This is a genomic window from Pseudomonas sp. G(2018) (assembly GCF_005502415.1).
In the GTDB taxonomy this organism is placed as follows: domain Bacteria; phylum Pseudomonadota; class Gammaproteobacteria; order Pseudomonadales; family Pseudomonadaceae; genus Aquipseudomonas.
Map to the genome: position 1 here is coordinate 1 of NZ_SCOO01000026.1, position 54,887 is coordinate 54,887.

Annotated in this window: 59 protein-coding genes (1 of these 59 running past the window's edge); 23 read left to right on the forward strand and 36 right to left on the reverse strand. The window is 59.7% G+C overall.

The annotated features are described in order from the left end of the window. The first annotated feature begins 141 nt into the window (after nt 1-141). From FFS64_RS21650 to FFS64_RS21685, 8 genes are all read left to right on the forward strand, one after another. A complete protein-coding gene (locus FFS64_RS21650; protein WP_137807094.1) occupies nt 142-1,425 on the forward strand; it encodes an FAD-binding oxidoreductase in 1,284 nt (427 codons plus the stop codon). 363 nt (nt 1,426-1,788) lie between these two features. Then, the gene (locus FFS64_RS21655) at nt 1,789-2,922 is read left to right on the forward strand and encodes an ABC transporter substrate-binding protein (protein ID WP_137807095.1); all 1,134 of its coding nucleotides are present in this window, start codon (nt 1,789-1,791) and stop codon (nt 2,920-2,922) included. Nucleotides 2,923-3,093: 171 nt separating this feature from the next. Beyond that, nucleotides 3,094-4,008 (forward strand): branched-chain amino acid ABC transporter permease LivH, encoded by a 915-nt coding sequence (locus FFS64_RS21660; RefSeq protein ID WP_095192106.1) that lies wholly within the window; start codon nt 3,094-3,096, stop codon nt 4,006-4,008. 3 nt (nt 4,009-4,011) lie between these two features. Then, nucleotides 4,012-5,295: a high-affinity branched-chain amino acid ABC transporter permease LivM gene (gene livM, locus FFS64_RS21665; RefSeq protein WP_137807096.1), complete on the forward strand. Its 1,284-nt coding sequence runs from the start codon at nt 4,012-4,014 to the stop codon at nt 5,293-5,295. Next, the gene (locus tag FFS64_RS21670) at nt 5,292-6,164 is read left to right on the forward strand and encodes an ABC transporter ATP-binding protein (RefSeq protein WP_137807097.1); all 873 of its coding nucleotides are present in this window, start codon (nt 5,292-5,294) and stop codon (nt 6,162-6,164) included. Before livM ends, FFS64_RS21670 begins: the two co-directional genes overlap by 4 nt. Further along, on the forward strand, nt 6,161-6,880 hold the full coding sequence (locus FFS64_RS21675; protein WP_137807098.1) for an ABC transporter ATP-binding protein: 720 nt from the start codon (nt 6,161-6,163) through the stop codon (nt 6,878-6,880). The genes FFS64_RS21670 and FFS64_RS21675 overlap by 4 nt, the downstream gene beginning before the upstream one ends. Before the next feature lie 228 nt (nt 6,881-7,108). Beyond that, complete coding sequence (locus FFS64_RS21680; protein WP_137807099.1) at nt 7,109-7,363, forward strand: hypothetical protein; 255 nt, start codon at nt 7,109-7,111, stop codon at nt 7,361-7,363. A gap of 291 nt (nt 7,364-7,654) precedes the next feature. Beyond that, complete coding sequence (locus FFS64_RS21685) at nt 7,655-8,428, forward strand: SDR family oxidoreductase (protein WP_137807100.1); 774 nt, start codon at nt 7,655-7,657, stop codon at nt 8,426-8,428. A gap of 69 nt (nt 8,429-8,497) precedes the next feature. Here the strand turns inward: FFS64_RS21685 and FFS64_RS21690 are convergent, their stop codons facing one another. The 7 genes from FFS64_RS21690 to FFS64_RS21720 all read right to left on the reverse strand — a co-directional run bounded on the left by FFS64_RS21690 (nt 8,498) and on the right by FFS64_RS21720 (nt 13,740). Continuing rightward, nucleotides 8,498-9,631 (reverse strand): AGE family epimerase/isomerase, encoded by a 1,134-nt coding sequence (locus FFS64_RS21690; protein ID WP_137807101.1) that lies wholly within the window; start codon nt 9,629-9,631, stop codon nt 8,498-8,500. 166 nt (nt 9,632-9,797) lie between these two features. After that, entirely contained in the window at nt 9,798-10,370 is a 573-nt protein-coding gene (locus tag FFS64_RS21695) for a HupE/UreJ family protein (RefSeq protein ID WP_137807102.1), read from the reverse strand. A gap of 27 nt (nt 10,371-10,397) precedes the next feature. Beyond that, entirely contained in the window at nt 10,398-11,012 is a 615-nt protein-coding gene (gene ureG, locus FFS64_RS21700; protein WP_137807103.1) for an urease accessory protein UreG, read from the reverse strand. A 37-nt stretch (nt 11,013-11,049) separates the two neighbouring features. Continuing rightward, nucleotides 11,050-11,724 (reverse strand): urease accessory protein UreF, encoded by a 675-nt coding sequence (locus FFS64_RS21705; RefSeq protein WP_137807104.1) that lies wholly within the window; start codon nt 11,722-11,724, stop codon nt 11,050-11,052. Continuing rightward, nucleotides 11,721-12,221 carry an urease accessory protein UreE gene (gene ureE / locus FFS64_RS21710; protein ID WP_137807105.1) on the reverse strand — a complete coding sequence of 167 codons (501 nt, stop codon included), beginning with the start codon at nt 12,219-12,221 and terminating at the stop codon, nt 11,721-11,723. Before ureE ends, FFS64_RS21705 begins: the two co-directional genes overlap by 4 nt. Before the next feature lie 290 nt (nt 12,222-12,511). Beyond that, nucleotides 12,512-13,144 (reverse strand): TetR family transcriptional regulator, encoded by a 633-nt coding sequence (locus FFS64_RS21715; protein WP_137807106.1) that lies wholly within the window; start codon nt 13,142-13,144, stop codon nt 12,512-12,514. A gap of 173 nt (nt 13,145-13,317) precedes the next feature. Further along, entirely contained in the window at nt 13,318-13,740 is a 423-nt protein-coding gene (locus FFS64_RS21720) for a hypothetical protein (protein ID WP_137807107.1), read from the reverse strand. 377 nt (nt 13,741-14,117) lie between these two features. On the opposite strand from FFS64_RS21720, the gene FFS64_RS21725 reads away from it, so the two are divergent. Continuing rightward, on the forward strand, nt 14,118-16,187 hold the full coding sequence (locus tag FFS64_RS21725) for an AsmA family protein (RefSeq protein WP_137807108.1): 2,070 nt from the start codon (nt 14,118-14,120) through the stop codon (nt 16,185-16,187). Between the two features lie 75 nt (nt 16,188-16,262). On the opposite strand, the gene FFS64_RS21730 is transcribed toward FFS64_RS21725, so the two are convergent. The 3 genes from FFS64_RS21730 to FFS64_RS21740 all read right to left on the reverse strand — a co-directional run bounded on the left by FFS64_RS21730 (nt 16,263) and on the right by FFS64_RS21740 (nt 18,959). Then, nucleotides 16,263-16,541 (reverse strand): hypothetical protein, encoded by a 279-nt coding sequence (locus FFS64_RS21730; RefSeq protein ID WP_137807109.1) that lies wholly within the window; start codon nt 16,539-16,541, stop codon nt 16,263-16,265. Between the two features lie 496 nt (nt 16,542-17,037). Beyond that, complete coding sequence (locus tag FFS64_RS21735; RefSeq protein ID WP_137807110.1) at nt 17,038-17,805, reverse strand: hypothetical protein; 768 nt, start codon at nt 17,803-17,805, stop codon at nt 17,038-17,040. A 221-nt stretch (nt 17,806-18,026) separates the two neighbouring features. Beyond that, nucleotides 18,027-18,959: a LysR substrate-binding domain-containing protein gene (locus FFS64_RS21740; protein WP_372242180.1), complete on the reverse strand. Its 933-nt coding sequence runs from the start codon at nt 18,957-18,959 to the stop codon at nt 18,027-18,029. 92 nt (nt 18,960-19,051) lie between these two features. Here FFS64_RS21740 and FFS64_RS21745 point away from each other — a divergent pair, with 92 nt between their 5' ends. From FFS64_RS21745 to FFS64_RS21755, 3 genes are all read left to right on the forward strand, one after another. Continuing rightward, a complete protein-coding gene (locus tag FFS64_RS21745; protein WP_137807112.1) occupies nt 19,052-19,690 on the forward strand; it encodes an FMN-dependent NADH-azoreductase in 639 nt (212 codons plus the stop codon). Continuing rightward, on the forward strand, nt 19,691-19,996 hold the full coding sequence (locus tag FFS64_RS21750) for a multidrug efflux SMR transporter (protein WP_137807113.1): 306 nt from the start codon (nt 19,691-19,693) through the stop codon (nt 19,994-19,996). Between the two features lie 120 nt (nt 19,997-20,116). Further along, nucleotides 20,117-21,007, forward strand: a complete 891-nt coding sequence (locus FFS64_RS21755; RefSeq protein ID WP_137807114.1) for a triacylglycerol lipase — start codon at nt 20,117-20,119, stop codon at nt 21,005-21,007. An 89-nt stretch (nt 21,008-21,096) separates the two neighbouring features. On the opposite strand, the gene FFS64_RS21760 is transcribed toward FFS64_RS21755, so the two are convergent. Further along, nucleotides 21,097-21,984 (reverse strand): DMT family transporter, encoded by an 888-nt coding sequence (locus FFS64_RS21760; RefSeq protein WP_137807115.1) that lies wholly within the window; start codon nt 21,982-21,984, stop codon nt 21,097-21,099. A gap of 96 nt (nt 21,985-22,080) precedes the next feature. Between FFS64_RS21760 and FFS64_RS21765 the strand changes: the two genes are divergently transcribed. The 3 genes from FFS64_RS21765 (at nt 22,081) to FFS64_RS21780 (ending at nt 24,498) form a co-directional block, all read left to right on the forward strand. Continuing rightward, nucleotides 22,081-22,875 (forward strand): helix-turn-helix transcriptional regulator, encoded by a 795-nt coding sequence (locus tag FFS64_RS21765; protein WP_137807116.1) that lies wholly within the window; start codon nt 22,081-22,083, stop codon nt 22,873-22,875. 64 nt (nt 22,876-22,939) lie between these two features. Further along, nucleotides 22,940-23,248 carry a PsiF family protein gene (locus tag FFS64_RS21770; protein WP_137807117.1) on the forward strand — a complete coding sequence of 103 codons (309 nt, stop codon included), beginning with the start codon at nt 22,940-22,942 and terminating at the stop codon, nt 23,246-23,248. A gap of 236 nt (nt 23,249-23,484) precedes the next feature. Then, nucleotides 23,485-24,498 carry an AI-2E family transporter gene (locus FFS64_RS21780; protein WP_137807119.1) on the forward strand — a complete coding sequence of 338 codons (1,014 nt, stop codon included), beginning with the start codon at nt 23,485-23,487 and terminating at the stop codon, nt 24,496-24,498. 100 nt (nt 24,499-24,598) lie between these two features. On the opposite strand, the gene FFS64_RS21785 is transcribed toward FFS64_RS21780, so the two are convergent. Next, a complete protein-coding gene (locus FFS64_RS21785) occupies nt 24,599-25,864 on the reverse strand; it encodes an Hsp70 family protein (RefSeq protein ID WP_137807120.1) in 1,266 nt (421 codons plus the stop codon). Nucleotides 25,865-26,159: 295 nt separating this feature from the next. On the opposite strand from FFS64_RS21785, the gene FFS64_RS21790 reads away from it, so the two are divergent. Beyond that, on the forward strand, nt 26,160-27,104 hold the full coding sequence (locus tag FFS64_RS21790) for a DnaJ C-terminal domain-containing protein (protein WP_137807121.1): 945 nt from the start codon (nt 26,160-26,162) through the stop codon (nt 27,102-27,104). A 23-nt stretch (nt 27,105-27,127) separates the two neighbouring features. Next, the gene (locus tag FFS64_RS21795) at nt 27,128-27,433 is read left to right on the forward strand and encodes a chaperone modulator CbpM (protein ID WP_137807122.1); all 306 of its coding nucleotides are present in this window, start codon (nt 27,128-27,130) and stop codon (nt 27,431-27,433) included. A 99-nt stretch (nt 27,434-27,532) separates the two neighbouring features. On the opposite strand, the gene FFS64_RS21800 is transcribed toward FFS64_RS21795, so the two are convergent. Then, on the reverse strand, nt 27,533-28,660 hold the full coding sequence (locus FFS64_RS21800) for a sensor histidine kinase KdpD (protein ID WP_137807123.1): 1,128 nt from the start codon (nt 28,658-28,660) through the stop codon (nt 27,533-27,535). A gap of 183 nt (nt 28,661-28,843) precedes the next feature. On the opposite strand from FFS64_RS21800, the gene FFS64_RS31785 reads away from it, so the two are divergent. From FFS64_RS31785 to FFS64_RS31795, 3 genes are read left to right on the forward strand one after another with little or no spacing between them, the layout of a single operon-like run. Next, entirely contained in the window at nt 28,844-30,970 is a 2,127-nt protein-coding gene (locus FFS64_RS31785) for a dermonecrotic toxin domain-containing protein (RefSeq protein WP_256660509.1), read from the forward strand. Further along, nucleotides 30,955-31,416, forward strand: a complete 462-nt coding sequence (locus FFS64_RS31790) for a hypothetical protein (protein ID WP_256660510.1) — start codon at nt 30,955-30,957, stop codon at nt 31,414-31,416. Before FFS64_RS31785 ends, FFS64_RS31790 begins: the two co-directional genes overlap by 16 nt. A 34-nt stretch (nt 31,417-31,450) precedes the next feature. Next, a complete protein-coding gene (locus FFS64_RS31795) occupies nt 31,451-32,617 on the forward strand; it encodes an NEL domain-containing protein (RefSeq protein WP_256660511.1) in 1,167 nt (388 codons plus the stop codon). A gap of 44 nt (nt 32,618-32,661) precedes the next feature. Here the strand turns inward: FFS64_RS31795 and ureC are convergent, their stop codons facing one another. From ureC to cbiE, 23 genes are all read right to left on the reverse strand, one after another. Continuing rightward, nucleotides 32,662-34,362 carry an urease subunit alpha gene (gene ureC, locus FFS64_RS21810; RefSeq protein WP_137807124.1) on the reverse strand — a complete coding sequence of 567 codons (1,701 nt, stop codon included), beginning with the start codon at nt 34,360-34,362 and terminating at the stop codon, nt 32,662-32,664. 124 nt (nt 34,363-34,486) lie between these two features. Continuing rightward, nucleotides 34,487-34,792: an urease subunit beta gene (locus tag FFS64_RS21815; RefSeq protein WP_137807125.1), complete on the reverse strand. Its 306-nt coding sequence runs from the start codon at nt 34,790-34,792 to the stop codon at nt 34,487-34,489. Continuing rightward, a complete protein-coding gene (locus FFS64_RS21820; RefSeq protein WP_095192078.1) occupies nt 34,792-35,325 on the reverse strand; it encodes a GNAT family N-acetyltransferase in 534 nt (177 codons plus the stop codon). The genes FFS64_RS21815 and FFS64_RS21820 overlap by 1 nt, the downstream gene beginning before the upstream one ends. Nucleotides 35,326-35,331: 6 nt before the next feature. Further along, complete coding sequence (locus FFS64_RS21825) at nt 35,332-35,865, reverse strand: GNAT family N-acetyltransferase (protein WP_137807126.1); 534 nt, start codon at nt 35,863-35,865, stop codon at nt 35,332-35,334. Nucleotides 35,866-35,874: 9 nt separating this feature from the next. Then, nucleotides 35,875-36,177: an urease subunit gamma gene (gene ureA / locus FFS64_RS21830; protein WP_096513642.1), complete on the reverse strand. Its 303-nt coding sequence runs from the start codon at nt 36,175-36,177 to the stop codon at nt 35,875-35,877. A gap of 159 nt (nt 36,178-36,336) precedes the next feature. Continuing rightward, entirely contained in the window at nt 36,337-37,176 is an 840-nt protein-coding gene (locus FFS64_RS21835; RefSeq protein WP_137807127.1) for an urease accessory protein UreD, read from the reverse strand. Nucleotides 37,177-37,206: 30 nt separating this feature from the next. Next, complete coding sequence (urtE, locus tag FFS64_RS21840) at nt 37,207-37,905, reverse strand: urea ABC transporter ATP-binding subunit UrtE (RefSeq protein ID WP_137807128.1); 699 nt, start codon at nt 37,903-37,905, stop codon at nt 37,207-37,209. Nucleotides 37,906-38,043: 138 nt separating this feature from the next. Next, a complete protein-coding gene (gene urtD, locus FFS64_RS21850) occupies nt 38,044-38,916 on the reverse strand; it encodes an urea ABC transporter ATP-binding protein UrtD (protein WP_137807129.1) in 873 nt (290 codons plus the stop codon). Next, the gene (gene urtC / locus FFS64_RS21855; RefSeq protein ID WP_137807130.1) at nt 38,913-39,992 is read right to left on the reverse strand and encodes an urea ABC transporter permease subunit UrtC; all 1,080 of its coding nucleotides are present in this window, start codon (nt 39,990-39,992) and stop codon (nt 38,913-38,915) included. Before urtC ends, urtD begins: the two co-directional genes overlap by 4 nt. Next, nucleotides 39,992-41,494, reverse strand: a complete 1,503-nt coding sequence (urtB, locus tag FFS64_RS21860; RefSeq protein WP_137807131.1) for an urea ABC transporter permease subunit UrtB — start codon at nt 41,492-41,494, stop codon at nt 39,992-39,994. Before urtB ends, urtC begins: the two co-directional genes overlap by 1 nt. A gap of 160 nt (nt 41,495-41,654) precedes the next feature. Continuing rightward, on the reverse strand, nt 41,655-42,920 hold the full coding sequence (gene urtA, locus FFS64_RS21865) for an urea ABC transporter substrate-binding protein (RefSeq protein WP_056852436.1): 1,266 nt from the start codon (nt 42,918-42,920) through the stop codon (nt 41,655-41,657). A gap of 316 nt (nt 42,921-43,236) precedes the next feature. Next, nucleotides 43,237-44,247 carry an iron ABC transporter permease gene (locus tag FFS64_RS21870; protein WP_137807132.1) on the reverse strand — a complete coding sequence of 337 codons (1,011 nt, stop codon included), beginning with the start codon at nt 44,245-44,247 and terminating at the stop codon, nt 43,237-43,239. Then, entirely contained in the window at nt 44,244-45,191 is a 948-nt protein-coding gene (locus FFS64_RS21875; protein WP_137807133.1) for an ABC transporter substrate-binding protein, read from the reverse strand. Before FFS64_RS21875 ends, FFS64_RS21870 begins: the two co-directional genes overlap by 4 nt. After that, nucleotides 45,188-45,976 (reverse strand): ABC transporter ATP-binding protein, encoded by a 789-nt coding sequence (locus tag FFS64_RS21880; RefSeq protein WP_137807134.1) that lies wholly within the window; start codon nt 45,974-45,976, stop codon nt 45,188-45,190. The genes FFS64_RS21875 and FFS64_RS21880 overlap by 4 nt, the downstream gene beginning before the upstream one ends. Before the next feature lie 117 nt (nt 45,977-46,093). Further along, the gene (locus FFS64_RS21885; RefSeq protein WP_137807135.1) at nt 46,094-47,473 is read right to left on the reverse strand and encodes a PepSY domain-containing protein; all 1,380 of its coding nucleotides are present in this window, start codon (nt 47,471-47,473) and stop codon (nt 46,094-46,096) included. A gap of 47 nt (nt 47,474-47,520) precedes the next feature. Continuing rightward, the gene (locus tag FFS64_RS21890; RefSeq protein ID WP_137807136.1) at nt 47,521-47,961 is read right to left on the reverse strand and encodes a DUF2946 domain-containing protein; all 441 of its coding nucleotides are present in this window, start codon (nt 47,959-47,961) and stop codon (nt 47,521-47,523) included. A 21-nt stretch (nt 47,962-47,982) separates the two neighbouring features. After that, complete coding sequence (locus tag FFS64_RS21895) at nt 47,983-48,462, reverse strand: copper chaperone PCu(A)C (protein ID WP_137807137.1); 480 nt, start codon at nt 48,460-48,462, stop codon at nt 47,983-47,985. Nucleotides 48,463-48,510: 48 nt separating this feature from the next. Next, on the reverse strand, nt 48,511-48,909 hold the full coding sequence (locus tag FFS64_RS21900) for a DUF2946 domain-containing protein (protein WP_095192060.1): 399 nt from the start codon (nt 48,907-48,909) through the stop codon (nt 48,511-48,513). A gap of 97 nt (nt 48,910-49,006) precedes the next feature. After that, nucleotides 49,007-49,297: an addiction module antidote protein gene (locus tag FFS64_RS21905; protein WP_137807138.1), complete on the reverse strand. Its 291-nt coding sequence runs from the start codon at nt 49,295-49,297 to the stop codon at nt 49,007-49,009. A gap of 45 nt (nt 49,298-49,342) precedes the next feature. Then, nucleotides 49,343-49,603, reverse strand: a complete 261-nt coding sequence (locus FFS64_RS21910; RefSeq protein ID WP_137807139.1) for a type II toxin-antitoxin system RelE/ParE family toxin — start codon at nt 49,601-49,603, stop codon at nt 49,343-49,345. Between the two features lie 194 nt (nt 49,604-49,797). Then, complete coding sequence (locus FFS64_RS21915; protein WP_137807140.1) at nt 49,798-50,526, reverse strand: cobalt-precorrin-6A reductase; 729 nt, start codon at nt 50,524-50,526, stop codon at nt 49,798-49,800. After that, a complete protein-coding gene (locus tag FFS64_RS21920) occupies nt 50,523-51,620 on the reverse strand; it encodes a cobalt-precorrin-5B (C(1))-methyltransferase (protein WP_137807141.1) in 1,098 nt (365 codons plus the stop codon). Before FFS64_RS21920 ends, FFS64_RS21915 begins: the two co-directional genes overlap by 4 nt. Continuing rightward, complete coding sequence (gene cbiE / locus FFS64_RS21925; RefSeq protein WP_137807142.1) at nt 51,613-52,824, reverse strand: precorrin-6y C5,15-methyltransferase (decarboxylating) subunit CbiE; 1,212 nt, start codon at nt 52,822-52,824, stop codon at nt 51,613-51,615. Before cbiE ends, FFS64_RS21920 begins: the two co-directional genes overlap by 8 nt. A 131-nt stretch (nt 52,825-52,955) precedes the next feature. On the opposite strand from cbiE, the gene cobG reads away from it, so the two are divergent. The 3 genes in view from cobG to FFS64_RS21940 are tightly spaced (each overlapping or abutting the next) and all read left to right on the forward strand, a layout consistent with a single transcriptional unit that may run on beyond the window. Beyond that, nucleotides 52,956-54,263 (forward strand): precorrin-3B synthase, encoded by a 1,308-nt coding sequence (gene cobG / locus FFS64_RS21930; protein ID WP_305955748.1) that lies wholly within the window; start codon nt 52,956-52,958, stop codon nt 54,261-54,263. Then, nucleotides 54,256-54,882, forward strand: a complete 627-nt coding sequence (locus FFS64_RS21935) for a precorrin-8X methylmutase (protein WP_137807144.1) — start codon at nt 54,256-54,258, stop codon at nt 54,880-54,882. Before cobG ends, FFS64_RS21935 begins: the two co-directional genes overlap by 8 nt. After that, on the forward strand, nt 54,882-54,887 hold the start of the coding sequence (locus tag FFS64_RS21940) for a precorrin-2 C(20)-methyltransferase (RefSeq protein ID WP_137807174.1). 726 nt of this gene lie beyond the right edge of the window; the window shows 6 of its 732 coding nt (coding positions 1-6); the start codon lies at nt 54,882-54,884; its stop codon lies beyond the right edge, outside the window. The genes FFS64_RS21935 and FFS64_RS21940 overlap by 1 nt, the downstream gene beginning before the upstream one ends.

Below are 54,887 nucleotides of genomic sequence, written 5' to 3' on the forward strand. Positions count from 1 at the left end.
GTCTCGTGGGCGCGGGGATGTATATAAGGGTCAGGCGATTTGTCAGTCGATACCGATGGTGACTGACAGACCGCTTTCGCGAGCAAGCCCGCTCCCACACTGATTTGTGTGGGTTGGTTAGGTTTCTGTTGGAGTCTGGCAATGCCGTTACGCGAAGAGTGTCTGTGGGAAAAACTGACGCCGCAAAGGCCTGACAATGCGGCGCTCAAAGGTGAGGTGAAGGCGGATGTCTGCGTCATCGGCGCCGGTTTCACCGGGCTGTCGGCGGCGGTTCATCTGCTGGAACAGGGCAAAACGGTTTGTGTGCTGGAGGCCCATCGCGCCGGACACGGAGGGTCGGGACGCAACGTCGGGCTGGTCAACGCCGGGATGTGGATTCCACCTGATGAGATCGAGGCCGGGTTTGGCGAAGCGGTCGGCAGTCAGCTGAACCGCATGCTGGGCGCGGCACCATCGCTGGTATTCAGCCTGATCGACAAGTACAACATCGATTGCCAGTTGCGCCGCGAAGGCACGCTGCACATGGCCCACAACGCCCGTGGCGAAGCCGATTTGCGCAGTCGTGAAGAACAGTGGAAACGTCGTGGCGCGCCGGTCGAACTGCTGACCGGGCAAGCTTGTGAGCAAGCGACGGGCACCCAGAAAATCGCCGCCGCGCTGCTCGATCGGCGTGCCGGTACCCTAAACCCGATGGCCTACACCTCGGGACTGGCGAAGGCAGCCATCAGCCTCGGCGGTCAGTTGTTCGATCATTCCCCGGTCACCCGCCTCGAACGCCAGGGCCAGCGCTGGTCGGTGCAGACTGCGCAGGGTTCGGTGCTGGCCGAGCAAGTAGTGATCGCCTCCAACGCTTATACCGAAGGCGACTGGACCGAGTTACGGCGCAATTTTTTCCCCGGCTATTACTATCAAGTGGCGTCGGTGCCGCTGACTGAAGAGGCGGCGCAGCAAATTCTGCCCGGTGGCCAAGGTTCATGGGATACCCGTCAGGTACTCAGCAGTATCCGCCGGGATAAAGACGGTCGCCTGCTGCTCGGCAGCCTGGGCAATGGCAACCAAAAACCGACCTGGTTCCTCAAAGCCTGGGCCGATCGCGTGCAGCAGCATTACTTCCCTTATCTCAAGCCGGTGGAATGGGAATGCACCTGGACGGGGCGCATCGCCTTCACGCCGGATCACTTGATGCGCCTGTTCGAACCCGCGCCCGGAATAGTGGCAGTCACCGGCTACAACGGCCGGGGAGTGACCACGGGAACGGTGGTCGGCAAGGCGTTTGCCGATTATTTGTGTAACGGAAATCCTCAAGCGCTACCCATTCCTTTCGCTCCCATGCAGCCATTGGCAGGGGTGGGGTTGCGTAGCTGTTTGTACGAGGCCGGGTTTTCGCTGTATCACGCAGGCCAGTGCCTGCGGATCGTGATCTGATTGTTGAAATTTGTTGCTGGAAGCGGCGCTTTTTCGCGCAGCGACTAGCCTGTAGTGGTGCGCGTTGTAGCAGTTGCGCACCAGCAGTGTGCAGTTCGGTGACGCGCGTTGTTACAGGCTGGTTGCACGCCGTTTCGCGCCGCGGTTGCAATGATGGCGCAGAGGGGTTGCGCCTCAAAAAATAAATGGTTTTACCTTCCGCGGTTTAGACGGTTGCACGCCCAATGAAAATGGGATCGAAACAGTCGAAATAACAATAAAGCAGCGACTTTTTTCAGAATAAAAAACCGATGGCACGGCACTTGCTCTGAGCAATCAGTGAAGTCGCAGTGCCAATTAAAAAAAACCTTGGAGCACCACCTCATGTCCCAGACGTTTTACAAGAAAGGCTTTCTGGCCCTCGCAGTGGCAACTGCGTTGGGTGTTTCTGCGTTTGCTCAGGCTGACATCAAGATCGGCGTAGCGGGTCCAATGACGGGCGCCAACGCAGCATTTGGCGAGCAGTACATGAAGGGTGCACAGGCAGCAGCCGATGCGGTCAACGCGGCTGGTGGCGTTAACGGGGAAAAAATCGTACTGGTCAAGGGCGATGACGCCTGCGAACCTAAACAGGCTGTGACGGTCGCCAAGGACCTGACCAACCAGAAAGTTGCCGGCGTGGTCGGTCACTTCTGCTCCTCGTCGACCATCCCGGCCTCCGAGATCTACGACGAAGCGGGCATCATTGCAATCACCCCGGGCTCCACCAACCCAGCCGTTACCGAGCGTGGCCTGAGCGCCATGTTCCGTATGTGCGGACGTGACGACCAGCAAGGCATCGTGGCCGGCGACTACATCGTCGACGTACTCAAGGGCAAGAAGGTTGTCGTGCTGCACGACAAGGACACCTATGGCCAGGGCCTGGCGGATGCCACCAAGGCGCAACTGGCCAAGCGCGGCGTAACGCCAGTGCTGTATGAAGGCCTGACCCGTGGTGAAAAAGACTTCAGCACCATCGTGACCAAAATCCGCGGTGCTGGCGCCGATGTCGTCTACTTCGGTGGTCTGCACCCGGAGGCCGGTCCTCTTGTCCGTCAACTTCGCGAGCAAGGCCTGAAAGACGTCACGTTCATGTCCGACGATGGCATCGTGACCGACGAACTGGTGACCACCGCTGGCGGTCCGCAGTTCACCAAAGGCGTGCTGATGACTTTCGGCGCCGACCCTCGCCTGCTGCCAGACAGCAAGACGGTGGTAGACGCATTCCGCAAAGCCGGCACCGAGCCTGAAGGCTACACCCTGTATGCCTACGCTTCGGTCCAGACCCTGGCAGCGGCGTTTAACGGTGCCAAGTCCAACAATGGCGAAAAAGCCGCCGAGTGGCTGAAAAAGAACCCTGTCAAAACCGTCATGGGCGAGAAGACCTGGGACAGTAAGGGCGACCTGAAAGTCTCCGACTACGTGGTTTACGAATGGGACGCGAACGGCAAATACCATCAACTGGAAAAACAGAAGTGATATGAGCGGCTGATCTGCCCGGTGCCTTATGGGCCGGGCAATCCTGAAACATGTCCGTGCAGTACCTGTCTTTTCTCGTAGAGCTGCACACAACCGCATTGCGACGGCGGCTGAACCCCGGTCCGTTGCATGCGGCTTCTGTGCAGTCTCTCAAATGCGTGAGATTGCGTTATGGATGGTATTTTCCTGCAGCAACTGGTCAACGGCCTGACCCTCGGGTCGGTCTATGGCCTGATCGCCATCGGCTACACAATGGTCTATGGCATCATTGGCATGATCAACTTCGCCCACGGCGAGGTTTACATGATTTCCGCTTACCTCGCGGCAATCAGTCTGGCACTGCTGGCTTACTTCGGTATTGAATCCTTCCCGCTGCTGATGCTCGGCACCCTGATCTTCACTATCGTCGTCACGGCGGTGTATGGCTGGGTCATCGAGCGAGTCGCCTATAAACCCCTGCGTAACTCCACCCGACTGGCACCGCTGATCAGCGCCATCGGTATTTCGCTGATCCTGCAAAACTACGCCCAGATCTCCCAAGGCGCGAAGCAACAGGGCGTTCCAACCCTGCTGACAGGTGCCTGGCGCGTCGATATCGGTACAGGTTTCGTGCAATTGACCTACACCAAGGTCTTCATTCTGGTCGCAGCGTTTGCCGGGATGGCCCTGCTGACCTACATCATCAAGTACACCAAGCTCGGCCGCATGTGCCGCGCGACCCAGCAAGACCGCAAGATGGCCTCGATCCTGGGGATCAACACCGACCGGGTGATTTCCTACGTGTTCATCATCGGTGCAGCGATGGCGGCCCTGGCCGGCGTACTGATCACCATGAACTATGGCACGTTCGACTTCTATGCCGGCTTCATCATCGGGATCAAGGCGTTCACCGCCGCGGTACTCGGCGGAATCGGTTCGCTGCCTGGCGCCATGCTTGGCGGGATCATTCTCGGGATCTCCGAATCGCTGTTCTCCGGTCTGGTGAACTCGGACTACAAAGACGTATTCAGCTTCTCGCTGCTGGTTCTCGTTCTGGTCTTTCGGCCTCAAGGCCTGCTCGGCCGTCCTCTTGTGTCGAAGGTGTAAGCGATGTCCTCAACCACTAAAAAAACCATTGATCTCAAGAAAAGTCTGGTTGACGCGATCCTTGCCGGGCTCGTTGCCCTGATCGTATTTGGGCCGATTGTCGGTGTTGTACTCGATGGCTACGGCTTCAACTTGGAATCAACCCGAGTGGCCTGGATTGTTGCCATCGTCATGGCCGGTCGCTTTGCCTTGAGTACATTCCTGCAGACGCCCAAGGGCCTGAGAATTCTCGAAGGATTTGAATCCTCCGGCTCCGGGGTGCACGTACTGGCACCCGATTACAAATCGCGCCTGCGCTGGATCATCCCGCTGGTGATCGTCATTGCCGTGGTGTTCCCGTTCTTCTCCAACTCCTACGTGCTGGGCGTGGTTATCCTCGGGCTGATCTACGTACTCCTGGGTCTGGGGTTGAACATCGTGGTCGGTCTGGCCGGCCTGCTCGACCTGGGTTACGTGGCGTTCTACGCCATCGGTGCCTATGGCCTGGCACTCGGTTATCAGTACCTGGGGCTGGGTTTCTGGACGGTGCTGCCGCTGGCGGCGATTACCGCGGGGCTGGCCGGTTGCATCCTTGGCTTCCCGGTGTTGCGTTTGCACGGTGACTACCTGGCAATCGTGACCCTGGGCTTCGGTGAAATCATCCGCCTGGTCCTCAACAACTGGCTGACCCTGACCGGCGGCCCGAACGGTATGTCGGCGCCGCTGCCGACCTTCTTCGGCCTCGAGTTCGGCAAACGTGCGAAAGATGGCGGTGTGCCGTTCCATGAGTTCTTCGGCCTCGCCTACAACCCCGACGTGAAGTACTACTTCATCTACGCGGTGTTGTTCCTGGTGGTGCTGGCCGTGCTGTACATCAAGCATCGTCTGGTCAAGATGCCTGTAGGCCGTGCATGGGAAGCGCTGCGTGAAGACGAAATCGCCTGCCGTTCCATGGGTCTGAACCATGTACTGGTCAAGCTCTCGGCGTTCACCATCGGCGCATCGACCGCCGGTCTGGCCGGTGTGTTCTTCGCCACCTACCAGGGCTTCGTCAACCCGACCTCGTTCACCTTTTTCGAGTCGGCCCTGATCCTCGCCATCGTGGTACTCGGCGGCATGGGTTCGACCATTGGAGTGGTGATTGCGGCCTTCGTACTGACCGTAGCTCCGGAACTGCTGCGTGGTTTCGCTGAATACCGAGTTCTGCTGTTCGGCATCCTGATGGTGTTGATGATGATTTGGCGACCGCGCGGCCTGATTCGGATCAGCCGTACCGGTGTGACCCCGCGTAAAGGAGTAGCGCCATGAGCGAAGTCGTACTCAGTGTCGAAAAACTGATGATGCACTTCGGCGGCATCAAGGCGTTGAACGATGTCAGCCTGAAAGTTCACCGTAACTCGATCTTCGCCCTGATCGGCCCCAACGGCGCCGGCAAGACCACCGTGTTCAACTGCCTGACCGGGTTCTACAAGGCCTCCGGCGGCAAGATCGAACTCAACGTGCGTGGCCAGCAGACCAACGTCATCAAGTTGCTGGGCGAATCGTTCAAGCCGACCGATTTCGTCTCACCGAAAACCTTCGCCAGTCGCCTGTTCTACAAGGCGTTCGGCGGTACTCATCTGGTGAACCGGGCCGGGCTGGCGCGGACTTTTCAGAACATTCGCCTGTTCAAGGAAATGTCGGTGCTGGAAAACCTGCTGGTGGCCCAGCACATGTGGGTCAACCGGAGCATGCTCGCTGGCATCCTCAACACCAAGGGCTACCGCAAGGCCGAAAGCGATGCACTGGACCACGCGTTCTATTGGCTGGAAGTGGTGGACCTGGTGGACTGCGCCAACCGTCTGGCCGGTGAGCTGTCCTACGGCCAACAACGTCGCCTGGAGATCGCCCGGGCCATGTGCACCCGCCCGCAGATCATCTGCCTCGACGAACCGGCCGCCGGCCTCAACCCTCAGGAAACCGAAGCGCTGAGCGCGATGATCCGGTTGCTGCGTGACGAACACGATCTGACCGTGGTGCTGATCGAACACGACATGGGCATGGTAATGAGTATTTCCGACCACATTGTGGTGCTGGACCACGGCGTCGTCATCGCCGAGGGCGGTCCCAATGACATACGCAACGACCCGAAAGTGATTGCTGCCTACCTGGGTGCCGACGAAGAGGAACTCGTATGACTAAAGGTGCGATCCTCGAACTCAAGGCGCTGGACGTGTTTTACGGGCCGATTCAGGCCCTGAAGAAAGTCTCGCTGCACATCAACGAAGGTGAAACCGTCAGCCTGATCGGCTCCAACGGCGCCGGCAAGTCGACCCTGCTGATGTCGATTTTCGGCCAGCCGCGGGCGGCGGACGGGCAGATCCTCTATCAAGGCGTGGACATCACTCACAAGTCATCGCACTACATCGCGTCCAACGGCATCGCGCAATCACCGGAAGGGCGGCGGGTGTTCCCCGACATGACCGTCGAGGAAAACCTGCTGATGGGCACTATTCCGATCGGTGACAAATACGCGAAGGAAGACATGCAACGCATGTTCGAGCTGTTTCCGCGGCTTGAAGAGCGGCGCACGCAGCGCGCCATGACCATGTCCGGGGGCGAGCAGCAAATGCTCGCCATCGCCCGGGCGTTGATGAGCCGGCCTAAACTTCTGTTGCTCGACGAACCAAGCCTGGGCCTGGCCCCGATCGTGGTGAAGCAGATCTTCGCCACCCTGCGGGAACTGGCAAAGACCGGCATGACCATCTTCCTGGTGGAGCAGAACGCCAACCACGCACTCAGGTTGTCGGACCGGGCGTATGTGATGGTCAACGGCGAGATCCGCATGAGCGGCACAGGCAAGGAACTGCTGGTCAACGAGGATGTGCGTAACGCTTATCTTGGCGGGCATTGATTCGTTACTGAAGTATCCACAGCCCCGGCGAGCAATCTCCGGGGCTTTTTTACATCTCAATAAACCGCAATCCCCTGAGAGAGAGCCGGCTCCCACAGGGGATGGTGGTGCGGTCTCGGGAAATTGTGGAAAACAATATTCGCAAGCTCCCAAAGCGCGACATAAAGCCGCTGCAAATAGCTGTTTTGTCACGGTTTTGACTTGTCCCCGTTTGCTGTGGAGCTGGCTGTGAATAACGTGGGTGTAGCTGTCTGGAGGCCTTTGAATACGTGGCTTACAGCGTTATGGTTGTTTTTTGATCAGGCGATTTTGCGAGTCTTGAGGCCGGTTTTGTCAACTATTTTCTTGGGGGTGAAACGGCTGCAAACGGGTGTGGGCAAGCCTGTGGATAAGTCTGTGGTTAAACTCTGGAAAGACTCGGCTGAAGGCCGTGGTTACTGGCTTGCGGCCACCGTCGGTTTGACCGGCTGGTCGAGAAAATGACCATGGGCTACACGGCAGGACGACGAGGGTCAAGCGAAAAAGTTTTGTAATCCCTCGCTAAGCCTTGTGGATAGCGGCTTGCAGCATTTCGACTTGCCCCCGGAATGTGTGGATGGGGCTGTGGATAAGGTGCGCGCACCTGTCTGCAGGCCACGGTGCACAAGGTGCTGCGTGGTTTGATCGTTTTTTGTACAGACCTGGCAGTGGTTGCCGCTGTGGGCAAGGCCGGGCATGCTGCTTGCTGATTTTTTATTCCAATGGCTGACCCTCAGTCCAAGCAAGGAGAACACGATGTCCAACACCCTGTTTATTACCGGCGCGACCTCCGGTTTTGGTGAAGCCTGTGCCCGTCGTTTTGCCGAGGCCGGCTGGAAACTGGTGCTGACTGGTCGTCGTGAAGAACGCCTCAACGCGCTGTGCGCCGAACTGTCGAAACAGACCGAGGTGCATGGCTTGGTACTCGATGTGCGTGATCGCAAGGCCATGGAAGAGGCCATTGCCAACTTGCCGCCATCCTTCGCCAAGCTGCGCGGGCTGATCAACAATGCCGGCCTGGCCCTGGGAGCTGATCCGGCGCCTAAGTGCAGCCTGGACGACTGGGACACCATGGTCGATACCAACATCAAGGGCCTGATGTACAGCACGCGCCTGCTGCTGCCGCGCCTGATTGCCCACGGTCGTGGCGCCGGTATCGTCAACCTGGGTTCCGTCGCCGGCAATTATCCGTATCCGGGCAGCCACGTGTATGGCGGGACCAAGGCCTTCGTCCAGCAGTTCTCCCTGAGCCTGCGCTGTGATCTGCAAGGCACTGGCGTGCGGGTCAGCAACCTCGAGCCGGGTCTGTGCGAGAGTGAGTTTTCGCTGGTGCGTTTTGGCGGTGATCAGGAGCGTTACAACGCCACCTACGCCGGTGCCGAACCGATCCAGCCGCAGGACATCGCCGACACCATTTTCTGGATTCTCAATGCCCCGGCACACATCAACATCAACAGCCTGGAGTTGATGCCGGTCAGCCAGAGTTGGGCCGGGTTTGCGATTGATCGCAGTGGTGGCAAGACCGCATAACGGCTATTCGCGAGCAGGGGTGTGCATTCCAATAAGGGAGCGAGCCTGCTCGCGAAGGCGATTTATCAGTCAGCGAAGATAATCGGAAAGGCCGCGATAACAGGTCGCCAAGTGATAAGGCGTGGTCGACGGCATATCCCGACGACTCACTTCGCCGTACTCATCACGGCACTCGTACCACCCGCCTGTGTGCAATGAGCGTTGCTGCAACGCCTGCAATTGGCGCAACACCGAGGCTTCGCTGTCCGGGCGCAGCGTCAATGCCCGCAGGTACTCGGCCTGTGCCCAGATCCGCTGAGTAGCATCCCGAGCGCCGCCATTCGGTCCCAGGTCAAGCATGGCCCGCACGGCCCCGGTCTGTTGGTCGACGCCCAGTTGTTCGGTGAAAGCGAACGCCCGCTCCAGCGCTGCATGCAGTTTCGAACCGCGCAGTAATTCAGACGATTCCAGCAGGAAATACCATTCGAACTGGTGTCCTGGTTCGAACCAGTTATCCACAGCGCCCAAGGGCTTTTCCATCAGCACGCTGTGTTGCGGGTCGATGAAACGCTTCTGCATGGCTGTGCATAACTCTACAAGCGCGCGTTGTGCGGCGAGGTCTTCGCGAATGGATAATGTGGCGAGGAAAGCTTCGGCCAAATGCATCAACGGGTTCTGCAGCGGGCCGGTTTCCAGGGTAGCCCAGTCACGATCGAGGCAAGCTTCGTAGAGGCCATCGCCGGTGGCAAAACGCCGTGCGATCATTTCCAGGGCGGCGTTGAGTACCGATTCCACCAGCGGTTCGCGGACTTTGTCCCAATAGTGGGCGCAGGCGAACAGGATGAAGGCGTGGGTGTAGAGGTCTTTGCGCTGATCCAGCGGTGTTCCGTTCGGGTCAATGCTGTAGAACCAGCCGCCGTACTCGGCATCGTGAAAATGCCGTTGCAGGGAACGGAACAGCGCCGCCGCACGCTCTTCGGCGTTCGGTACCTGGCCGATAAGGCTGGCAAACAGATACAACTGCCGTGCGCAAGCCATGGCCCGGTAACGCTGCGGAGGTAGCGGCTGGTGTTCGGCGTCCAGTGCCTCATAGGGTAGCGCCATGTCGGCATTCCAGCCGGGGCCTTGCCAGAGTGGCACGATCACGTCCTGGAAGTGCTGTTGCACCGAAGTGAACAGAGCGGTCAGTTCAGGCTGGGAGGCGGAGCGAGGAGCATGCGGCATTGGCTGGCGTCGTCACGGCAGGTTTGATTGCGCGACATGTTAGCAGGCCTGAGGGATGCGGTGTCTGTCAGGCCCTCATCGCGGACAAGCACGCTCCCACAAGAGAACGCATTCCAAATGTGGGAGCGGGCTTGCCCGCGAAGAGGCCGCTTCAGGCGCTAGAGAATCAACCCGCGAACAACCAGACCCCAGTTGCCGCCGAAGCCGCACCCGCCAGTCGAACCAACGGTGCAGCCGCTCGCGGCAAGACCCGCACCACGGCATAACCCGCCGCATGCAACGCCGCCGTCGCCATCACAAACCCTGCGGCATAGGCCCAGGGACTGGACATGTCCGGCAGTTCCAGGCCATGGGCCACGCCATGGAACAGCGCGAACAGCGCCGTCGCACCCACCGCCACGCTCAACGGCGGGCGCACCGCCAGGGCCACCGCCAGACCCAACGCCAACACAGACGCGGCGATCCCGCTTTCCAGTGCCGGCAGGTTAAGGCCTTCAAAGCCCAGCAGCCCGCCAAACAGCATGGTGCCGACAAAAGTGCACGGCAGCGCCCAACGCGCCGCGCCTTTCTGTTGCGCTGCCCACAGACCGACGGCGAGCATCGCCAGCAAGTGGTCGAGGCCGCCGATCGGGTGGCTGATGCCGGCCATCAATCCATTGTCGCCATGACCCGGGTGGGCGAAGGCGATAGCGGGGGTCAGCAGAAGGGCCAGGGCGCCCAGGATACGTTTCAGTGTCATGGATAAGCTTCCTTGTGAATAAGGGGGTCAGGCCGCGGTCAGCAGGCCCTGGCGTTCAATAAAGGCGATGATTTCTTCGAGGCCCTGGCCGGTTTTCTGGTTGCTGAAGACAAACGGCTTGCCGTTGCGCATGCGCGTGGTGTCGCTGTCCATCAGGGTCAGCGACGCGCCTACCAGCGGCGCCAGGTCGATTTTGTTGATCACCAGCAAATCGGATTTGCAGATCCCCGGTCCGCCCTTGCGTGGCAGCTTGTCGCCGGCCGAAACGTCGATCACATAGATGGTCAGGTCCGACAGTTCAGGGCTGAAGGTCGCCGACAGGTTGTCGCCACCGGACTCCACCAGAATCAGATCCAGGCCGGGAAAACGGCGGTTCAGCTGATCCACGGCTTCGAGGTTGATCGAGGCGTCTTCGCGGATCGCCGTGTGCGGGCAGCCACCGGTTTCCACGCCAATGATCCGCTCTGGTGCCAGAGCCTGGTTGCGCACCAGAAAGTCGGCGTCTTCGCGGGTGTAAATATCGTTGGTCACGACGGCCAGGTTGTAGCGCTCGCGCAGGGCCAGGCACAGGGCCAGGGTCAGGGCTGTTTTACCGGAGCCGACCGGGCCGCCGATGCCGACGCGCAGGGGTTGTGTGTTCATGTGGTTCTCCAAAATAGAGCGGCCAAAATAAGGGGGCCTAGGAACGGAACAGACGGCTGTACTGGCGCTCGTGGGCCATACACGCCAGGGACAGGCCGAAAGCGGCGCTGCCATAGTTTTCGGGGTCGATGTCGGTGGCGTTCTGCTGGGCTTGCTGCAACAACGGCAGCAATTCGCTGGTCAGGCGCTGGGCAGCTTGTTGGCCCAGCGGCAGGGTTTTCATCAATACCGCCAACTGGTTTTCCAGCCAGCTCCAGAGCCACGCGGCGAGTGCGTCCTGCGGACTGATCTGCCAGGCGCGAGCGGCCAGCGCCCACCCCAGGGCCAAGTGCGGTTCTTGGCGCTGTGCCAGAAAGGCGCGTGCCGTTGCATCCAGCTCCGGTAAACCGTAGAGCAGTTGTTGCAGGGAATAGCCCATCTGCCGGCTCTCCTGATGCAACTCACGGGTTTCCCGACTGGCGCGGTGTTCTTCACAGCGTTGCAGCAGTTCGCTCCAGTTTTCCTCGAAAGCGGACACGCAATGAGCGAGCAACAACGGGGCTTCGAAGCGGGCAAGATTGAGCAGCAATTGATCGCTGATCCAGCGTCGCGCGCTGTCTGGATCGTGCACCCGACCGTTCTCCACCGCCATTTCCAGGCCTTGGGAATAGCTGTAGCCGCCGATCGGCAATTGCGGACTGGCCAGACGCAGCAGCGCCCAGGCGGGGTTCATGGGCGCACGCCGAACTGGTGTAGTTTGGGCGGGTAGTTGAAGTCTTCATCGCCATGGCGCGAATGATGATGGCCGCCGCCATAGGCACCATGCTCCGGCTGGAATGGCGCTTCGATGCTTTCGGTAGTGGCGCCAAGTTGTTCGAGCATGGCCTTGAGTACGTAATCATCGAGCAGGCGCAGCCAGCCGTCGCCAACCTGCAAGGCAACGTGGCGATTGCCCAGGTGATAGGCGGCTCGGGTCAATTCGAAAGCGTTGGCACAGGTGACGTGCAGCAGCTGTTCCGGGCGCGCACAAACGCGAACGATACGCCCGTCTTCGGCTTGCAGGCATTCGCCGTCATGTAGTGGCGATTGACCGCGCTCCAAAAACAACCCGACGTCTTCACCTTCGGCACTGAAACAGCGCAAACGGCTTTTGCTCCGGGCTTCGAACGTCAGGTGCAACTCAGCGGCCCAGACGGGTTGAGGGTCGATTCTGCGATGAATCACCAGCATCGGAAAGCTTCCAGCAATGGACAATGCTCAGGCTAGAGCAAGGGGCTTGCCAATCGGGGTGCTGTGTAGGAAATGCCTGAGGGACGCGTAGGTTGAGGCATGGTAGGGCGTGGGTTTTGAGTGATGTTGGTGCGGGAGGTTTTCGTATTGCACCAATGTGAAGCGACTTGGCTTTTCCTGTGGGAGCGAGCCTGCTCGCGAATGGGGCGGGACATTCACCATCGTGTCGAACTGGCCTACGCCTTCACGAGCAGGCTCGCTCCCACAGGGGGCTTTGTTCCATCAGGGGGTTATTCAGTGCTGCCCAGACCCTGCCAGTGCTTGAGGCCGATAAAGATAAACCGCAACTGCTGGGTAATCTTCGCCTGAGGCGTCAGATGTTCAGGCAATGCCTCGGTCGGAGGATCGATGATGTCCGGTAAGGTGGCGAACACGCTTTTAACGATCAAGTCCGCCATCACGCTCAGGTCGGCGATGTCCAGGTGTTGCAGCTTTGGCATCAGCGACAGGTCGGCCGCCAGATCCGAGCTGATATCTTCGCGCAAACGGCCGATGGCCAGACGCACCGGGAGCGAACCGCCGTACTGCTCGCGGGCAAGAAACAGAAATTGCGAACGGTTGGCACTGACCACATCGAGAAAAATCCGCACCGACGCATCGATGATACCGCCCATGACAAATTCGTTGTGCCGCACCAAACGGATGGTTTCACGAAAGGTCTGGCCGACCTCGCTGACCAGCACCAGGCCCAACTCATCCATATCGGCGAAATGCCGGTAGAAACCGGTCGGGACGATCCCGGCGGTTTTCGCCACTTCGCGCAGGCTCAGGCTGCCGAATCCTCGGCCACCTTCCATCAAGTGGCGGGCAGCGTCCATCAGGGCGTTGCGGGTTTGTTGCTTCTGTTCGGCGCGGGGCAGCATTGCAGGGGTGTTTTCTGAAGAAGGAGAGCGGCGCACTCTAGCAAATCAGCTTTGGCGGCGTCGAACGGGGATAAGGTGTTCCAGCGGGGGGAGGTGTGGCGTCTATAAAGCGAGGAGCCAGAAAATCAAAAGCCCAATCCGGTGATTGGGCTTTTTTTCAGGGCCACCATGGGTTAGCTCATGGTGCTGTTGCGTTCGATCACACGGTCACCACCACCTTCGGCGAGGGTTTGACCTGGGGTGCGGTCCGAGCCGTCAGCGGCAACGGTTTGACCTTGAGGCGTCTGGTCGTAACCGTCTTCAGCAACAGTCTGGCCTTGTGGGGTCTGGTCGTAGCCGTCTTCGGCAACAGTTTGACCTTGTGGGGTTTGATCGTAGCCATCTTCAGTGATCAGGCCTTTTTCTTTCAGGCGATCGTTACCACCTTCAGCCAGGGTTTGGCCTGGAGTACGGTCGGAACCATCGGCAGCAACGGTTTGGCTGAATACCGAGTGGTTGTCTTTGACTTGCGGAGTAGCCTGGTCAGCGGCCGGCAGTGCGAAAGCAGTGCTGGCCAACATAGAGAGAGTAAGGCTGAGGAGTAACTGGCGTTTCATGATCGGGTGCTCCGTGGGAGGGCGATAAATTGGGTACGAAGGCAATGCTACTCTCGATAAGTCGATATAAAAGTTCATAAACGCAATGTTAATAATCAACGGAATTGATTGTTCTCTGCAGGCCTTCTAAACCGGGGCTTTGCGCTGCACCGAGGTGGGTATTTTCGACTCACTTGTGCCATGCAAAAGTGCGGGTGCGGTAACGCAAGGGAGGAAGGAAGGGTGATAGTCGAGTGGTTGATTGCGGCAAAATCGGTTTTCCGATTAAACCTGCACGCGGTTTTCCAGTCGTAGATTGCATAGCGGGTCGGTTCCGGCCCAGCGTTTTTCATGTGCGTCGCAGTCCGGGCGCTCAGTCGTATCAGGAGCCCTGTGCAATGACGCGCACTCGTAAAATTCTTGCCTGGACCTTCACCAGCCTGGTCGTGCTGCTGGCGGTGCTGGTACTGATCATCGTCTTCTTTGATTGGAACCGGATCAAACCCCCTCTTAATGCCAAAGTGTCTGAAGAACTGCACCGTCCATTCGCCATCAACGGCAACCTGGCGGTGGTCTGGCGCCGCGAAATGGACGAGGGCGGCTGGCGCGCCTGGGTACCGTGGCCGCATGTGGTGGCCGAAGATTTGAGCCTGGGCAACCCGGACTGGTCGAAGACGCCACAGATGGCCAGCCTCAAACGCGTCGAGCTGCGCATTTCTCCCCTGGCCTTGCTGGCGCAGCGCGTAGTGATCCCGCGCATCGACCTGACCGAACCCAACGCCGGGTTGCAGCGCCTGGCCGATGGTCGCGCCAACTGGGTTTTCAAGTTCGATCCGAAAGACCCGAACGCAGAACCTTCACCGTGGGTGGTGGATATCGGTGCAATCGGTTTCGACAAAGGCCATGTCACCCTTAACGACCAAAGCCTGAAGACCCAGCTCGACGTGTTGGTCGATCCGCTGGGTAAACCGATTCCGTTCAGCGAGATTGTCGGCGACAAAACCGCCAAAGCCGCCCGGGAGAAAGGCGCATCACCGCAGGACTACGCCTTTGCCCTGAAGGTCAAAGGTCAGTATCACGGCCAGACACTCGCCGGGCAGGGCAAAGTCGGGGGGCTGCTGGCCCTGCAGGACACGGCGCGGCCGTTTCCGCTGCAGGCCCAGGTGAAGATTGCTGACACGAGCGTCGAACTGGCGGGCACTCTGACCGATCCGATGAATCTGGGTGCCCTGGACCTGCGCCTGAAGCTGGCCGGCAACAGTCTGGGTAATCTCTATCCGCTGACCGGCGTGACCCTGCCGGATACGCCGCCGTATGCCACCGACGGGCACTTGATCGCCAAACTGCATGAGCCGGGGGGCGCGGTGTTCCGCTATGAAGCGTTCAACGGCAAGATCGGCGCCAGCGATATCCATGGCAATTTGATTTATACCGCTAGCCAACCGCGACCGAAACTCAGCGGCTCATTGCTTTCCAATCAATTGCTGTTTACCGACCTGGCGCCGTTGATCGGCGCCGACTCCAATGCCAAGCAAAAGGCCCGTGGCGGTGAAAGCAGACAGCCGGCGGACAAGGTGCTGCCGGTCGAAGAGTTCAAGACCGAGCGCTGGCGCGATATGGACGCCGATGTCGAGTTCACCGGAAAACGCATCATTCACAGCGAAAAGCTGCCGTTCAACGACCTTTACACCCATTTGGTACTCACCGACGGTGTACTCAGCCTCGAACCGCTGCGGTTTGGCGTGGCGGGCGGCAAGCTGGATGCGCAGATTCGCCTGAACGGACGCACAGAACCCTTGGAAGGCAACGCAAAACTCACCGCGCGCGGTTTCAAGCTCAAGCAGTTGTTTCCGACCTTCGAGCCGATGAAGACCAGTTTCGGTGAGCTCAATGGCGATGCCGACATCACGGGGCGCGGCAACTCGGTGGCCAAATTGCTGGGCAGCGCCAATGGCAATCTGAAAATGCTGATCAACGATGGGGCGATCAGTCGCGAGTTGATGGAGTTGGCCGGGTTGAACGTCGGCAACTACGTGGTGGGCAAGATCTTTGGCGACAAGGAAGTGAAGATCAACTGCGCGGCCGCCGATTTCGACATCAAGACCGGCCTGGCTACAACGCGGCTTTTTGTCTTCGATACCGAGAACGCGATTATTTATATTGATGGCACGGCGAACATGGCGACTGAGCAACTGGACCTGACCATTACCCCTGAATCCAAGGGCTGGCGTTTGATTTCACTGCGTTCGCCGCTTTACGTGCGAGGTAAGTTCATCAAGCCCGATGCCGGGGTGAAAGCCGTTCCATTGATGCTTCGGGGGGCTGGGATGGTTGCATTAGGTGTGATTGCTGCACCGGCCGCAGGGTTGCTGGCGCTAGTGGCGCCCAGTGGCGGCGAACCGAATCAGTGCGCGCCGCTGCTGGAGCAGATGAAGGCGGGCAAGGCGCCTAAGACTGTGAAAAACTGATGCATGAATTTCAATGTTTTGTAGGAGCGAGCATGCTCGCTCCTACAGTTTTCGTAGCTCAACACCATCGTTTTTTCACATCACCAGGTTGGGTGTTGGAACATGCAGCAAGTGAGTGTTGATGTGATTGCCAATTTTTTTGATAACAGTCTCTCTGATCTTGTCGTATTCACGCGCATCCAGCGAACTGACCAACAACCACATATTGGATTTCCCATCCTTGATGGAATTGAGGATGGGTTGATCCAGGATGTCGATGCCGATTTCATCGTTCGTTTTGAACGCAACCTGCAGGGTGATGATGCTTGCATTATTGCGAACAATAGTCAGACGGGCTGACGTGTTGACCGGCATTTTCGTTCGACAGATGGAGTTGACTTCCTCGTTCGAAATGAAAGTGTTGGTCCGAAGTTTATCGAGAATGGTTGTGATAACCGGCGATTGTGTCGGCGATTTTTTAAGTACGAAAACGCGTTGAGTAAGATCTGTTTTTCCTCTTTCTCCAGGGGATTCCCTGCATTGGATGCAACGATTTTCAAAAGGCTTGTAGTGCAAAATTCGTCGCGCTTGAACTCTCGGCTTTTTGTGATCCAACCTATTTTGCTGACAATGTCTACATAGCCGGACCACAACAAGTTTGGATTGCGTGGCTGCTTTGAAGCGGTTGTGAGTTCAGCGAGCAGGCTGGAGGTCAAAATGTCTTTTTTGAAGTCTTCGGCGTGTGAGCCACAAAAAATTGTTATGTTACCGTTGATCAGGTAAATGTCAGAACTAGGTGTATCCATAATGGCGGGTTCTCGGGTTTTAAATTTGAATCGGCAGTTTTTGCCGATTCAAATGTTAATGGAAATTAAAAGTCGGGAAGTCCTTCAATGAACTTTTCGGCGTGGCTGCTGAATTTTTTATATATCAGTTCGCGAATGGTGGAGAAAATTCTATTGTCCAGGTATGTGCGTACGGCGCCGGTTTTCAGGGCGGTGGATTGCCTTGTAGATTTCCAGAACAAGATGCCACGGGTGCTTTCCCTTGCATCCAGGGAAATGCAGTTCAGGACCATGTTGGCTTGCCCGTTGTTATCGACCCACACGGGGGCGATGTCGAATTTGGCCTGGGTGCCGAGTTTAGCTCCCCGGTTGAAGATTTCGATAGCCTGAGGATTTTTCTGCACAGCTTCTACGGCTTGTTTGCCAACGTTTCCGAGAATTTCAGCGCCATTTGCACCAATCAAGCCTTTGGCTACTTCCAAGGCAACCTGGTCCATCGTCAAGCCAACTCTGCGGATGGTGGTCTCTTGAATGTCTTTGTTTTGAATGACCCAGCCCAGTTTTTTCAAACCGTTAACGTAGTGTTTGTACCATTCAAATAGCTGAGCTTCTTCCGGGTACAGTCTGTCTGCGTCAGTCTGCATTACTAATTTGCAAAGATTGACGTCGTCGATGATTTGTTGCGAAACGCCTGGAAGAAACGCATCGATTGTACCGGGCATTACGCTGGCGGTTGGTTTGTTGATGTCGTGGGGTGGCTGGTTCTCGGAAACGCCAGAGAATGTCCGTGGCATTGTGATGAGGGATAATGCTGGCAGGTCGTCGATGAACTCGAGTCGTTGTTCAAGATGCATGAAGGTTATTCCTTTACTTGATTGTTTAAGCAACCGCTTGGTTGTGGTTGTTAGAGTAATTTCATGCCGGAAAAAGTCCATGCGGGGTTTGTAACTTCAAATATAAGTGTGATGCTTGGTGTCTTATTGCGTTCTTAATGATTTAAGTTATTTCAGTGGTTGGTTAATAGTGGAGGATTTTATTCTCTTATATTGAGTTTCAGTTGTTTTGCCTGAAGTGATCAGCGCAAAGTCTGCCCTGACACCAAAGCCTCCTCACGCAGCCACGCAAAAAAAGCCCGAACCGGCGGATGCCGCTCACGACCCGGCACACACAGTGCGCTGTAACCCGCGCCATCCACCTGCACGTCGCCCCGATAGGGCAACAGCACACCGTTGGCAACGCTTTCGGACACCAGAATATTGCTCGCCAGCACCAGACCTTGCCCGGCGATCGCCGCTTGCAGGGCGTAATGCTCTTCGTCGTATTCGCGCACGGCGGGCTGGTCGGTCAGCCAGGTCTCGCTAGCCTGTGCGCACCAGGCCTCCCAGCCGTGGGCATAGAGCTTGGAGTTGTGCCAGCGCACGCTGATCAGCGTTGGCGTGCAAGTGGTGGCCAGGCTCACTTGTTCAGGTGAGCCATAGACGCCGAAGGATTCGTCGAACAGGCACAACCCATACAGGTTCGGATAGTCATCAAGGCTGTAGCGAACCACGAGGTCGACGCTGGCGTCCTGATGCAGATCGATGACTTCGCAATGGGTATCGAGGCGCAAGCTGATGTTTGGATGGCGGGCGTAAAAGCGACCCAGGCGTGGCACCAGCCACAGGGCCGCGAAAGCGGCGGTGGTGGAGATTGTCAGGCTCGTTCCGCTGCGTTGCGGGCGCAGGGTGTCGACGCTTTGCGCCACTTCCAGAAACGCGCCATGCAGGCTGTGAAACAGCCGTTCACCGCAGTCGGTCAGGCGTACCTGACGTGGCAGGCGCTCAAACAACGGCACGCCGAGCCACGTCTCCAGCGAGCGAATCTGATGGGACACCGCCGTCGGGGTCACCGACAGTTCTTCGGCGGCGGCCTTGAAGCTCAGCAGGCGTGAAGCGGATTCGAAGGCGCGCAGGGCGGTCAGCGGTAGCGAGGCAAACATTTGAATGCTCCATGGATGAAATGGATTCATCCAGACTGATTTTTGTTCAGTTGAACAGGGGCAGCTACAAGCTTGAAGCTGCAAGCCACAAGCAGTTTCAGTTTAGTCCCCAGGAGACTCAGATGAGTAAAATTCTTGCTATTCATGCCAGTCCACGTGGTGAGCGCTCGCACTCCCGGCGTTTGGCCGAAGTGTTTTTGTCAGCCTGGCAGGCGCGTAATCCCCACGCACAGCTGACCCGCCGCGAGGTTGGCCGCGCGTTGATTCCGCCGGTCAATGAAGCGTTCGTTGCGGCAGCGTTTTACCCCGAGCCCGAGGCTCGACCGCTGTCGATGCAGGCCGACCTGGCGTTCAGCGATGAACTGGTCGGCGAGTTGCTGGACCATGACTTACTGGTGATTTCCACGCCGATGCACAACTTCAGCGTGCCCAGCGGCTTGAAGGCCTGGATCGATCAGATCGTGCGGCTTGGGTTGACCTTCAATCACACGCTCGACAACGGCATCGCCCAATACGAACCGCTGGTGCAGGGCAAAAAAGCACTGATCATCACCAGCCGCGGTGGGTTCGGTTTTGGTCCGGGTGGCGAACTGGAAGCCATGAATCACGCCGATCCCTTGCTGCGAACGGCACTGGGTTTTATCGGCATCACCGATGTCACGGTGGTCGCCGCCGAGGGCGAAGAGTCCGAGGCGCGCACCTTCGAGGTTTCCGCCGCCGAGGCCGAACAGCGACTGCTGGCGCTGGCCAGGGAGTTCTAGATGGCCTGGCTGTACTTGCTGATCGCCGCCGGGTTCGAGGTCACCTTCGCCATGGGCATGAAGTACGCCGAGGGCTTCACCCGACTGTGGCCATCATTGATCACCGTGGTGGCCGCAGTGGGCGGGGTGTACTTCCTGACGCTGGCCATGCGCGAGTTGCCGGTGAGCATCGCTTACCCGATCTGGACTGCCATCGGTTCGTTGGGCACGGTATTTCTCGGGTTTGCGTTGCTGGGCGAAAGCCTGACCGTGGTCAAGTTGCTCTCGGTCGGGCTGATCGTGGCGGGGGTAGTGGGGTTGAAGTAGGGTGGATGTCTTAAACTGGTCGTCGAGTTGTCATGTTCGCTGGCTTAGCTTGGCGGATGTCTTGCATCCCGCCTTGCTTCAACGCTCACTCACAAGCCTCGACCACAAGGATGTCTGCCCATGTCGCAAGGTTTCGCCCCGCGCTATCCGTTGGTGCTGGTTCCGGGAATGCTCGGGTTTGTGCGGTTGCTGCTGTATCCGTACTGGTACGGGATCATTTCCGCGCTGCGCCAGGGCGGTGCAGTGGTGTTTGCGGTGCAGGTCTCGCCGCTCAACTCCAACGAAGTGCGCGGTGAGCAGTTGCTGGCGCGGATAGAAGAGATTTTGCGTGAAACCGGGGCCGAGAAGGTCAATTTGATAGGCCATAGCCAGGGGGCGCTGACGGCCCGGTACGCTGCCGCCAAGCGGCCGGACAGGGTGGCGTCGGTGACGTCGGTTGCGGGGCCGAACCATGGTTCTGAACTCGCCGATTACCTGCATAAACATTATCCTCATGACAGTGCCCGTGGCCGGTTGCTGAGTTTTTTGCTGCGTCTGATCGGCGCGTTGATGAGCCTGCTGGAAACCGGGTATCGCGGACCGAAACTGCCTGTGGATATCCACGCGTCCCACCACTCACTCACCACCGAAGGCGTGGCGCTGTTCAATCAGCGTTATCCACAGGGGCTGCCCGAGACCTGGGGCGGACAGGGGCCGGAAGAGGTCAACGGCGTACGTTATTACTCCTGGTCCGGCACCTTGCAGCCGGGCAAGACCAATCGCGGGCTCAACCTGCTTGATGGCACCAATCGCAGTTGCCGGTTGTTTGCCAGAACCTTCGTGCGCGAGGCCGGGTATTGCGACGGGATGGTCGGACGCTACAGCTCGCATCTGGGAACGGTGATTGGCGATGAGTACCCGCTGGACCACTTCGACATCGTCAATCAGTCGTTGGGCTTGGTGGGGAAGGGGGCCGAGCCGGTGAGGTTGTTTGTCGAACATGCGGCGAGACTTGAAGCAGCAGGGCTTTAGACCGAGTTATCGTTCTTCGCGAGCAGGCTCACTCCTACATTTGAAATACATTCCCTTGTGGGAGTGAGCCTGCTCGCGAAGAGGCCAGGTCAGACGACGCTGACTTTGCGCCCTAATACCGTGGTCCAGCGCTCGGAAAGAATCACCCCACCCAAGGTCAACATCCCGCCCACCAGGTGATACATCGCCAATTGCTCGCGCAGCACCACCGCCGCAATCAAGGCAGTCATCACCGGCAGCAAATTGAAAAACAGCGTGGTCCGGCTCGGCCCCAGACGCACCACGGCCTGCATCCACGCCAGCGGCGCCAGCATCGAAGCCAGCAAGCAGGCGTACAGCACCAGTGGAGTGTTCTGCAGGGTCAGGCCGGTTTTCGGTGAGACCAGGAACAATGGAAACAGCACCACCACCGCCACCAGCACCTGCAAATACAGCAACACCAGCGGCGGCAACTTCAGCTGCCATTTCTTCAGCAGCGTGCTGTACACCGCATAGGCCAGCGTGGCGACCAGCATCATCGCGTCACCCAGGTTTACTCCGTGCTCCAACAGCACGTCGAGGCTGCCGGAGGAGACCACCACCAAGACCCCGGCGAACGACAGCACTGCACCCGCCAGTGCGCCTGCGGTCAGGCGCTGGCCGAGGCTGATGATCGCCATGGCCAGCGACATCAACGGCATCAGGGACAGGATGATGCCCATGTTGGTGGCCGTGGTCAGGGCCGCGGCGAAGTACGCCAGGCTCTGATAGACCGCCATGCCAAGCACGCCGAGAATGAAAATCTTGCCCAGGTGTGGGCGGATGACCGGCCAGTGGGCGATCACCGGTTTGAGCATGAAGGGTGTGAACAGCAGTCCGGCGAGCAGCCAGCGGTAAAAACCGATCTCCGCGGGGAAGATCGCCCCGGCAGACATTTTCGTGATCACGGTGTTGCCGGCCCAGATAAAAATGGCCAGCAGGGGATAAGCGTATTGCATCGGGAAAAACCAGAACGTTAATGAGTGGCAATTATCCTCTGTCCGGATACAAGCCTATACTTCGATCCAGACAACCCACCCCTGATTCCGGACAGCATGACCAGTCAACACATCGACCTGCTGGATTTCAGCGAACTGCCTGCCCCGGTGTACTTCCGCTACGCCGATTTCGATGCGCACCGCTTCGCTTTAGCGCACCGGCATCCGTGGGGCACGCTGGAGTATTCAGCCCATGGTGTGCTGCACATGGAAATTGGCGGTAGCCGTTTCATGTCACCGCCGCAATACGCCGTGTGGGTGCCACCCGAAACCGAGCACAGCTTCTACAGCAACCAGCCGATCAATTACCGTGCAGTTTGCCTGGCGCCGACCCTATGCCGCGACTTGCCGCCGCAAGCCTGCACCCTGGCCATCAGCGACATCCTCAAGGCCATCCTCAAGGATTTCGCCGCCCGGGATGTGAAGATTCCCGAGCGGGACGCGGATCAGCGCCTGGCCCAGGTGTTGGTGGATCAACTGCAACAGGCGCCGGTGCATGAGTGCTATTTGCCTTATGCCAGCAGCGTCGGGCTGCTTGGCATTCTCGAAGCCTTGCAGAAAGAGCCTGGCGATAACCGGCCACTGGCGGATTGGGCCGCGCACATTCATGTGAGCGAGCGCACCCTGGCGCGGCAGTTTGTCCGCGAGTTGGGCATGAGCTTCGGCGAGTGGCGCCAGCGTCTGCGGTTTCTCACCGCCATCGAGGCGCTGGACAGTCATCGCAGCATTCAGGAGGTCGCCTTCGACATGGGCTACAGCACCGGTTCGGCGTTCATTGCGATGTTCCAGCGCCATGCCGGATGCACGCCGGAGCAGTATCGACGCAGCTATTTGGAGAGCAGGAAGGTGTAACAGCTGTTGTCTACACTGCACTGCGAGGCCGTTCCCCCCGGTGCGGCAACAAGGAGAAAACTCCATGAAGATGTTGCGTGCCCCTTTGTTGATGATCGGTTTGCTACTCTGCTCCCAGGGCTTCGCCGCCACTGAACAACAGAACAAGATGACCACCTGCAACGCCGACGCTACCGCAAAAAGCCTCAAGGGCGAGGAGCGCAAGGCCTTCATGAGCAATTGCCTCAAGGCGGCACCGGCAGCCAACGACGCCGGTAAAGCCCTGACTCCGCAGCAAGAGAAAATGAAAACCTGCAATGCCGACGCGGCGACCAAGGCCCTCAAGGGCGATGCGCGCAAGGCGTTCATGAGTGAGTGCCTGAAGAAAAAATAAACATTGGAAACTTGTAGTGAGCGCGACGGCCTCATCGCGGGCAAGCCCGCTCCCACAAGTATTCGGTTGTTCATGGATTACGGGATTGGCAGAGACCCTGTGGGAGCGGGCTTGCCCGCGATGAGGCCAGAAGGTGCGCTGAGATTCCGACCAAGGTCGCTGCACACAATCCCTAGTGCTGACACCGGATCGCTGGCAGACTGCCAATCCTTTTACGCCGTTCGTTTTGAGGCTGTATGCCAACGTTTTCTCAGCGTCAAGTGTTGCTGGTCATCAGCTGGGTCATCATTTTCGGCGGGTTGCTGCTGGTGATTCCATTGCGGTTGTTGCCCAGTCTGTTGGCCGGGTTGCTGGTGTTCGAGCTGGTCAACATGCTCACTCCGCAGTTGCAACGGCTGATCGAAGGTCGGCGTGCGCGCTGGCTCGCGGTGGCATTGTTAGGGACTTTGATTGTCAGTGTCCTGGCGCTGATCTTTGCCGGCGCCTTCAGCTTTCTGCTGCACGAGGCGGAAAACCCCGGCGCTTCTCTCGACAAGTTCATGGGCGTGGTCGACCGCGCTCGCGGGCAACTGCCACCCTTCATCGATGCCTACCTCCCGGCCAGTGCCGCCGAGTTTCGTGTGGCGATTGGCGAGTGGATCAGTAAACACCTCAGTGACTTGCAGCTGGTAGGCAAGGACGCAGCGCACATGTTCGTGACGCTGCTGATCGGCATGGTACTCGGCGCGATCATCGCCTTGCAGCGCGTGCCGGACCTGACCAAGCGCAAGCCTTTGGCCGCCGCGTTGTTCGATCGTCTGCACCTGCTGGTCCAGGCCTTTCGCAACATCGTGTTCGCGCAGATCAAGATTTCCCTGCTCAACACCTTCTTCACCGGGATCTTCCTCGCCGTCGTGCTGCCGATGCTCGGCATCAAGCTGCCGCTGACCAAGACCCTGATCGTTCTGACCTTCCTGCTCGGCCTGTTGCCGGTAATCGGCAACTTGATGTCGAACACCCTGATCACCATCGTTGGCCTGTCACTGTCGATCTGGGTGGCCGTGGCGGCGCTGGGTTACCTGATCGTGATCCACAAGCTGGAATACTTTCTCAACGCGCGTATCGTCGGCGGGCAGATCAGTGCCAAGTCGTGGGAGTTGCTGTTGGCGATGCTGGTGTTCGAAGCCGCGTTCGGCCTGCCGGGGGTGGTGGCGGGGCCGATTTATTACGCGTACCTGAAGAGCGAGTTGAAACAGGTGGGGATGGTCTAGAAGCAGCAGCAAGCTACAAGCTTCAAGCCGCAAGTAAAAACAAGAGCGAGCCTGGTCTGCTCTTTGTTCTTACTTGAAACTTGCAGCTTGCAGCTGCTTCTCAGCCATAGCGCTTGGCGGCTTCAATCGCCAAACCACTACCGATGCTGCCAAAGATGTTCCCTTCCACATGCCGCGCATTCGGCAGCATGGCCGAGATGCTGTTGCGCAACGCTGGAATCCCGCTCGAACCACCCGTGAAGAACACCGTGTCCACCTGACCGACCTGCACGTTGGCATCGGCCAGCAACTGGCTCACGCTGTTGCGCACGCGCTCCAGCAGATTGTCGATGGCCGATTCGAACAGCGCACGGGTCAGCTCCACGCTCAAACCGGCTTCGATGCGATCCAGGGGGACGAGGCGGCTGTCGGAGTACGTTAATTCGATCTTGGTTTCTTCCGTCAGCATGGCCAGCCAGTGCCCGGCGCGCTGTTCGATCAGCTTGAACAGGCGATCGATGCCTCCGGTGTCTTCGATGTCGTAGCGCATGCTGCCCAACGCCAGTTGCGACTTCTGCGAATACACCGAGTTGATGGTGTGCCAGGTCGCCAGGTTCATGTGGTGGCTGGTGGGCATGTAGGCACCGCTCTTCATCCGGCTGCCATAGCCGAACAGCGGCATCAGGCCTTGCAGGCTCAGTTGCTTGTCGAAATCGGTCCCGCCGATATGCACGCCGCCGGTGGCCAGAATGTCTTCGTGACGGTTATCCACACCCCGACGCTCGGGCGACAGGCGCACCAGCGAAAAGTCGGACGTACCGCCGCCGATGTCGACGATCAGCACCAGCTCTTCTTTCTCGATGGTCGACTCGTAGTCGAAAGCAGCCGCAATCGGTTCGAACTGGAACGAGACTTCCTTGAATCCGATCTTGCGCGCCACATCCACCAGGGTGTCTTCGGCTTCCTTGTCGGCCATCGGATCATCGTCGACAAAGAACACCGGACGGCCCAGCACCACTTCTTCGAATTCCCGACCGGCGGCGGCTTCGGCGCGGCTCTTGAGTTGACCGATAAACAGTCCGAGCAGGTCCTTGAACGGCATCGCCGTGCCCAGGACGCTGGTGTCATGCTTGATCAGCTTGGAACCCAGCAAGCTCTTGAGCGAGCGCATCAGGCGGCCTTCGTAGCCTTCCAGGTACTCGTGCAGCGCCAGCCGGCCGTATACCGGGCGGCGTTCTTCCAGGTTGAAGAAGACCACCGAGGGCAGGGTGATCTTGTCGTCCTCCAGCGCGATCAGCGTATCCATGCCGGGGCGCAGCCAGCCGACGGTGGAGTTGGACGTGCCAAAGTCGATGCCCACGGCACGGGCTGGAGATGCGTTTTTCATGTCTTTCGAGTTCCGGTTAAAAAACGGCCGCGCAGTGTATGCCAGTGCGGCACAGAATCGAAGGCCCGTTATCCGCTAAATCTTGCCGTTCACCGCTTGAAAGACGCGCCATCACCCCCAAACTACCCTGCATCAACCGGACAGCCCTGGGCGAGCGCAAGTCGCCCCGTATGCTGCCGATAAACTTCTGATGCGCTGCCCGGTCACAACCTTGAGATTGGTCAACCCCTGCGCTGCAATCAAGCGCATGCTGTGGCAGGTGGCGCGACTTCGATAACGGATGGTGATTCCCGCGATGGACTTCAAAGACTATTACAAGATTCTAGGTGTGGAGCCGACGGCGGACGACAAGGCGATCAAGGCCGCCTATCGCAAGCTGGCGCGCAAATACCACCCCGACGTCAGCAAGGAAAAGGACGCCGAATCCAGGTTCAAGGACGCGTCTGAAGCCTATGAAGCGTTGAAAAGCGCCGACAAGCGCGCCGAATACGACGACCTGCGCCGCTATGGCCAGCACGGTCAGCCATTCCAGGGGCCACCGGGCTGGCAGAGCCGTGGCGGTTTCGGTGGAGGCCAGGACTCTGGCGATTTCTCCGACTTCTTCAGTTCGATCTTCGGCAACCGTGGCCCCGGCTTTGGTGGCGGTGGCCAGTCGCGTCGCAGCACCGGGCGTCGAGGGCAGGACGTGGAAATGGAACTTGGGGTTTTCCTCGAAGAAACCCTGTCGAATGAATCGAAGAAGGTCACTTTCCAGGTGCCGCAGTACAACGCGGCCGGCCAGCACGTCAGCAACACCCCTAAAAGTCTGAACGTGAAAATCCCCGCCGGCGTGACCGACGGCGAGCGCATCCGCCTCAAGGGCCAGGGCGCACCGGGCGTCGGCGGTGGCGCCAACGGCGATTTGTACCTGACGATTCGTTTTGCGCCGCACCCGAAATTCGACGTCGAAGGCGAAAACCTGATCATCACGCTGCCGCTGGCACCGTGGGAGCTGGCGTTGGGCATTGAAGTCGCGGTGCCGACCCTGACCGGCAAGATCAACCTCAAGGTCCCGGCCGGCAGCCAGAACGGCCAGCGCATGCGCGCCAAGGGCCACGGCTTGCTGAACAAGTCGGGCGAGCGGGGCTACCTGTTCGTGCAACTGAAGGCTGTCATGCCGAAAAAGTCCGACGATGACATCAAGGCCTTGTGGCAGGAACTGGCGAAGAAAGCCGCGTTCGACCCCAGAGAACATTTCTGATCCCAGACATGGAGTAGCCCGTCATGAGCAACCCCCTGATCGTTCAATTGGACCTGGCGGAATTCTGTGAGGCGACCAACCTGTCGGACGTCTACGTGATCGAAATCGTCGAACACGGCATCCTCGAACCTCAGGGCGCCGCACCCAAGGACTGGCGCTTCACCGATTACGAGCTGACCCTGGCCAAACGCGCCGCCAAGCTGCGCCATGATCTGGAACTGGACTGGGAAGGCGTCGCACTGGCGCTGGACCTGCTTGAAGAGGTCCGGCAGTTGCGGGCGGAGAACCGGATGCTCAAGCAACGGTTGGGGCGGCTGGTGGTGGAGTGACCGGTCTGATGCTTTCAGGCCGCCTGACAGGCCTCTTCGCGAGCAGGGATTTTGTGAACGACACCAATCAAATATGGGGGCGAGCCTGCTCGCCAAGCGTCATACCTTTCTCGGCAGCACCACGGTAAACAGCGTTCCATCTGTTTCGTTCGAACTGACCCCGACCGTCCCACCGTGCGCATCCACCACTTCCTTGACGATGAATAAACCCAGACCGAGGCTGGTGGACGGGTGGCCCAGTTCTTCGTCAACGCTACGCACCAGTGGATCGAAGATCGTACCGATGTCCTTCTCGGCAATCGGTGCGCCGTAGTTGTGCACCGCGAGGTGAACGGTGTCGGGTTCGCCGGTGAGCGTCACTGTTACATCACCTTTGGTCGAACCATGCTGCAAGGCGTTGCCGATAAGATTTTGCAGTAACTGACTCAGCCGCGTGGCATCCCAGACGCCTTGCATATTCCCCGCTACTTTCAACGTTGGATCGCACTCCGGGTTTCCCGCGCAGGCTTGAGCTATTGCCTCCTGCGTCACGGCAGCCAGGTCCGTGGGCGCCGGGTCTATCGGCAGGCTTTTTCCCAGGCGGCTGCGCACCAGTTCCAGCAAATCATTGACCATCGTCGCCATGTGCCGCGTGCCGCGCTTGATGTTGTTGGCGCAGGCCAGTGCATCGCCTTCCAGCCGTGTTTTGCGCATCAGCAATTCGGTGGACATGCTCACCGCTTGCAAGGGCGCGCGCAGGTCATGGCCCAGAATCGCCAGGAAGATATCCCGCGAACGATTGACCTGTTCGGCATAGGCGGCGGTGGATTCGGCGAGGGCTTCGTCGATGGCTTCGTTGAAACGGATCATGTCCTGGAAGTACGCCATATCCGGTGATTCCAGGCTGTCGACCCACAGGCGGATCACACAGGCACGCAGGTGTCGGAATTCGCTGCTCATCTGGACCAGGTCGAACCCCACGGTATGCCGCAGCTCGCCATGGCTGGCGCCGGCTTCATCCAGGCTCGGGGTTTTCTCCGGGCCTTCACCCTTGGCTTTGGCCATCTGCTCGCTGGCACTTTGGGGCTTGATCATGTCCCGTGCGGCCGCCAGTAAAATGGCCTTGGCGTGGTCGCGCAGGGCCACCCGATCCAAATGTTCGGCCGCGGGAGTGATGGTTTTGGCGAACTGTTCCCATTCATCGACGATGCGGTCCGCCTCTTGCTTGATGAAATCGGATAATCGCATGGCCGCAGTCCTGAGCATGTGGAGGCGAGGTGTGTCGAAATAGTAGCCCCTTTGGGCCCGCTGTAAACCCGCCGCAGGGCGGATGCACAAACAGCCGCTTCAGGGGTGGTACAGATGTATACCCATTCCTTGCCGGGGCATGAATAGTCTATTGGCTTCACTATTCATTCGAAGGTTTGAACCATGTCTGATTCGCAAGGAAGCAATCCGGCGACCATCCCCTCTCCGGTCAGAGTTAACCAGGGTACTTATGAGCAACGAGTGACTGAAGTCATTCCCGCGGCGATAAAAAATGCTTCGCCCGTCATGCTGGAATCGATGTTGTCGCTCAAGGCAACGATGCCGGACTGGTACATCCCATTACCGGCGAACCATCGACAGCGATTGAAAGCGCTGATTGACGAGCGCTGGCGCTTGCAGGGCGAACTCGATGAACTGCTGGTAGACCTGCAAAGCGATATCAACGCCTTTGCCAAGCCGTTGCTGCAGACATCCTTGCAGGCGAACTTCAACAGTTTTGAAGATCCCGAAACACTGTCACTGCACCTGTATATTCCGGACAACCTCATCTTTGGCATTGATACCGGTGTCAGTCGCATACATCGAAGTTCATTGCTCGCCGCGGCGTTGCATAATTTTGAAGAGGCGGAAACCCGACCCGGTGCGTTCCGAAGCGGGTCGGGCGTCTTTCGCGACGGCGTGCAGGGAAATCCACAACCGATCAGAGCCATGACACCGGAAGGTTTCGCCAGCCTGTGTCGCAGGCTGGACATCGGTGGGCAGTATCAAACCCATATCAAAGCGAAGCTGGCACCCGCCGACCCCACCGCACAGCGATTGTTGCAGGAGCGCTCGATTGCCAGCGAAAAAGCTGCCTTCAAATCATCGGCCTTTATGGCTCGTCTGAAAGGCGATATCAGCGTTGAGGCCTTGAACTGTCTTAACGCAGTCGCTGATGAGCAAGCAGGAGTCAGGTTCAATGGCTTGCCCCTGGGCAGCCATCGTTTGTCACTGATGGGCTTTCGCCTGGCGTCCGTCGTGCTGTTCAGTGCCGTAAGCGAAGCTTCTGAAGTGAAAAAGGCAGTGGACGCCTTGACGCCTGAAAGCCTGAGATTCTGGGCAGACTGGTCTCGGCGTATTCCGTTTTTAACCGGCAACGCCTATGAGAACTTCAAGCTGATCCAGGCCTTCTTCGCCAATGGCCCCACGGGTATCAAGGATGAAATGTTGCGCAATGATGACCTCTATAAACAGAGTCGCCTTACTGGTCGATTGATCGCCTATGTCCCGGATGACCCCGACCATCCGCTGAAAGAATATGACTCCCTGACCGAGTTCATGAAGACTTTGATCGGCCAGCTGCGCGAGCCGGATTACCAGGCCTTTTTCAGCCGGTTCGTGGCACAGAAAGACAAAGGCCATTTTTTCGCCAGGCTCAACGAACGCATCAAGACCATCACGTGGCAGCAACGACAACCGCTCGACATGGGGCCGTGGTGGCGCGAGACCGCCATCGAGAACCCCAACGCGGAACCCATTACCAATCTGATCCTCGGAGACGTGTGGGGGACCCTGTTCCAACAGAGGCGGGACAAGGTCATTGCCGATGCGCGCTGCATTGCCGTGCCGACCGGTGATGAAGATGCAACCAGTCGCTGGAAGCGATTGACCAGCTACCTGGACATCGGCTGGAACCTGTTCACCTTCGCGGCGATGCTGGTGCCCGGATTGAATGAGGCGGTGCTAGGCATCATGGTTGCGCAGATGTTGGCGGAGCTGGCCGAAGGTCTTGAGGACTGGAGCAAGGGCGATAAAGAAGAGGCATCGGCCTACATCAACGGTTTCCTGATCAACACTGCGCAGTTTGCGTTGATGGGCGCGGGGCATGTCCTGCCGAGGGCGCCTGTCGCACTTTCGCCCTTCGTCGAAAATCTCAAACCCATCGAGATCAATGGCAAGGTACTTCTGTGGAACCCGGACCTGACGCCCTACGAGCATCCGGTGATCTTGCCGCAAGCCTCGCAGCCCAACGCGCTGGGCCTTTACCCGCATGGGGGCGAGGATGTGCTGCGACTCGGGGACAAGCATTACGTGGTGGCACAGGATCCCGAAACCGGGCTGCACACCCTCAAGCATCCTCGGCGGTCAGGCGCGTATCAACCCCTGGTAAGGCATAACGATGCCGGCAGCTGGAAGATTGAAATCGAGCGCCCCCTGGCGTGGGACAAAACCCGATTGCTCAGGCGGTTGATCGCCAGATCAAACTGTCCCGCTTCGAGTTACGGGCAGGCCGTTTGCCGATTCGGGTGATCGAGAACTTCAGCGAAAAGGAAATCCATGAATTGCTCGGCCAGGGCATTTCCAGCGACAAACAAGTACGCATCAACGAGTTGCAAAAACGTCTGGCCGAGCAGGCGGGCAAACAACGTAAACGTATCTTCGACGTCCTCTACAAACAAAGGAAGATCCCTGACAGTGCCGATGTGCGGTTGCTGCGGGACAACCACCCGACGTTACCCGCGACTATCGCTGAAGCGTTACTGCGCGATGCAACCCCGGAGGAACGGCTGCACCTGGCACAAAAACACAAAATCCCCCTGGGCCTTCGCGAAAAGGCGCGAGCCGCAGAGAGCCAGGTACGCTTGAGCCGCGCCTACGAGGGCCTGTATCTGGAAGCACTGGAAGACACGGACAGGCCTGTTCGAACAGCCGCGCGTCCGCACTTTCATGCTGGATATGCGGGCCAATACGCTTGAAATCATTCCGCAAGTGGAGCCAGGTTCGGCGCAGGTGGAGATCGTGGCGCGCACACTCATCAGCCACGAACCTGCTTCCATTTCCACCGAGAATTTGCAAAGGGTCAGGGACTATCGCCAATCAGTCGGTTTTGAGCCGGATCGACAGTATCCGCCCTTGGGCATTCTCGACAGCCAACTTTGGAAAGAGGGGCTGACCGAACAGCAATGGCAGGCCAAACAGGATCAATGGGCTGACCTGGAGAAGGAGCCCGGCTCGGAGCCTTTCTTCAACGAATTGAGGAAACTGGCGCAGTCGGCGGATGCGCTGACCACAGACGACGCGGCGAAGGCAGAGCTGTGTGGCAAGGTCTGGTCAATGGTTGAAACAACCGCCGCGTATACGGCATTGCGCGAGAAGCTGTTTCGCATGGCCGCCGCCCCTACGACCTGTGTGGATGCCGGCGCGCAGTTATTCAACGCCATGGGCGTTGAGGTGCTGATTGCTCAGGCATATGAGCTGGGGGCGCACGATCTGATTGAAACCGAGTTGGCGGAATTGGCAAGGGGCAGGTGGCGTCTGGACGAGTTGGGCAGGATCGCTCGAGAGCGGATCAGTGAGTTGGTCGCCGAGGGGCGCCGGTTTCCTGAATTCGATGACGCCGGGGATCTGGTTCCTCACTTCGATGCGCAGGGGCAACCGCTGCTGGATATCGATGAAGTCGAGATCCATATGATCTATCCCACAATGTTGGCCGAGCGCCTGGATTTGCCTTGGCAATCCCGGGAGATGATGTTCCGGGCGCCCGATGTGTCGAGTGAGATGATTGGCAAAGCCTACGATCGGGTGATCGAGAAAGAACAGGGGGCGCAGCTGCAGGAGCGGCTGCTTGAGCAGCCATTCTGGGTCAACTATCTCGAGCGAAGCCATTCGCAGCAGATCCGGGCCTTGCATGTCAGGGGTGAGCCTTTGCTGGATCTGCAAGCCGCGCAACAAGCCTGGGTCGACAGTACATCCGCCGTGCATAAAGCGCATTGGCGTTCGGAGGTTCTGCGGTTGGCCGGACTGCTGGGCAAACCGGACAGTGAAGTCCCGCCAAGCACGGTCTTGAGCAATGACGAGTATTACGCGGAAATGGGCGTTATCGCAGAGCAGGAAAAAGCATTGCTCATCAAGTTGACTGGCGAAGCCATCCGGCGCGCCAAATTGCAACGCGGATAATTGCAGGAGCGAGCTCTGCTCGCTCCTGCAAAGGGGGCGATCGGTCAGAACAGGAAGTACCGTTGCGCCATCGGCAAGGTATCTGCCGGTTCGCACCACAGCAAAACACCGTCGGCCTTGACCTGATAGGTCTGCGGGTCGACGTCGATGTTCGGCAAATAATCGTTGTGGATCAGATCGGTTTTCTGCACATCGCGACAGCCTTTGACCACAGCGATCTTTTTCTTCAAACCCAACACCTCAGGCAGGCCTGCTTCCTGCGCCGCCTGACTGATAAAGGTCAGGCTGGTGGCATGCAGCGAGCCACCATAACTGGCGAACATCGGACGGTAGTGCACCGGTTGCGGCGTAGGAATCGAGGCGTTGGCATCGCCCATCAGGCTGGCCGCAATGGCGCCGCCCTTGAGAATCAGCGTCGGCTTGACCCCAAAAAACGCGGGACGCCACAGCACCAGATCCGCCCATTTACCCACTTCGATCGAACCCACTTCATGACTGATACCGTGGGTAATCGCCGGGTTAATGGTGTATTTGGCGATGTAGCGCTTGGCGCGGAAGTTGTCGTTGCCCGCGCCGTCGCCGGGCAGTGGGCCGCGCTGCTTTTTCATCTTGTCGGCGGTCTGCCAGGTGCGGGTGATGACTTCGCCGACCCGCCCCATGGCCTGGCTGTCGGAGCTGATCATCGAAAACGCACCGAGGTCGTGAAGGATGTCTTCGGCGGCAATTGTCTCGCGGCGAATGCGGCTTTCGGCGAAGGCCACATCCTCGGCAATGCTCGGGTCCAGGTGGTGACAGACCATCAGCATGTCGAGGTGTTCGTCGATGGTGTTGCGGGTGAACGGCCGGGTCGGGTTGGTCGAGCTCGGCAGCACGTTGGCGAAGCCGCAAGCCTTGATGATGTCCGGCGCGTGACCGCCGCCCGCACCTTCGGTGTGGTAGGTGTGGATGGTGCGGCCCTTGAAGGCGGCGAGGGTGGTTTCGACGAAGCCGGACTCGTTGAGGGTGTCGGTGTGGATCGCTACCTGTACGTCGTACTCATCGGCCACGCTCAGGCAGTTGTCGATGCTCGCCGGGGTGGTGCCCCAATCTTCGTGCAGTTTCAAGCCGATGGCGCCGGCCTTGACCTGCTCGATCAATGGCTCCGGCAGACTGGCGTTGCCCTTGCCGGTCAGGCCGATGTTCATCGGAAAGGCATCCGCCGCCTGGAGCATCCGCGCCAGGTGCCACGGACCGGAAGTGCAGGTGGTGGCGTTGGTGCCGGTGGCGGGTCCGGTGCCGCCGCCGATCATGGTGGTTACGCCGCTCATTAGCGCTTCTTCGATCTGCTGCGGGCAGATGAAGTGAATGTGGGTGTCGATGCCGCCGGCAGTGAGGATCATGCCTTCACCGGCGATGACTTCGGTGCTGGCGCCGATGGCGATGTTGACGCTGGGCTGGATGTCCGGGTTGCCGGCCTTGCCGATCGCAGCAATGCGCCCGTCCTTGAGGCCAACGTCGGCCTTGACGATGCCCCAGTGGTCGATGATCAGCGCGTTGGTGATCAGGGTGTCGACGACTTCGGCGGCGAGCAGTTGACTCTGGCCCTGGCCGTCGCGGATGACTTTGCCGCCGCCGAACTTCACTTCTTCGCCGTAGGTGGTGAAGTCCTTCTCGACTTCGATCCACAGCTCGGTGTCGGCCAGGCGGACCTTGTCACCGACGGTGGGGCCATACATGTCGGCGTAGGCCTGACGGGAAATCTTCAATGACTCGTTCCTCGCAATTGAGCTGCAAGCTTCAAGCTGCAAGCCTCAAGTAAAAGCAAATAGGGGGTGCCGCAGACTGCTCTTTCATGCAGCTTGAGGCTTGGAGCTTGTAGCTGAAGTCGATCTATAAATCGCCCATGACTCTTCCCGCAAACCCAAAAACCCGGCGCAACCCGGCTAGCTCGACAAGCTCGACTTCCCGACTCTGCCCCGGCTCGAAGCGCACGGCGGTGCCGGCGGGGATGTTCAGGCGCATGCCGCGGCTGACAGCGCGGTCGAAGGTCAGCGCGTCGTTGGCTTCGAAGAAGTGGTAGTGCGAACCGACCTGGATTGGTCGGTCGCCACTGTTGGCCACGTTCAAGCTGAGGGTGCGTCGGCCAACGTTGAGTTCGATGTCGCCGGACTGGATCTGGTATTCACCGGGAATCATCAATGGGCTCCTTGGAGAATCTTGTAGTAGAGGGCGGTCGGCTTGTAGCGTCCGCTCGGGTCGCAGGCGTAATCGGGGATTTCGCCGGCGCGGGTGTAGCCCAGTGCCTTGTAGAAGTCTTCGGCGGGGGAGCCGGCTTCGGTATCTAGGTAGAGCATGCCGCGCTTGTGTTGCAGGGCGGCCTGCTCCAGAGCCGTCATCAACTGCTGGCCCAGACCTCGTCGCCGCGCGTGCTCGCGCACCAGCAATTTCTGCACCTCGGCGCGGTTCAGGCCATTGGCTTTCTGGCACAGGGTCAGTTGTACGCTGGCCTGAACTTGTTCGTCCTTGACCACCACCCACAACAACACATGGCCCTTGTTCAGGTTCTCCTGAACTTCATCGAAATACGCGCGGGCCTGGGTTGCATCAAGGTTGGCCATGAAGCCGACGCTGGCGCCATAACCCACTGCATCGAGCAACAGATCAATCAATCCCTGACGGTAGTGCGCAAAGCTTTCAACATTGACGCGTCGCAGTTGGGCGGGGTTCATCGGGCATCACTCCTTGCTGGCACTCGGTGGTTGCGCGCCAGGATTAAGGGTCAGTTGCATAAAGGTCAGATCCAGCCAGCGCCCGAACTTGGTGCCCACCTGAGGCATCTGCCCGGTGATCACGAAGCCGATGCGCTCATGCAGGCGAATCGAGGCGGCGTTGCCACTTTCGATGGCGGCGACCATCACGTGCTTGCCACAGTCCCTGGCGCGTTCAATCAGGGCGTCCATCAGTTTCGGGCCCAGGCCATTGCCGCGCTGATCGCTGCGCACGTAGACCGAGTGCTCGACGGTGTGGCGGAAACCGTCGAACGGGCGCCAGTCGCCGAATGAAGCGTAGCCCAGCACGTTGTTGTCGGCGTTGACGATGACCAGGATCGGATAGCTTTGCGCCTGCCGGGCGCTGAACCAGGCTTGGCGGTTTCCGAGGTCGACGGCCTGTTCATTCCAGATCGCCGTGGTGTTGAGTACGGCATCGTTATAGATGTCACGGATTGCCGGCAGGTCGGCATGCACGGCATCGCGAATGGTGTAAGTCATGGTTCGGCCTCAGGCGATGGGTTGGTGGACGGTGACCAGTTTGGTGCCGTCGGGGAACGTCGCTTCGACCTGGATCTCCGGGATCATTTCGGGGATGCCTTCCATCACTTGTTCGCGGCTCAGCAGCGTGGTGCCGTAGTGCATCAGTTGCGCGACGGTCTGGCCATCGCGGGCGCCTTCAAGCAGCGCCGCGGAGATGTAGGCCATGGCCTCGGGGTAATTGAGTTTCACACCGCGGGCCAACCGCCGCTCGGCCACGAGGCCTGCGGTGAAGATCAGCAGCTTGTCTTTTTCGCGTGGGGTCAGGTCCATCGTTGGAATCCATCAGGGCAGATTGAAAAAGTTTTCGGACCTGTAAATACAAATCCCTGTGGGAGCGGGCTTGCCCGCGAAGACGTCAGCACATTCAGAACATATGGCGCCTGATACACCGCTATCGCGGGCAAGCCCGCTCCCACAAAAAAGCATTATTCAGGTGTTCCATATTCTGGGGGGGACTGCTTCTCGGCCAAGCAACACAGGCCTGAGCAATCGCCATAATTCAATCAACCAGCCCCGCGCCAACAGCGCTTCGCTGGCCATGCACCGGGCCACAATCAGCCCAGGCAACTGAGTCAAATCCCCGCGCACTTCATTGGGCAGCGAACGGCATTTCTCCAGCAGTTCGCTATCAATCTCGCCAGTCACCAATAGCGTGGCAAACACCGGTTGCCCGTCCAGCCCAATCGGTGAGTCGAGCAAGCCGTCATCCCCGACAATGCGCTGGCGCTCATGCCAGAGCAACTGACCATCACGGCGGATATCCAGATGCGTCTGAAAATGCCCGAGGTCAAAGCGCTCGCCGCTGGCCGGCCGACCCAGGGCCACCACGTCCCAGTAGAACAATCGGGCATCAGCCTCAAGGTCGATCGATGTACTGAGCTCAGCCTGCGCTGCACTGAAAATGATCGTCTCCTGGGGCAGCCATTCCAGTGTCGCACCGGCCGCCACCTTCAAGTCCAACTGCTGATAGGCGGGGCCGGCGGCGCGATACCACTTGGCTGCACCCGGGCTGGTGATCTGCGCCCAGGCATCGCGGCCGACGCTGGCCGAAATGTCCAGGCGATCACCCCCGGCGATCCCGCCGGGGGGGTGGACGATGATGTGTTGGCAGACCTCCGGACCTTCGGCGTACAAATGCTTCTGCACGCGCAACGGGCCGAGATGACGGCGCTGTACCGGGCGTGTGCTGTCGCCGAAGCGGGCATAGCCCAGCTCCAGCTCGGCGTGCCAGCTTGGGGTAAACAGGGAAGTGGCGGCAGGTAAATTCATGATGTCCAATTATCGTTAGGTTGCTACAGATTAAATCGTAACCAAACCACGCACACCCTCGGCTTCCATATTTTCACCGCGACCCTGTTGCACGATCTCGCCCCGGGACATCACCAGGTATTGATCGGCCAGTTCGGCGGCGAAGTCATAGAACTGCTCCACCAGCAGAATCGCCATGTCGCCGCGGGCCGCGAGCTTCTTGATCACCGCGCCGATTTCCTTGATCACCGACGGCTGAATGCCTTCGGTGGGTTCATCGAGGATCAGCAACCGCGGACGGCTGGCCAGGGCTCGCCCGATGGCCAGTTGTTGCTGCTGGCCGCCGGACAAATCACCGCCACGGCGCTGTTTCATTTGCAGCAACACCGGGAACAGTTCGTAGATGAAGGCCGGGACTTCCCTGGCCTCGGAGCCCGGGAAGCGCGACAGGCCCATCAGCAGGTTTTCTTCCACGGTCAGTCGGCCAAAGATTTCCCGGCCTTGCGGCACGTAGGCGATCCCGGCATGCACCCGTTGATGTGGCTTGAACGCGGTGATCGGTTTGCCTTCCCAGTTCACCGCCCCTTCCTTTGCCGGCAGCAGGCCCATCAGGCACTTGAGCAAGGTGGTCTTGCCCACGCCGTTGCGGCCGAGCAGGCAGGTGACCTCACCGACCTTCACGTCGAACGTCAGGCCGCGCAGGATGTGGCTACCGCCGTAGTACTGGTGCAGCTTGTCGACTTGCAGCATTTCCAAATTCCTTCTGTTCCACACAGAACCCTGTGGGAGCTGGCTTGCCAGCGATAGCGGTGGACCAGCCGACATCTATGTTGCGGGTGCCACCCTCATCGCGGGCAAGCCCGCTCCCACAGGTTTTGTATTCGCAAATCAGCGACCGAGGTAAACCTCGATCACCCGCTCATTGTCCTGCACCTGCTCCAGCGACCCTTCGGCCAGCACGCTGCCCTGGTGCAGCACGGTGACGTGGTCGGCAATCGAGCCGACGAAGCCCATGTCGTGTTCCACCACCATCAGCGAATGTTTGCCGGCCAGGGTCTTGAACAGCTCGGCGGTGAATTCGGTTTCAGCATCGGTCATGCCCGCCACCGGCTCGTCGAGCAGCAGCAGTTGCGGGTCCTGCATCAACAGCATGCCGATTTCCAGGAACTGCTTCTGTCCATGGGAAAGCAGGCCTGCCGGGCGATTGACCGAGGCGGTCAGGCGAATGGTGTCCAACACTTCGACGATGCGATCCTTCTGTTCGCCATTGAGCCGCGCACGCAGGCTGGCCCACACCGACTTGTCGGTTTTCTGCGCCAGCTCCAGGTTCTCGAACACGCTCAAAGCTTCGAACACCGTCGGCTTCTGGAATTTTCGACCGATGCCGGCCTGGGCGATCTGCACTTCGCTCATTTGCGTCAGGTCCAGGGTTTCGCCGAACCAGCCCTTGCCGTGACTCGGACGGGTCTTGCCGGTGATCACGTCCATCAGTGTGGTCTTGCCCGCACCGTTGGGGCCGATGATGCAGCGCAGTTCGCCGACACCGATGTACAGGTTCAAATCGTTCAGTGCCTTGAAGCCATCGAAGCTGACGCTGATGTCTTCCAAGGTCAGGATGGTGCCGTGGCGGGTGTTCAAACCTTTACCGGCGCGCTGGCCGAGGCCGATGGCGTCGCGGCTGCTGCCGGCGTCCTTGTTCGGTTCCAGTGGTGGGAAGAAGGCCGGCTCGAGCATGAATTCAGCCGTCGCAGTGACTCTCATGACTCACCTCTTTTCTTAAGCAAACCGATCACGCCTTTGGGCAGGTACAGGGTCACGACGATGAACAGCGCGCCGAGGAAGAACAGCCAGTATTCGGGGAAGGCCACGGTGAACCAGCTCTTCATGCCGTTGACCACACCGGCACCGAGCAACGGACCGATCAGGGTTCCGCGACCGCCGAGGGCGACCCACACGGCGGCTTCGATGGAGTTGGTCGGCGACATTTCGCTCGGGTTGATGATGCCGACTTGCGGCACATACAACGCGCCGGCCAGGCCGCACAACACAGCGCTCAACACCCAGACGAACAGCTTGAAACCCCGTGGGTCGTAGCCGCAGAACATCAGGCGGTTTTCCGCATCGCGCAGCGCGGTCAACACGCGACCAAACTTGCTCCGCGCCAGCCGCCAACCGATGAACAGGCTCGCCACCAGCAACAACACTGTGGCGAAAAACAGCACCGCGCGGGTGCCCGGTTCGGTGATGCCAAAGCCGAGAATCGTGCGGAAGTTGGTGAAGCCGTTGTTGCCGCCGAACCCGGTTTCGTTGCGGAAAAACAGCAGCATCCCGGCGAAGGTCAGGGCTTGGGTCATGATCGAGAAGTACACGCCCTTGATCCGCGATCGGAAGGCGAAGAAGCCGAACACCAGCGCCAGCAGACCCGGCGCCAACACCACCAGGCACAGGGCCCAGAGGAAGCTGCTGGTGCCGCTCCAGTACCAGGGCAATTCGGTCCACGACAGGAACGTCATGAACGCCGGCAAGCCATCACCCGAGGCCTGGCGCATCAGGTACATGCCCATCGCATAACCGCCAAGGGCGAAGAACAGGCCATGGCCGAGGGACAACAGGCCGGCGTAACCCCAGACCAGGTCCAGCGCCAGGGCGACGATGGCGTAGCAAAGGATTTTGCCCACCAGCGTCAGCGTATAAGCCGACACATGCAGCGTGCTGTCCGCCGGCAACAACGACAGCAACGGCAACGTCAGCAGCAGAACGAGGACGACAACACCGACGGCCATCGTGACTTTGGGGCCGGCTTTCTGTGTCGCGGTAACGAGCAGGGGCTGGTTCATCAGTCGATCACCCGTCCTTTGAGTGCGAAGAGGCCTTGCGGACGTTTCTGGATGAACAGAATGATCAGCGCGAGGATGAGGATCTTGCCGAGCACGGCACCGATCTGCGGTTCGAGAATCTTGTTGGCGATCCCCAGGCCGAAGGCGGCGAATACGCTACCGGCCAATTGCCCGACACCACCGAGCACCACCACCAGGAACGAGTCGATGATGTAGCTCTGGCCGAGGTCAGGACCGACGTTGCCGATCTGGCTCAGCGCCACGCCACCGAGACCGGCGATGCCCGAACCGAGGCCGAAGGCGAGCATGTCGACGCGCCCCGTGGGTACGCCGCAGCAAGCGGCCATGTTGCGGTTCTGGGTGACCGCACGCACGTTCAGACCCAGGCGAGTCTTGTTCAGCAACAGCCAAGTAAGGACAACAACAAACAACGCGAAGGCGATGATGACGATCCGGTTGTACGGCAGCACCAGATTCGGCAGCACCTGAATCCCGCCCGACAACCACGCGGGGTTGGCTACTTCGACGTTCTGCGCGCCGAACAGCAAACGCACCAACTGGATCAACATCAGGCTGATGCCCCAGGTGGCGAGCAGGGTTTCCAACGGACGCCCATAGAGATGGCGAATCACGGTGCGTTCCAGCGCCATGCCGATCCCGGCGGTGACGAAAAACGCCACCGGCAGCGCGATCAATGGATAGAACTCGATGGCCTGCGGCGCGTAACGCTGGAACATCAGTTGCACCACGTAAGTCGAGTAGGCGCCGAGCATCAGCATCTCGCCGTGGGCCATGTTGATCACACCGAGCAGGCCGAAGGTGATTGCCAGGCCCAGTGCCGCCAGCAGCAGGATCGAGCCGAGGGACATGCCGCTGAAGGCCTGGCCGAGCAGTTCGCCCATCAGCAGTTTGCGTTTGACCTGTGCGAGGCTGGTCTCGGCGGCGGTGCGCACATTCGTATCGGATTCCACGCCAGGTTCCAACAGGCTTTCGAGGCGAGTGCGGGCCAGCGGGTCGCCGGTCTCACCGAGCAGGCGCACGGCCGCCAGACGCACCGCGGGATTGACGTCCACCAGTTGCAGGTTGGCCAGGGCCAGGCTCAGGGCGGCGTGGACGCTTTCATCCTGTTCCGCCGCCAGTTGCTGATCGAGGAATTTGAGCTGCGCGGGTTTGGCGCTTTTCTGCAATTGCTGCGCAGCGGCCAGACGGATTTTCGCGTCAGCGGCGAGCAGTTGGTGGCTGGCCAGGGCGGTGTCGATCAAACCCCGCAAGCGGTTATTCAGGCGCAAGGTTTTCGGCTGGCCATCGACCGTCAGTTCGCCCTGTTGCAGAGCGTTGATCAGTTCAATACGCGCCGGATCGGGCTGCGCGGCCCAGGCTTCAAGCAGTTTGGCTTGCTGCACGGGGTTGGCGACGACGAAGTCTTCGGCGTCACCGGCGAACGAGGCCATCGGCAAAAGAAATGCGATGGCAAGAATGAAGCGGTAAAGGGCAGTGGGCATAGAGAGTCGCCTTGCTCGGACTAATGTGGGAGCTGGCTTGCCAGCAATGCAGGCGACTCGGTGTATCTGATGTACCGAGGTGATGCCATCGCAGGCAAGCCAGCTCCCACAGGATTTGTGTCGGGCCTGAGCTGTGCGGTCAGGCCGGACATCCAATGGCTCAGTTGCTCTTCACCGCATACTCAGGCTTCTTGTCGTTGCCCGGAATGAACGGGCTCCACGGTTGGGCGCGGATCGGGCCTTCGGTCTGCCAGACCACGTTGAACTGACCGTCGGCCTGGATCTCGCCGATCATCACAGGCTTGTGCAGGTGGTGGTTGGTCTTGTCCATGGTCAGGGTATAGCCGGACGGCGCGGCAAAGGTCTGGCCACCCAGGGCCTCGCGGACTTTGTCGACGTCGGTGGACTTGGCTTTTTCAGCCGCCTGCGCCCACATGTGGATGCCGACGTAAGTGGCCTCCATCGGGTCGTTGGTCACGGCTTTGTCGGCGCCCGGCAGGTTGTGTTTCTTCGCGTAGGCTTTCCAGTCAGCGACGAATTTCTTGTTGGCCGGATTCTCGACCGACTCGAAGTAGTTCCACGCCGCGAGGTTGCCCACCAGCGGCTTGGTGTCGATTCCGCGCAGCTCTTCTTCACCTACCGAGAAGGCCACCACCGGAACGTCGGTGGCTTTCAACCCCTGGTTGGCCAGCTCTTTATAGAACGGCACGTTGGAGTCGCCGTTGACCGTAGAGATAACCGCGGTCTTGCCCCCGGCCGAGAATTTTTTGATGTTGGCCACGATGGTCTGGTAATCGCTGTGACCGAACGGGGTGTAGACCTCTTCGATGTCCTTGTCGGCCACGCCTTTGGAGTGCAGGAACGAACGCAGGATTTTGTTGGTGGTGCGCGGGTAGACGTAGTCGGTGCCGAGCAGGAAGTAACGCTTGGCGCTGCCGCCTTCTTCGCTCATCAGGTATTCAACGGCGGGGATGGCCTGCTGGTTCGGCGCGGCGCCGGTGTAGAACACGTTCGGCGACATCTCTTCGCCTTCGTACTGCACCGGATAGAACAGCAGGCCATTGAGCTCTTCGAACACCGGCAACACCGATTTGCGCGACACGGAAGTCCAGCAGCCGAACACCACCGCCACCTTGTCCTGGGTCAGCAACTGCCGGCCTTTTTCCGCAAACAGCGGCCAGTTCGACGCCGGGTCCACCACCACCGGCTCCAGCATCTTGCCATTCACGCCGCCCTTGGCGTTGATCTCGTCGATGGTCATCAATGCCATGTCCTTGAGCGACGTTTCGGAGATCGCCATGGTGCCGGACAACGAATGCAGGATGCCGACCTTGATGGTCTCGGCAGCCTGGACGGTCCAGGTCATGCCCATCGCGGCAATGCTTGCCGAGAGTGTGAAAGCCTTGATCAAACTGCGACGCTTCATTGTGCGATCTCCATGAACGTTTAATTTTTCTGGTTGGCAGATGCGGACGACTGAAGGGTCTTTAGCAAGGGCTGTGCCCGGTCGGGAAAAGGCAGGGAAATATCGGTTTAGAGCGGTTGCGCAGGTTGGCGGCGCACCATGAAGGGACGAGGTCGGGGCAGTGGTGCGCCGAGGTGCGCCACATTGGGGCGTACAATTGCACTCCACGTCCCTGTAGGAGCGAAGCTTGCTCGCGAAGGCGGCCGCACATCCAGAATCAATTTGTCTGATCGACCGCTTTCGCGGGCAAGTCTCGCTCCTACAGGCGAGCAAAGGATCAGCGGCGGCGCATCAGGCCGATGAAGAACAGCCCGCCGATGGCTGCGGTGGCGACGCCGATAGGCAAGTCTTCGGGGGCGATCATTGTTCGTGCGGCAACGTCAACCCAAACCAGAAACACGCTGCCAAGCAACACGCACACCGGCAACAGCCGTCGGTGTTCCGCCCCGACCAGACGCCGCGCAATATGCGGCACCATTAACCCGACAAAACCAATCGAGCCGCTGATGGACACCAGCACACCGGTCATAAGCGAGGCGATCACGAACACCCACAATCGTACCGTTCGGGCGTTCAACCCCAGTGTCACAGCCGTCTGCTCGCCCGCCATCAAGGCGTTCAACGACCGCGCCATACCCAGCAGCAACACCAAGCCGAACAGCACGCTGGCAGCAGGCACGGCGAGCAGTTCCCAGCGAGCCAGCCCGAGCCCGCCGAGCATCCAGAACATCACTGCGGAACTGGCGCGGTGATCGCCGAGAAACAACAGCAGGTTGGCAATCGCCATCATCACGAACGACACCGCCACGCCGCACAGCAGCAGGCGATCACTGTCCAGACGGCCGTGGCGGCTGGCGATCATCAGCACCACCAGCATGCTCAACAACGCACCGATAAAGGCGGCGATGGGCAAGGTCAACAGGCCGACGATTTCACCGATATGCAGCACCACGATCACCGCGCCGAGGGTGGCGCCGGAGGTGACCCCGAGCAAATGCGGATCAGCCAGCGGGTTGCGCGTCACCGCTTGCAACACCGCGCCGATCAGCGCCAGCCCGGCGCCCACCAGCGCACCAAGCAGCATGCGCGGCACGCGGATCAGCCAGACGATGTACTCCTGCCCGGCGCTCCAGTCGGGCACGCCGAAACCGAACAGCTTGTGCAGCAGAATCCGCCACACGACGTCCACCGGCACCCGCGCCGGGCCGAAACCCAGCGACACCACGCACGACACCAGCAACAGCGCACCGAGGGCGATCAGCAACAAGGCGTAGCGACGATTGATCATTCGCCGTAGAAACCCTTGGCCAACGTGGCGACCGCGAGCACGTTGTCGATGCCCGGCGTGGCCTGCACGTAAGGGATGACGATGAAGCGCCGATGCTTGACCGCATCCACCGATTGCAGCGCCTTGTTACTGAGCAAGAACTGCACTTTCTGTTCGGCGGTAACTTCGCCGTAATCGACGATCACGATCACCTGCGGATTGCGCTCGACCACGTTCTCCCAGTTGACCCGGGTCCAGCTCGCCTCTACATCATCGAGTACGTTGCGTCCGCCGGCCGCATCGATCAGCGCTTGCGGCATGCCCAGGCGACCCGAGGTCATGGCCCGGTCTTCGCCGCTGTCGTAGAGGAACACCCGTGGTTTGTCGGCGGGCAGGTTCTGGCGAATCCCGGCGACTTGCGCCTGCATCTGGCTGATCACGGCATTGGCGCGATCCTGCACGTCGAAGATTTTCCCGAGGTTGCGCAGGTCGTTGTACGTGTCTTCCAGCGTCGCCGGTGGACGCTTCATGACGAAGGCGCAGGACTCGGTCAACTCATAGACGTTGATGCCCAGTGGTTGCAGGGTCTGCGGCGTGAGATCACCGCCCACGCGCATGCCGTAATCCCAACCGGCAAAGAAGAAATCAACGTTGGCATTGAGCAGGGTTTCCACCGAGGGATACTTGGCCGCCAGTTCCGGCAAGCCATCGAGGATGCCGTGCATCTCGGGCGTCACTGACTTCCAGCCCGACACGCCGCTGTAACCGGCCATCTGCGGTTTGAGGCCGAGGGCGAGCATCATTTGGGTCATGTTGATGTCGTGGCTGACTGCGTGTTTTGGCGCATGCTGGAAAGTCACTTCCCGGTTGCAGCTATGAATGGTCAGCGGGTAGTGCGTGGCCTCGGCAAAGGCTTGGGCGCTACCCAGCAACAGGGAAACGTACAGCAGGGAACGCAAACTCATGGTTGGGTGATCCAGGTAATTCGTGGGTAGCCGTGCGAGGGGTGTTCATCGATCAGCGCTTCGACGCCAAACACGTTGCGCAACAGTGCGGCGGTCAGGACCTCTTTCGGTGTGCCGCTGGCGACGATGCGGCCGTGGTTGATCACATACAACCGATCGCAGAAAGCCGCGGCGAGGTTGAGGTCGTGGATACTCGCCAGGGTGCCGATCTTCAGGCGCTTGACCAACTGCAACAGCTCAAGTTGATAGCGCGGATCGAGGTGGTTGGTCGGCTCGTCGAGGATCAGCAATTGCGGTTGCTGGGCCAGGGCGCGGGCAAGAATCACACGCTGTTTTTCTCCACCGGAGAGGGTGGAAAAAGCGTGGTCTTCGAAGCCGTGAAGGCCGACCGATTCCAGGGCCAGGGTTACGAGATTTCGATCCTCGGCAGTGTCTCCGTCGAACAGGCCTTTGTGTGGAGTGCGGCCCATGGCGACCACTTCGTCGACGGTCAGGCCGAAGGCCTCGGGAAACTCCTGCAATACCACGGCGATGCGTTGTGCGCACCAGCGTGATGACTGCTGCCAGACGTTGTGGTGATCAAGCCTGACCTCGCCGCTTTCCGGTTTGCTGAAGCGCCAGGCACAACGCAGCAGGCTGGTCTTGCCGCTGCCGTTGGGGCCGATCAAACCGACGAACTCACCGGCGGCCACATGCAGCGAGGCATCACGCAGCTGGAACTGGTGATGACAGTGGCCGTGGCCCAGGGGGGACCAGGTGAGGTTTGTGAGGTTCAGCGAGGTCATGCATTGACTCTGAAAAAGAGGGTGCAGCGATGGCGTCTTGAAGGACAGCAGAGAAACCAAGTGAAGAAAATGCGCGGGAAGTTTACAGCGCCTTCAATCCCGCGCATCTCGCCTGATTCATGATGAAGGTGAGGCGCTTTCAGTTTGTCGGGTGAAGCGCGACAACAGCAGTTTGTCGAGCAGCCAGACCACCACCAGCGAAGCCCCCACCAACGGAAACGCCACCGCCAGGGCAAACATGATGACCATCGCGGTTTTCCATTTCGGCAGGTCGTGACGCAATGGCGGCACGCCGAATTTGCCTTGCGGGCGACGCTTCCACCAGATCACCACACCGCTGACGGCGCTGAGCAGGATCATCAAGCAGATCAGCAGCACAACGATCTGATTGACCACGCCGAACATCTTGCCTTCGTGCAGCATTACGCCGATTTCCGTGGCACGGGCGACGGCACCGTATTGCCCGTAGCGCACGTCGGCCAGCACCTTGCCGCTGTACTGATCGACATGCAGGGTGGCGTCGTTGCGCGGGTCATCGGCGAATACCGCGATGGTGAACACGCCAGTCGCGGTGGTCGGCAAGGTAATGCTGTACCCCGGCTCGACCTTGCCCTGCGTGGCGATGTTTTGCACGTCCTGCAGGCTGATGGTCGGCGCGGCCGGGCCGGCTTGCGCACCACCGTGGGCCATGTGTTCGGCATGGTCGCCGGACATCGGCATCGGGGTGTTTTCCATGGCCCACGGCACGGTCTGGCGAGTAGCGGTGTTGAGGCTGCGGGCTTCGACATCGGACTTCGGCACGTCGTCCCACATCGCCGCCGGGAACACGTTCCACACCTGGGCGTATTGCTTGCCCCAGAAACCGGTCCAGGTCATGCCGCTGAGCAGCATCACCAACAGCAGGGACGCGCCCCAGAATCCGGTCACCGCGTGCAGGTCGCGCCACAGTACCCGGCCGCGACTGCTCAGGCGTGGCCACAGAATGCCGGCGGCCTGGCCGCGCGGCCACCACAGGAACACCCCGGACACCACCAGCACCACGCCCCAACCGGCGGCCAGTTCTATCAGTCGGTCACCGACGGTGCCGATCATCAGTTCGCCGTGTATCGCCCGGGCGATTGCTTGCAGGTTTTTCTTGGCGTCTTGCTCGCCGAGGATGTCGCCGTGGTAAGGGTCGACGAACACGTTCAACTCCTGGCCGGCATTCGCGACCACGAATTGAGCGCTGCGCTCGGCGTTGACCGGCGGCAGGTATTGCGTGACCTGTCCTTGTGGATAAGCCGTTTTGACCCGCTGCAGCAGGTCGTCGGCCGGGATGCTGTGATGACCGGCCGGGACGTTGAGCAGGCTGCTGTACATCAATGAGTCGAGTTGCGGCTTGAACAGGTAAATGGTGCCGGTCAGGGCCAGCATCACCATGAATGGCGCAACGAACAATCCGGCATAGAAATGCCAGCGCCATGCCAGGTTGTAGAAATTCACTTTGGGCTGTTTCATCACGTGTGCTCCGCGTGGCTCGGATCTTTTAGTTATGGGGTGCGGGTCTACGTGACGATAGGTGGGGCGCGGGTTCGGGCACCGGGGAAAAAGGTTTGTCGGGCATGGCCCAGGTGCGGGGAAGGGGAAGTGAAAGTACTGGCGGGCGGTGTGTCGAACGCGGTGAACGACACACCACCGGTGAGCGCCGGGCAATTGAACAACAGGCTGCAATAGCCGCATTTTTCCCAGATGGCGTGATGTCCGGCTTGCGGCGGGCAGTGCTCGGCGTTCGGTTGTGCGCCGTGATCGGCGTGGTCCATTGCCGGCATATCCATGGACATGTCCATCGACATGCTCATGGCCGCGCGCGAGTCCATCGGCATCGACTGGGAAACCAGCGGGCCGATAAAGATCATCAACATGGCGAACAGGCTGATCCAGCTGCCGCGTGTCAGGCTCGATGGCTGACGACGGGGTCTGGATGACCTGGCGCTGAACGGGCGCATGGGCGCTTTCAGCTCAGCTGGTTACTGGACGTGCGCGTGCTTTTGCGTGCCTTCAGGCGCCTGCTTCTGCACCGCCACCTCAACCGTCACGTCACCGGATTTCTCGAAGTGCAGGGTCAGCGGGAAGCGCTTGCCGTCGCTCAGCAGGCTGCGGTCTTTCAGGTTCAGCAGCATCACGTGGTAGGCCATTGGCGCAAACGTGACTTCGCCACCGGCGGGGATTTCCACGCTTGGCACGTGCTGCATTTTCATCAGGTCGTTTTGCATCACGTGCTCGTGCAATTGTGCTTCGCCGGCAATCGGCGAATCGACACTGAGTAGCCGGTCGGCGGATTTGCCTTCGTTGTGGATCACGAAATAGGCTGCAACGTTCGGCGCGTTCGGCGGCAACTCCTGCGACCAGGGATAAGCGATGTCCAGCTCCCCGACCTTGTATTCGTGGGCATTGGCAAAGCAGGCAGGCAGCAACAACGCAGCCACAACGATGAGTTTGTTCAGCATGATGGTTCTCCAGAGCGATTCAAAACGCAGGTCAATTGCGAGAAAGAATCACACCAGAGGGGATGCGCGGGGGTTGAGGCTCGGCCATTGCTGGCGCGGCGTCGGGGTATTGAGTGAGGCGGGGGGCAGGCTTCGATTGGCGTCGAACTGCGCGAAATACAACTGCGGAACATGTCCGGGCAGTGCCACCAACGGCGCGGAACCTGAACAGCACCAGCAATGCTGCATATTGGAATGATCGTCGTTTTGCGGGGCTTTCTGCTCGATGCCGCCCAGGGAAATCGCAACCATTTTGGTGCCGCTGGACGAACAGAAACTCCCCCACAACAACTGCTCGGCAGGCGACTTCGCCGACTGCGCCATCGCTCCGGTCATCGGCATGGCGAGCAGGTTGAACAGCACTGCGAAGCAGGCTATCCAGGCAATTGCGAGCCGTTGTCGGGACATGGGACAGATCCATTGGGTGGGCGATCAGGCACGGCTATTTAGCCTGATCAATGCCGATAAGTAAAAAAGCGGCGTGCGGTGTGGTGTCGCAGCGCAATCAGACAGCAACGGCATGCAAGCGCATACCCAAGGCTTTCATTACCTTCATGATAGTCGCGAATTCCGGATTGCCAGTACTGCTCAGCGCTTTGTACAAACTCTCACGACCTACACCGGCATCACGGGCGACTTGTGTCATGCCCTGAGCGCGAGCAATGTCGTTAAGAGCGGCGCGTATCAGAACGCCGTCGCCTGCATCTTCTTCAAAGCAGGCATCCAGATATGCGGCCATTTCTTCCGGAGTTTTAAGGAATTCAGCGGCATCGAAGCGGGCGAATTGTTCGGTCATGATTCACTCCTCATTTCCGATGTTTTGCGCCATTTGAATGGCGCGTTAGATATCGCGTTTTTGAGTCGACTTGTCACAGCCCACCAGTAGCAGATAGACCACTTCGCCTCGGCGCGTGAAGTACATCCTGTAGCCGGGACCATGATGAACGCGCATTTCATAAACCGTCTCTCCTACGGGCACGCAATCACCAAAGTTTCCATGTTCGGCAGCCCGGAGTCTGGCGATGATGCGAGACTTGCCGATAGTGTCTTTCAATGAATCGAGCCAGTCGGCAAATACACGAGATCGTTTGAAGTCGATCATGTCGGGATCGTATTCCTTGGGATACAGGTTGGCAAGAAGCCTTTTTGGGAGGAAGACGCTAACCGTCCCCTTCAGTGGCAGGTCTGTGTACTTGATTGAATTAGAGGGAAGCGAATATAGAGTTGAAGCTATTGAGAGATACAGCCAGCGCCTTCCTGGAATGTTGCCAGTAAATTCGTTGGTTTCTGCGGGGCTTAGGAATTGTCTGACATAGACAAGGCTTCCAGTAATTGCGCGACCGATCCAAACTCCCGATCAACCCCCGGCAACACCGGCCGCTTCAACACCAACACCGGCACCCCACGCTCGCGCGCCACTTCCAGCTTTGGTTCGGTCGCGGTACTGCCGCTGTTCTTGCTGATCAGTACGTCGATCTGTCGGTGTTCGAACAACTCACGTTCATCCTCGATCCGGAACGGCCCGCGCGCTCCGATTACTTCGCAGCGTTCGTTTCCCGGATACACGTCCAATGCACGCAAGGTCCAGAATTGATGTGCAGGGATTTCGTCGAGATGCTGCAAGGGCTCGCGGCCCAGAGTGAACAATGGCCGCCGAAAGGGTTTCAGGGCCTCGATCAGTTCGGCCCAATCGTTGACCTCGCGCCAGTCGTCCCCGGCCTGTGGTTGCCACGCCGGACGCCGCAGGGCCCAGCAGGCAACCCCGCTCAGGTGCGCAGCGCTGGCGGCGTTCTGGCTGATTTGGGCCGCGTAGGGGTGAGTGGCATCCAGCAGCAGGTCGATCCGTTGGTCACGGATGAACTGCGCCAGGCCCTCGGCGCCGCCATAGCCGCCGACACGGACCTGACAGGTCAGGTCCGTTGGCACCCGACCGATACCGGCCAGGCTGTAGATGTGTTCAGGGCCGAGAGTGCGGGCGATGGCCAGGGCTTCGGTGACACCGCCCAGCAACAGAATGCGTTTCATTGGAATGCTCCGGCATGGCCCACGATCCCGCCCTGGCGATCGATGGCAAACACTTCGACCTGAACCTGCGAAGGCACCACGCTACGGGCAAAGTCGAGGGCGTGCTGGCACACCGCGTCACCGAGGGCGATGCCGGCGGCGCTGGCCATGGCCAGGGCTTGCTGACTGGTGTTGGCCTCGCGGATGCTTTGCTGCAACGCCGTATCGGCGCCGACTGCCGCGGCCCATTCGGCCAGTTGCGGCAGGTCGATGCTTGAATGCCGGCTGTGCAAGTCCATGTGCCCGGCTGCGAGTTTGCTGATCTTGCCGAAGCCGCCACAAAGACTGAGTTTATCCACTGGCACCTTGCGCAGATGTTTGAGTACCGCGCCGACGAAATCGCCCATTTCAATCAAGGCGATTTCCGGCAGGTTGTAGACCCGACGCATGGTGTCTTCGCTGGCGTTGCCGGTGCAGGCGGCGATGTGCAGGTAACCGTTGGTTTTCGCCACATCGATGCCCTGGTGAATCGAGGCAATGTAGGCCGCACAGGAGAACGGCCGGACAATGCCGCTGGTGCCGAGGATCGACAGGCCGCCGAGAATCCCCAGGCGCGGGTTCATGGTTTTGAGTGCCAGGGCCTCACCGTTTTCGACATTGACTGTGACATCGAAGCCGCCGCCATAGCCCAGCTCGTCGGCGAGCCGAGTCAGGTGATCGCTGATCATTTTGCGCGGCACCGGGTTGATCGCCGGTTCGCCGACGCCCAACACCAGCCCGGGGCGGGTCACGGTGCCGACCCCGCGACCGGCATTGAAACCAATGCCCGGTTCGGCGCGCAGGCGCACCTGGCTATAGAGCAGGGCGCCATGGGTGACGTCGGGATCGTCGCCGGCATCCTTGATGGTGCCGGCCTCGGCACTGTCGCCCGTCAGTCGGCAGAACTCCAGACGCATCTGCACCTGCTTGCCCTTGGGCAAGGCGATTTCCACCGCATCAGCCGTCGTGCCCGCGAGCAGCAGGCGAGCCGCCGCGAGGCTGGTTGCCGTGGCGCAACTGCCCGTGGTCAGGCCACTACGCAGTGGCGCGGGTTGTTCGGCGGTTTCGTCACGCATCGAAAGGTTTCGTCATATCCAGCAGGGTAATCGGCAGTGCCTGGCGCCAGGTATCGAAGTCGCCCAGCGGTTGCGCCTGGGCGATATGGATGCGCGTCAGCTCTCCACCGTGCTGTTCACGCCATGCCATCAGAGTCATTTCGCTTTGCAGTGTGACCGCGTTGGCGATCAGCCGGCCACCGGGTTTGAGGGCGGTCCAGCAGCTGTCCAGTACGCCTTCACGGGTGACACCGCCACCGATGAAAATGGCGTCCGGTCGTTCGAGTCCGTCGAGGGCTTGCGGCGCACGGCCGCGAATCAGTTGCAGGCCGGGCACTCCGAGGGTATCGCGGTTGTACTCGATCAACTGTTGCCGCCCGTCATCGGCTTCGATGGCCAGCGCCCGGCAACTCGGGTGGGCGCGCATCCATTCGATGCCGATCGAACCACTGCCGGCGCCAACGTCCCACAACAGTTCGCCAGGCACTGGAGCCAGGCGCGCGAGGGTGATCGCGCGTACGTCGCGCTTGGTCAGTTGGCCGTCATGCTTGAACGCTGAGTCCGGCAGACCGGCCAGGCGTGACAGGCGTGGCGTATTCGGTTCAGCGATGCAGTCGATGGCGATCAGGTTCAAGTCGGCGATGACGTAATCGGCCCAGTCGCTGGCGATGCCATCGACACGCCGCTCGGCTTCCCCGCCCAGATGTTCCAGTACGGTGATGCGGCTCGGGCCGAATCCACGCTCACGCAACAGCGCGGCGATGGCGGCGGGACTGCGGCCGTCGTTGCTCAGCACCAACAAGCGTACACCGCTGAACAACTGGGCGTTGAGCGCGGCGATAGGGCGGGCAACCACAGAAAGGGTGACCACATCCTGCAAGGGCCAACCCATTCGGGCGGCGGCGAGCGAGCAGGAAGAGGGGGCCGGCAGAATCAGCATTTCATCGCCGGGCAGTTGCCGGGCGAGACTGGCGCCCACCCCGAAGAACATCGGATCGCCGCTGCCGAGGACACAGACAGACTCGCCACGCCGCGCCAATACCGGTTCAAGGGAGAATGGATTGGGCCACAATTGCCGCTCACCACGGATGCAGGCCGGCAACAAATCCAGTTGCCGTTGCGCACCAACAATCCGCGAAGCGTTCAACAAAGCGTGCCGGGCGTTTTTGCCCAGGCCCTTGAAGCCGTCTTCACCGATTCCCACTACTGTCAGCCAGGGCGACATCTATATTCCTCAAACGCGCTGTTCCGACGGGCAGGCTTTTCATGCCGTCGAACAAAGCAGGCATAATACCGCGCCTTTGCTTGCGAAGCGCCTTTCCCACATTCCCGGTCCTGCCCTTGAACGAACGCCCGATGTCCACCGCCTTACGCCCCTCGGCCTGCCCGGGGTTGCTGCGTATCGTCCAGGCACTGGACGGCGGTATTTGCCGGATCAAGTTGAATGGCGGTTCGATCAGCGCCGCTCAGGCCGAAGAGGTGGCCAGTGCCGCCGAGCGTTTCGCCGGCGGAGTGATCGAGGCAACCAACCGCGCCAATCTGCAAATTCGCGGCATTGGCCGTGAGCATGGGGCCTTGATCGACAGCCTCATGGCCAGCGGATTGGGACCGAGTACCGCCGCTGGTGACGATGTGCGCAATCTGATGCTCAGCCCGAGCGCCGGCATTGATCGGCAAATGCTGTGCGACACGCGTCCACTGGCCGAACAGATCCTGGACACACTTCAGCGCGACGAACGCTTTCACGACCTCAGTGCCAAGTTTGCCGTGCAACTCGATGGCGGCGAGGGCCTGGCGATGCTTGAGCATCCCCATGATCTGTGGCTGTCCGCCATGGAGAGAGAGGGCGAGACGGTTTTTGCCTTCGGTCTGGCCGGATGTCCTCTGGACCCGCCTGCGGGCTCGGTGCTGCAGGAACATGGCCATGGGTTGGTGGTCGCGGTGCTTGATCTGTTTCTTGAGTGGGCGCGTCCGGATCAGACACGCATGCGTCACCTGCTCGCCGAATGCTCACTCGACAGGTTTCTCGCGGTGTTGGCCGAACGGGTGCCATTGATGCCCGCTTCGAGTCGCCGACACGATGTCAGCCCGATTGCCCTGCACATCGGCGCTCATCCGCAACGCGAGGCTGAGCGTGTCTATGTTGGCACCGTGCCGCCCTTGGGTCGCCTCGACCCTGCCATGCTCAGAAGCGCTGCACAGCTTGCCCGTGAAAGGGGGGACGGCAGCCTGCGATTTACTCCCTGGCAAAGCCTGTTGTTGCCCGGCGTCCATGCCGACGATGCTCGCGACGTTATCCAGCGTCTTGAAATGGCGGGTTTGCGTTGTTCTGCTGATGACGCCTTGGCACACCTGATTGCCTGCACCGGCTCGGCCGGTTGCGGCAAAGGCCTGGCCGATACCAAGGGCGATGCCCGGCAACTGGCGGCGCTCATGCAACGCAACGGTCATGCACCGAATGTGCACTTATCGGGTTGCCCGCGCTCGTGCGCTGCCGCGCACATCGCGCCTATTACCTTGCTGGCCGTCTCAGCCGGTCACTACGAACTCTATTTTCGCGATGCAGCGCAGCCCGGTTTCGGCACCCTGCACGCACGCAACCTTACTATTGAAGCGGTCGCGGCCTTGCTCGACGCCCGCTCACGGAGCCCCCTTGATGCTTGATTACATCCGCGACGGTCAGGAGATCTATCGCAACTCCTTCGCGATCATTCGCGCCGAGGCCAACCTCGGGCGAATCCCGGCCGATCTGGAAAAACTCGCTGTTCGGGTGATTCACGCCTGCGGCATGGTCGACGCCATCGACGGCTTGCAGTTTTCCGAAGGTGCGGGCAAGGCCGGGCGCGATGCGTTGGCGGCCGGTGCGCCGATTCTGTGCGATGCGCGAATGGTGTCCGAAGGCATCACCCGCGCGCGGTTACCGGCCAACAACCCGGTCATCTGCACCCTGCGCGATGAGAGTGTTCCTACGCTTGCCCGCGAATTGGGCAACACCCGTTCCGCCGCCGCGCTGGAACTGTGGCGTCCGCATCTGGAAGGCAGCGTGGTGGTGATCGGCAATGCACCTACGGCTCTGTTCTATTTGTTGGAAATGCTCGATGCCGGCGCACCGAAACCGGCGCTGATTCTCGGCTTCCCGGTGGGTTTTGTCGGTGCCGCCGAATCCAAGGCGATGCTCGCGGCGGACAGCCGTGGTGTGCCTTTTGTCATCATGCAAGGTCGCCTGGGCGGTAGCGCCATGGCCGCCGCTGCCGTCAATGCCCTCGCCACGGAGATCGAATGATGCAA

What these genes read in the sequence shown, in the direction of transcription:
- FFS64_RS21650 (WP_137807094.1), top strand. Translation starts at nt 142, where the DNA reads ATGCCGTTACGCGAAGAGTGTCTGTGGGAAAAACTGACGCCGCAAAGG.
- FFS64_RS21655 (WP_137807095.1), top strand. Translation starts at nt 1,789, where the DNA reads ATGTCCCAGACGTTTTACAAGAAAGGCTTTCTGGCCCTCGCAGTGGCA.
- FFS64_RS21660 (WP_095192106.1), top strand. Translation starts at nt 3,094, where the DNA reads ATGGATGGTATTTTCCTGCAGCAACTGGTCAACGGCCTGACCCTCGGG.
- livM (WP_137807096.1), top strand. Translation starts at nt 4,012, where the DNA reads ATGTCCTCAACCACTAAAAAAACCATTGATCTCAAGAAAAGTCTGGTT.
- FFS64_RS21670 (WP_137807097.1), top strand. Translation starts at nt 5,292, where the DNA reads ATGAGCGAAGTCGTACTCAGTGTCGAAAAACTGATGATGCACTTCGGC.
- FFS64_RS21675 (WP_137807098.1), top strand. Translation starts at nt 6,161, where the DNA reads ATGACTAAAGGTGCGATCCTCGAACTCAAGGCGCTGGACGTGTTTTAC.
- FFS64_RS21685 (WP_137807100.1), top strand. Translation starts at nt 7,655, where the DNA reads ATGTCCAACACCCTGTTTATTACCGGCGCGACCTCCGGTTTTGGTGAA.
- FFS64_RS21690 (WP_137807101.1), bottom strand. Translation starts at nt 9,631, where the DNA reads ATGCCGCATGCTCCTCGCTCCGCCTCCCAGCCTGAACTGACCGCTCTG.
- FFS64_RS21695 (WP_137807102.1), bottom strand. Translation starts at nt 10,370, where the DNA reads ATGACACTGAAACGTATCCTGGGCGCCCTGGCCCTTCTGCTGACCCCC.
- ureG (WP_137807103.1), bottom strand. Translation starts at nt 11,012, where the DNA reads ATGAACACACAACCCCTGCGCGTCGGCATCGGCGGCCCGGTCGGCTCC.
- FFS64_RS21705 (WP_137807104.1), bottom strand. Translation starts at nt 11,724, where the DNA reads ATGAACCCCGCCTGGGCGCTGCTGCGTCTGGCCAGTCCGCAATTGCCG.
- ureE (WP_137807105.1), bottom strand. Translation starts at nt 12,221, where the DNA reads ATGCTGGTGATTCATCGCAGAATCGACCCTCAACCCGTCTGGGCCGCT.
- FFS64_RS21715 (WP_137807106.1), bottom strand. Translation starts at nt 13,144, where the DNA reads ATGCTGCCCCGCGCCGAACAGAAGCAACAAACCCGCAACGCCCTGATG.
- FFS64_RS21720 (WP_137807107.1), bottom strand. Translation starts at nt 13,740, where the DNA reads ATGAAACGCCAGTTACTCCTCAGCCTTACTCTCTCTATGTTGGCCAGC.
- FFS64_RS21725 (WP_137807108.1), top strand. Translation starts at nt 14,118, where the DNA reads ATGACGCGCACTCGTAAAATTCTTGCCTGGACCTTCACCAGCCTGGTC.
- FFS64_RS21730 (WP_137807109.1), bottom strand. Translation starts at nt 16,541, where the DNA reads ATGCCGGTCAACACGTCAGCCCGTCTGACTATTGTTCGCAATAATGCA.
- FFS64_RS21735 (WP_137807110.1), bottom strand. Translation starts at nt 17,805, where the DNA reads ATGCATCTTGAACAACGACTCGAGTTCATCGACGACCTGCCAGCATTA.
- FFS64_RS21740 (WP_372242180.1), bottom strand. Translation starts at nt 18,959, where the DNA reads ATGAATCCATTTCATCCATGGAGCATTCAAATGTTTGCCTCGCTACCG.
- FFS64_RS21745 (WP_137807112.1), top strand. Translation starts at nt 19,052, where the DNA reads ATGAGTAAAATTCTTGCTATTCATGCCAGTCCACGTGGTGAGCGCTCG.
- FFS64_RS21750 (WP_137807113.1), top strand. Translation starts at nt 19,691, where the DNA reads ATGGCCTGGCTGTACTTGCTGATCGCCGCCGGGTTCGAGGTCACCTTC.
- FFS64_RS21755 (WP_137807114.1), top strand. Translation starts at nt 20,117, where the DNA reads ATGTCGCAAGGTTTCGCCCCGCGCTATCCGTTGGTGCTGGTTCCGGGA.
- FFS64_RS21760 (WP_137807115.1), bottom strand. Translation starts at nt 21,984, where the DNA reads ATGCAATACGCTTATCCCCTGCTGGCCATTTTTATCTGGGCCGGCAAC.
- FFS64_RS21765 (WP_137807116.1), top strand. Translation starts at nt 22,081, where the DNA reads ATGACCAGTCAACACATCGACCTGCTGGATTTCAGCGAACTGCCTGCC.
- FFS64_RS21770 (WP_137807117.1), top strand. Translation starts at nt 22,940, where the DNA reads ATGAAGATGTTGCGTGCCCCTTTGTTGATGATCGGTTTGCTACTCTGC.
- FFS64_RS21780 (WP_137807119.1), top strand. Translation starts at nt 23,485, where the DNA reads ATGCCAACGTTTTCTCAGCGTCAAGTGTTGCTGGTCATCAGCTGGGTC.
- FFS64_RS21785 (WP_137807120.1), bottom strand. Translation starts at nt 25,864, where the DNA reads ATGAAAAACGCATCTCCAGCCCGTGCCGTGGGCATCGACTTTGGCACG.
- FFS64_RS21790 (WP_137807121.1), top strand. Translation starts at nt 26,160, where the DNA reads ATGGACTTCAAAGACTATTACAAGATTCTAGGTGTGGAGCCGACGGCG.
- FFS64_RS21795 (WP_137807122.1), top strand. Translation starts at nt 27,128, where the DNA reads ATGAGCAACCCCCTGATCGTTCAATTGGACCTGGCGGAATTCTGTGAG.
- FFS64_RS21800 (WP_137807123.1), bottom strand. Translation starts at nt 28,660, where the DNA reads ATGCGATTATCCGATTTCATCAAGCAAGAGGCGGACCGCATCGTCGAT.
- FFS64_RS31785 (WP_256660509.1), top strand. Translation starts at nt 28,844, where the DNA reads ATGTCTGATTCGCAAGGAAGCAATCCGGCGACCATCCCCTCTCCGGTC.
- FFS64_RS21815 (WP_137807125.1), bottom strand. Translation starts at nt 34,792, where the DNA reads ATGATTCCCGGTGAATACCAGATCCAGTCCGGCGACATCGAACTCAAC.
- FFS64_RS21820 (WP_095192078.1), bottom strand. Translation starts at nt 35,325, where the DNA reads ATGAACCCCGCCCAACTGCGACGCGTCAATGTTGAAAGCTTTGCGCAC.
- FFS64_RS21825 (WP_137807126.1), bottom strand. Translation starts at nt 35,865, where the DNA reads ATGACTTACACCATTCGCGATGCCGTGCATGCCGACCTGCCGGCAATC.
- ureA (WP_096513642.1), bottom strand. Translation starts at nt 36,177, where the DNA reads ATGGACCTGACCCCACGCGAAAAAGACAAGCTGCTGATCTTCACCGCA.
- FFS64_RS21835 (WP_137807127.1), bottom strand. Translation starts at nt 37,176, where the DNA reads ATGAATTTACCTGCCGCCACTTCCCTGTTTACCCCAAGCTGGCACGCC.
- urtE (WP_137807128.1), bottom strand. Translation starts at nt 37,905, where the DNA reads ATGCTGCAAGTCGACAAGCTGCACCAGTACTACGGCGGTAGCCACATC.
- urtD (WP_137807129.1), bottom strand. Translation starts at nt 38,916, where the DNA reads ATGAGAGTCACTGCGACGGCTGAATTCATGCTCGAGCCGGCCTTCTTC.
- urtC (WP_137807130.1), bottom strand. Translation starts at nt 39,992, where the DNA reads ATGAACCAGCCCCTGCTCGTTACCGCGACACAGAAAGCCGGCCCCAAA.
- urtB (WP_137807131.1), bottom strand. Translation starts at nt 41,494, where the DNA reads ATGCCCACTGCCCTTTACCGCTTCATTCTTGCCATCGCATTTCTTTTG.
- urtA (WP_056852436.1), bottom strand. Translation starts at nt 42,920, where the DNA reads ATGAAGCGTCGCAGTTTGATCAAGGCTTTCACACTCTCGGCAAGCATT.
- FFS64_RS21870 (WP_137807132.1), bottom strand. Translation starts at nt 44,247, where the DNA reads ATGATCAATCGTCGCTACGCCTTGTTGCTGATCGCCCTCGGTGCGCTG.
- FFS64_RS21875 (WP_137807133.1), bottom strand. Translation starts at nt 45,191, where the DNA reads ATGAGTTTGCGTTCCCTGCTGTACGTTTCCCTGTTGCTGGGTAGCGCC.
- FFS64_RS21880 (WP_137807134.1), bottom strand. Translation starts at nt 45,976, where the DNA reads ATGACCTCGCTGAACCTCACAAACCTCACCTGGTCCCCCCTGGGCCAC.
- FFS64_RS21885 (WP_137807135.1), bottom strand. Translation starts at nt 47,473, where the DNA reads ATGAAACAGCCCAAAGTGAATTTCTACAACCTGGCATGGCGCTGGCAT.
- FFS64_RS21890 (WP_137807136.1), bottom strand. Translation starts at nt 47,961, where the DNA reads ATGCGCCCGTTCAGCGCCAGGTCATCCAGACCCCGTCGTCAGCCATCG.
- FFS64_RS21895 (WP_137807137.1), bottom strand. Translation starts at nt 48,462, where the DNA reads ATGCTGAACAAACTCATCGTTGTGGCTGCGTTGTTGCTGCCTGCCTGC.
- FFS64_RS21900 (WP_095192060.1), bottom strand. Translation starts at nt 48,909, where the DNA reads ATGTCCCGACAACGGCTCGCAATTGCCTGGATAGCCTGCTTCGCAGTG.
- FFS64_RS21905 (WP_137807138.1), bottom strand. Translation starts at nt 49,297, where the DNA reads ATGACCGAACAATTCGCCCGCTTCGATGCCGCTGAATTCCTTAAAACT.
- FFS64_RS21910 (WP_137807139.1), bottom strand. Translation starts at nt 49,603, where the DNA reads ATGATCGACTTCAAACGATCTCGTGTATTTGCCGACTGGCTCGATTCA.
- FFS64_RS21915 (WP_137807140.1), bottom strand. Translation starts at nt 50,526, where the DNA reads ATGAAACGCATTCTGTTGCTGGGCGGTGTCACCGAAGCCCTGGCCATC.
- FFS64_RS21920 (WP_137807141.1), bottom strand. Translation starts at nt 51,620, where the DNA reads ATGCGTGACGAAACCGCCGAACAACCCGCGCCACTGCGTAGTGGCCTG.
- cbiE (WP_137807142.1), bottom strand. Translation starts at nt 52,824, where the DNA reads ATGTCGCCCTGGCTGACAGTAGTGGGAATCGGTGAAGACGGCTTCAAG.
- cobG (WP_305955748.1), top strand. Translation starts at nt 52,956, where the DNA reads ATGTCCACCGCCTTACGCCCCTCGGCCTGCCCGGGGTTGCTGCGTATC.
- FFS64_RS21935 (WP_137807144.1), top strand. Translation starts at nt 54,256, where the DNA reads ATGCTTGATTACATCCGCGACGGTCAGGAGATCTATCGCAACTCCTTC.